Here is a 55,385-nt window from a genome sequence, read left to right on the forward strand (position 1 = left end):
TGGGACAACGCCTCCGGGACGGTCACCCTCGACGGTGAGGCCGCCCGGCTCCTCGGGCTGCCCGCCGAGCCCGTGGTGCTGCCGGAGGTCTCCGTACGGTCCCGTTTCCACCCGGTGGACTGGAACGAGATCAACGGGATCGTGAACCTGGCGGTCGCCGAGGGCACCCTCGCCGAGGCCCGGCTGCGGATCATGGACGTGGACGGGCGGGTCCTGCGGACCGTCCGCAGCCGCTCCAAACCGCTGGAGAGCCGCTCCGCCGAGGGGCGCGTGGACTACGAGCTGATCGGCACCATCCAGGAGATCGCCGAGCCGCAGCCCGGCACCACGGCCGCCCACACCCCCATCACGGGCGACTGGCGGCGTTCCCGCGAGGCCTTCCTGCTGGACGCGGGGCGCGCGCTGGCGGAGGCCCGGTCCACGGCCGAGGTGCTGCGGGTCGCGGCCTCGCTGTCCATGCCGGGGTTCAGCCCGGACGGGCTGGCCGTCTTCGGTGTGGCCGGGGACCGGCTGTCGATCATCGGGCACCACGGGCACGATCCGGGGGACGAGGAACCCTTCACGGACATGCTGCTGGAGACGGACTACCCGGCCGCGGAGGTCGTCCGTACCGGCCGGGCGATCTACCTGGCCACGCCGGAGGACTACAAACGGCGGTTCCCGGCCACCTGGCCGCTCGCCCAGCGCTTCGACCGGGTGTCCTGGGCCTTCCTGCCACTGACCGTGGCCGGGCGGACCATGGGCGCCTGGATGGCCGCCTTCAAGCACCCGGCGTCGTTCTCGCCCGACGAGCGGTCCGTCCTGACGACCGTGGCCCGGATGCTGGCCCAGGCGCTCCAGCGCGCCGGAGTGGCCGAATCCGAGCGGGAGCTTACGACCGGACTGCAGCGGTCGATGATGCCGCAGCTCGGCCCCGAGATCCCCGGCATGCAGATCGCCGCGCGGTACGTCCCGACCGGCGGTGGGCTCCAGGTGGGCGGCGACTGGTACGACATGATCCCCCTGCCCTCGGGCCGGTTCGCGCTGGTCATCGGCGACGTGCAGGGCCACGACGTGCGGGCGGCCGGGCTGATGGGCCAGCTGCGGATCGCCGTCCGGGCGTACGCGTCCGAGGGGCACCGGCCGGACGCGGTGCTCTCCCGTGCCTCCCGCTTCCTGGCCGGTCTGTGCGCCTCGCAGGAGTCCGATCCGTACGAGGCCGCGGGCACCGGCATGGGCTCGGGACCGGCCGCCGAGGTGGACGCGGACTTCCAGAGCCCGCGGTTCGCGACCTGCCTGTACGTGGAGTGCGACCCGAAGACCGGGATGCTGGAGGTGGCCCGCGCCGGCCACCCCGACCCCGCGATCCGGATGACGGACGGCACCGTGCTGATGCGCCCCACCGCGGGCGGGCTCCCCCTCGGGATCGTCCCCGACACCGACTACCCCACCACCCGGTTCACCCTGGAACCCGGCGAGACGATGATGCTGTGCACCGACGGGCTCATCGAGACCGGCGGGCACGACCTGGACACGGGCTGGGCGCGGCTGCGCGCGGTCCTGGAGGCCGACACCCACGGGGCCGTCGGCGCGCGGGAACCGGAGGGCCCGGGCGCCGGACGCTTCGAGCCCCCGCACCTCGAACGGCTGGCCGACCTGCTGGTCCAGGCCGTGCACGGGCCGTCCTCGCACCACACCACGGGCCCGCTGGCCGACCGCCGCGAGGACGACATAGCCGTGGTGCTGCTGTGCCGCGAGGGCGAGGGCGAGGGCGACGGCTGTGCCTGTGGCACCCCGCCGGCGCACCCGGCCCGCCCGGCGCGCCGCACGGTGCTGACGGTGGCCCAGGACGAACCGGAACGGATCGCGGGCGCCCGCCGCCAGGTCCGCGAGCTGCTGCACGACTGGGCCGACGCCGACCAGGTGGACTCGGCGGTGCTGATGGTCTCCGAGATCGTGACGAACGTACTGCTGCACACGGACGGCGACGCGCTGCTGGTGGCGGAGGCGGTGGGCGAACTGGGCGCCCGCCGGCTGCGCGTGGAGGTCGCGGACGGGAGCGACGAGCTCCCGCACAAGCGGCACCCGGGCGAGATGTCCTCCAGCGGCCGCGGGGTGCTGCTGATGGAGATGCTCGCCGACACGTGGGGCGTGGACCCGCAGGGCGAGGGCAAGTCGATCTGGTTCGAGCTGCACGAGCAGTCGAAGACGGGCCCCGACCAGGCGCCGTGAGCCCGGCGGACGCCGCGTGGGGCGGGACGGGCTCCCGGCCGGAGCCCGTCGGGGCCGGTCAGTCCTCCGCGTTGCCGGCGCCGCGGTGGCCGAGCCCGGTGCGCGCGGTGGTGGGGATGCGGCCCAGCCGGCCGGCCTGGAAGTCGTCGAAGGCCTGCTGGAGTTCGTGCTGGCTGTTCATGACGAACGGACCGTAGTGCGCCATCGGCTCCCGGATCGGACGGCCGCCGAGGAGCACGATCTCCAGGTCCGGGGCGTTGGAGTCCTGGGACTCGTCCGCCCGCACCGTGAGGGAGCCGCCCTCGCCGAAGACGGCCGTCTGCCCGGTGCGGACGGGCCGGCGGTCCTCGCCGACGGACCCGCGTCCGGCCATGACGTACGCCAGGGCGTTGAAGTCCTCGCGCCACGGCAGGGTGATCTGCGCGCCCGGCGAGACGGTCGCGTGGATCATCGTGATCGGGGTGTGGGTGATGCCCGGGCCCTGGTGGCCGTCGAGCTCACCGGCGATCACGCGCAGCAGGGAGCCGCCGTCCGGGGTGGTCAGCAGCTGGACCTGGCCGCCGCCGATGTCCTGGTAGCGCGGGGGCATCATCTTGTCGGATGCCGGGAGGTTCACCCACAGCTGGAGGCCGTGGAAGAGCCCGCCGGACACGACGAGGGACTCCGGCGGGGCCTCGATGTGCAGGAGGCCCGATCCGGCGGTCATCCACTGGGTGTCGCCGCCGTTGATGACTCCGCCGCCGCCGTTGCTGTCCTGGTGGACGAAGGTTCCGTCGATCAGGTACGTGACGGTCTCGAAGCCGCGGTGCGGGTGCCAGGGGGTGCCCTTGGGCTCTCCCGGCGCGTACTCCACCTCGCCCATCTGGTCCATCATGATGAACGGGTCGAGGTACTGGTAGTTGATCCCGGCGAAGGCGCGGCGCACCGGGAATCCCTCGCCCTCGAACCCACCGGGAGCGGAGACGACGGCCAGCACCTTGCGCGGGACGGCGGCCTGCGGCTCGGCCACTCGCGGAAGGGTCAACGGGTTCTCAACAGTCACTGCGGGCATGGTCAGGACCTCCTTATGCTTCGAGTTTAGTTGAAACTCGAACTTTCTGCCACACCTCGCAGAACAGAAGCGGCCCCGGGGGAATTCCCCCGGGGCCGCGAGTGGTCCGACCTGCGGTTACGGCGTGACGACGACCGAGTCGACCGGCGAGAGTGCCCTGAGCGCCCCGCCCAGCCCCTCCTCCAGCGTGCGCGTGCACGGCTCGACGAACCGGGGGTTGTCACCTTCCGGGCGCAGCAGGTCCCGCAGCGGGCGCACCCGGCCCGGTAGCTCCCGGCCGACCCCGCCCCGCCACCGGCCGAAAAACGTCCAGCCGTCCGCAGCAATGGCGTCTAGCCATACATGCGGCGCATGGCGAAGTCGACCATCTGCTCGACCGCCTTGGCGTCGAAGACCATCCGGTGGTCGCCCTCCATGTCGAGGACGAAGCCGTACCCGGTGGGCAGCAGGTCGATCACCTCGGCGCCGGTGATCACGAAGTACTTGGACTCCTTGCCGGCGTACCGGCGGAGCTCCTTGAGCGTGGTGAACATGGGGATGACCGGCTGCTGCGTGTTGTGCAGCGCCAGGAATCCTGGGGTCTCGCCGCGCGGGCAGTAGACCTTCGAGGTGGCGAAGATCTGCTGGAAGTCCTCCGCGGACAGGGACCCCGTGGTGAAGGCCCGCACCGCGTCGGCGAGCGACGGCGGCGATGGCTCGGGGTAGAGCGGCTGCTCGCCGTACCCGCCGGCCATCTGCTGCGGGGCGGCGTACTGCTGCCCTGCGCTCACGTTCTGGTCGTAGCCGTACATGAGGGGAAGACTACCGACCTGCCCGTCACGCCCGGACACGCATTTCCCGCCAGGCTTGACGCTGGTCACAGTCGCCAGGGGTTGCACCTTATTACCGGCGGGTAGCATCATTACGTTACCGATTGGTATGTACGAGGAACCTCTCTCCCCGAGCCTTAACGGAGCCGTCGCCATGGGGCACTACAAGTCGAATCTCCGCGACATCGAGTTCAACCTCTTCGAGGTGCTCGGCCGCGACAAGCAGTACGGCACCGGTCCGTTCGAGGAGATGGACACCGACACCGCCAAGAGCGTCCTGTCCGAGCTCGCCCGCCTCGCCGAGAACGAGCTGGCCGAGTCCTTCGCGGACGCCGACCGCAACCCGCCGGTCTTCGACCCGGCCACCAACACCGCGCCCGTCCCGGCGTCCTTCAAGAAGAGCTACGAAGCCTTCATGGACTCCGAGTACTGGCGCCTGGGCCTGCCCGAGGAGATCGGCGGCACCACCTCCCCCCGCTCCCTCATCTGGGCCTACGCGGAACTGCTGCTCGGCTCGAACCCGGCCGTGTGGATGTACTCCTCCGGCCCGGCGTTCGCCGGCGTCCTCTTCGAAGAGGGCAACGAGGCGCAGAAGAAGATCGCGCAGATAGCCGTCGAGAAGCGCTGGGGCTCCACCATGGTCCTCACCGAGCCGGACGCCGGCTCGGACGTGGGCGCCGGCCGCACCAAGGCCGTCCAGCAGGCCGACGGCTCCTGGCACATCGAGGGCGTCAAGCGCTTCATCACGTCCGGTGAGCACGACATGGAGGAGAACATCCTCCACTACGTCCTCGCGCGCCCCGAGGGCCACGGCCCGGGCACCAAGGGCCTGTCCCTCTTCCTCGTCCCGAAGTTCCACTTCGACTGGGAGACCGGCGAGCTGGGCGAGCGCAACGGCGTCTACGCGACGAACGTCGAGCACAAGATGGGCCTCAAGGCCTCCAACACGTGCGAGATGACCTTCGGCGACCAGCACCCCGCCAAGGGCTGGCTGATCGGTGACAAGCACGACGGCATCCGCCAGATGTTCATGATCATCGAGTTCGCCCGCATGATGGTCGGCACGAAGGCCATCGCGACGCTCTCCACCGGCTACCTGAACGCGCTGGAGTACGCCAAGGAGCGCGTGCAGGGACCGGACCTCGCGAACTTCATGGACAAGACCGCGCCCAAGGTCACCATCACGCACCACCCCGACGTGCGCCGCTCGCTCATGACGCAGAAGGCCTACGCCGAGGGCATGCGCGCCCTCGTCCTGCACACCGCGACCGTCCAGGACGAGATCCAGGTCAAGCAGGCCGCGGGCGAGGACGCCTCCGCCCTCATAGGCCTGAACGACCTGCTCCTGCCGATCGTCAAGGGCTACGGCTCGGAGAAGTCGTACGAGCAGCTCGCGCAGTCCCTGCAGACCTTCGGCGGCTCCGGGTACCTCCAGGAGTACCCGATCGAGCAGTACATCCGCGACGCCAAGATCGACACCCTCTACGAGGGCACCACGGCCATCCAGGGCCAGGACTTCTTCTTCCGGAAGATCGTCCGCGACCAGGGCGCCTCGCTGAACCTCCTCTCCGAGACGATCAAGAAGTTCCTGGCCGAGGCCGTCGGCGGCGAGGAGCTGGCCGGCGCCCGCGACGCGCTCGCCAAGGCCGCCGTGGACCTGGAGGCCATCGTCGGCCAGATGATCGTCGACCTCACCGCCACCGGCGAGGACGTCAAGAACATCTACAAGGTCGGCCAGAACACCACCCGCCTGCTGATGGCCTCCGGCGACGTGGTCGTCGGATACCTGCTGCTCCGGGGCGCCGCCGTGGCCGCCGAGAAGCTCGCGACGGCCTCCGCGAAGGACGTCCCCTTCTACACCGGCAAGATCGCCGCCGCGAAGTTCTTCGCGGCCGAGGTCCTCCCGGGCGTCTCCGTCCGCCGCGCGCTGGCCGAGGCCGTCGACAACTCCCTCATGGAGCTCGACGAAGCCGCCTTCTAGGCAGCTCGCGGGCCGCACCGGCCCGCCGCACCAGTACGCCGTGTACGCACAGCGGCCGGGTCCCCCGCACGGGGTCCCGGCCGTCGGCGCATGCGCCGCCTGGTCCGCCCCGGGGCCCCTGTCCTGCGGCTTTCCCCTATGTCAGCCGTTCATGGGACGCTCGTACGCATGAGTCCACAGGATCAGCACGGCAGCAGGGGGTACTCCGTCCCCACCGGGCGCCCGTACGCCCTCAAGGAGCTGCAGGCGAGCCTGGGCAGTCTCGGCGACCACCTGCGCGAGCTGTACGACGGCGCCCACCCCGCCGAGTACGACACCATCGCCGACGCGCTGTACGTGGCCTTCCAGACCGCCGCCGGGCTGGCCCCCGCCAAGAGCTACACCGGCTGCTCCGAGCACCCCAACGGCGCCCTCGACCCCGAGGCGCCCGACGGCTGGGGCCGCTGCCTCATCTGCAACGACCGGCGGCGCCTCGGCCGGCGCCGGCACGGCGGCCCCCCCGCCGCCCCCGCCGGCGAACAGCGCCGCCTCGGGTACCCCGTACCGGAGGGCCCGTACACCCTCCAGGCACTGCGCGCGTGCGTGCGCACCGTCGAGGACCAGCGGTTCCACCTGGGCCTGTCCTCCCCCGCCGAGGACTTCGTCCGCATCGCCGACGACCTCCACCGCGCCTTCATCGTCGCCCGCGAACTGTCCCGGCCGCGCAACGCCTCGGGCTGCTCCGAACACCCCGGCGCACCCATCGACCCCGACGCACCCCCCGGTGAGGCCTGTATCTTCTGCGCCGGACGCAAGAGACGCGCGCAGCGCTCCCCGCAGACCCCGGAGATGCTCCCGCGCATCCGACGGGGCGAGCGCAGACAACTGCAGCGCCGATTCGAGCGACCGCCGGGCTGAGAACCGACAAGGACCGCAGATCACCCACCCTGCGGACCCTGACCTCCGGCTATCCGTCGCAGTCCGGCCATGGCGAACACGACCGTCGTTAAGGTGAACCACATGAGCTCTCCCGCCCGCTTCGACCGCGGCCACACCGACGATCTGATGACCTTCCTGACGGCCAGTCCGTCGCCGTACCACGCCGTGGCCAACGCGGCCGAGCGGCTGGAGAAGGCAGGCTTCAGGCAGTTGTCGGAAACGGACGCCTGGGATGCGGGCACCGGGGGCAAGTTCGTGCTCCGCGGCGGTGCGCTCATCGCCTGGTACGTCCCCGAAGGCGCCGCCGCGCACACCCCGTTCAGGATCGTGGGCGCGCACACCGACTCCCCGAACCTGCGGGTCAAGCCGCAGCCGGACACCGGCTCCCAGGGCTGGCGGCAGATCGCCGTCGAGATCTACGGCGGCACCCTGCTCAACACCTGGCTCGACCGCGACCTCGGCCTCGCCGGCCGGCTGACCCTGCGCGACGGCAGCGAGCGCCTGGTGAACGTGGACCGCGCACTGCTGCGCGTGCCCCAACTCGCCGTGCATCTGGACCGGTCGGTGAACACCGACGGCCTCAAGCTCGACAAGCAGCGGCACATGCAGCCGATCTGGGGCCTGGGCGACGTGCACGAGGGCGACCTGATCGCCTTCCTCGAAGAGGAAGAGGACCTGGAACAGGGCTCGGTGGCCGGCTGGGACCTGATGGTCCACTCCATCGAACCGCCCGCGTACCTCGGCCGCGACCGCGAGCTCGTGGCCGGCCCGCGCATGGACAACCTGCTGTCCGTGCACGCGGGCGTCGCGGCGCTGGCCGCGGTGTCGGGCTCCGAGAAGCTCGACCACATCCCGGTGCTCGCCGCCTTCGACCACGAGGAGAACGGCTCGCAGTCGGACACCGGCGCGGACGGCCCGCTGCTGGGGAACGTGCTGGAACGTTCAGTCTTCGCACGCGGGGGCTCGTACGAGGACCGCGCGCGGGCCTTCGCCGGCACCATCTGCCTGTCCTCGGACACCGGCCACGCCGTGCACCCCAACTACGGGGAACGGCACGACCCGACGCACCACCCGCGCGCCAACGGCGGCCCGATCCTGAAGGTCAACGTCAACCAGCGGTACGCGACGGACGGCAGCGGGCGCGCGGTGTTCGCGAGCGCCTGCGAGCGGGCCGGCGTGCCGTGGCAGACCTTCGTCTCCAACAACTCCATGCCGTGCGGCACGACCATCGGCCCGATCACGGCCGCCCGCCACGGGATCCAGACCGTGGACATCGGCGTCGCGATCCTGTCGATGCACAGCGCGCGCGAACTGTGCGGCGCGGACGACCCGTACCTCCTCGCCAACGCCCTGGTCGCCTTCCTGGAGGGCTGACCCCCCAGGAAGGCCCGCAGGGGCCCAGGTCACCCCTCCTCGTCCATCCCGGCGAGGACGAGGGGCAGCCGGGAGGCGCCGTCGGCGGTGACCCGGACGGGCACGCCCCAGTCCTGCTGGTGGACGTGGCAGGCCGGGTACTCGTTGGCCGGGTCGTCGTCGCAGGACGCCGCCATCGCGGACACGTGCAGCACGCCCTCGGTGACCTCCGGGCTCAGCGCCAGCTCCCGGAACAGGTCGGTCCCGGCGCCCTCGCCCCCGGCGAGGAGCTCCGGCGGGGTCGAGGAGACGAGCAGCCGGGTGGACGGCCCGTAGCGGGTGTCGAGCTTCTGCCCGCCCGGCGCCTGGAACACCACGTCGAGCCGGAGCGTGCCGGGCGCCACCTCGGTGGCGGCCCGCTGCGTACGGTGCGCCACGGACTCGACCCGTACGGCCTCCTCCGGGAGCCGCAGCCGGGTCAGCCGGTGCCGGGCCGACTCGACGACCACGATGTCGTCGCCGACCAGCACGGCGTCGCTGGGCTCGCGCAGGTCGGTGGCGAGCGTGGTCACCTGCCCGGTGGCGGGGTCGTAGCGCCGCAGCGCGTGGTTGTACGTGTCGGACACCGCGACCGAGCCGTCGGGCAGCGCGGTCACCCCGAGCGGGTGCTGGAGCAGGGCCTGGCCCGCGTCCCCGTCCCGGTGCCCGAAGTCGAACAGGCCCGTGCCGACGGCCGAGGTGACGGCGTAGCCGGTGTCGGTGGGGTGGACGTACCGGAGGGCACTGGTCTCGGAGTCGGCGATCCACAGCCGGTCCCCGGCGGCCGCGAGGCCCGAGGGCTGGGCGAACCACGCCTCGGCGGCGGGCCCGTCGAGCAGCCCCTCGTTGGTGGTACCGGCGGCGACGGCGACGGTGCCGCTCTCCGGATCCCAGGTCCACAGCTGGTGCACACCGGCCATCGCGATCCACACCTTGCCCTGCCACCAGGCCACGTCCCACGGCGAGGAGAGGTCCACCTCCAGGGCGGGGCCGGAGGTGGGCGACCCCTGCCACCACTGGCGCCCGGTGCCGGCGACGGTCTCCACGTGCCCGGTGGCCGGGTCGTAGGTCCGCAGCGCGTGGTTGACGGTGTCGGCGACCACGACCCTGCCGTCGGGCAGCAGCGCGAGGCCCTGCGGCTCGCTGAAGCTGTCACCGCCGAAGCCGCGCTCGCCGGTGCCGACGCGGCGTACGACGCTCTCGCCGTCCGCGTCCAGCTCGACGAGCTGGTGCCGCGTGGTGTCCGACACCAGCAGGTTGCCGCTCGGCAGCAGCACCGCCTTCCCGGGGAACCGCAGGTCGCTCGCGACCGGCTCCGGCGCCACGTACGGCCCGTCCCCGCGCCGCAGCGTCCCCTTGGCCTCGTGCTCGGCCTCCAGCTCCTCCACCAGCTTCGCAATGGCGTGCGCGTGCCCCTCACCGGCGTGCTGGGCGACGATGTACCCCTCGGGGTCGATCACGACGAGCGTGGGCCAGGCCCGCACGGCGTACTGCTTCCAAGTCGCGAGCTCGGGATCGTCCAGCACGGGGTGGTGCACCTCGTACCGCTCGACGGCGTCGACGACCGCGGCGTGCTCGGCCTCGTGCACGAACTTCGGCGAATGCACCCCGATGATCACGACGGTGTCGCGGTGCTTCTCCTCCAGCTCGCGCAGCTCGTCGAGGACGTGCAGGCAGTTGATGCAGCAGAAGGTCCAGAAATCCAGGATCGCGATACGTCCCCGCAGGTCGGCGAGGGTCAGCTCCTTGCCTCCGGTGTTCAGCCAGCCGCCCTTGCCGATCAGCTCGGGGGCACGGACACGGGCACGCTTGCGGGGTGCGGGCGCGGGGGTGGGCGCCGGGGCAGCATCGTTCATCCTTCAAGCTTGCCATCCGGGTATGAACACCGGGTCACAGGTCCAGGTGCACCCGCGAGGGTGACGACGGCCGGACAGGACACGTGGGAGTCTGAAGGCAGGCAGCGAAGGAGGCGCCCGGCATGACCACCGCGCACGACTACAGCGAGGGCATCGACCCCGAGGGCGCACTGAAGTACGCCATCCAGCGCCACAGCGGGGACCGCACCGAGATCGTCGAAGGGGTCATCACCAACGCGACGCCGAGTTGGGACCACGAGCGGGTCGCGAAGATCGTGCGCCGCCAGATCGAAGCCAGGGTGGACGAGCTCGACTGCGTGGAAGGCTCCGGGAACCTGGACCCGATCAGACACTGCTGATCGTCGAGATCACCTCCGAGTCCAACGCGGATACCGACCGTGTCGTCAAGCGCAAGCGGTACGCCGAGTACGGCGCGCCGCTCTACCTGCTGGTCGACCGGTTGGAGAAGACCGTCACGCTGTTCGCGGAGCCCGGGCGGCTCGGGTACACGAAGGTCGACGGCCCCCACCCCTTCGGGACGCCGGTGCGGCTGCCCGAGCCGTTCGGGATCGACCTCGACACCGGTGGGCTCTAGCCGGTGGTCAGCCGGTAGCGTGCGCAGGCGTGACGATATTCGACGCCGTGAACGCCACCGCCGTCCGAAGCGCGGACCAGTTGCGCGAGTTGTACGAGGAGCCCGGTGAGATGGCCCGGCGCAAGGCCGTGGACCGGATCCACGAGGCCGCGCGGGCGGTCATCGGGCGGTCGTCGCTGGTGTTCGTGGCCAGTGCGGGGGCCGACGGGAGCTGCGATGTCACGCCACGGGGCGGGCCGCCCGGGTTCGTGGCCGTCCTCGACGAGTTCACCCTCGCCGTCCCCGACGCCACCGGCAACAAGCGGCTCGACACCGCCCACAACATCGTGGAGACGGGCCGGGCCGGGCTGATCTTCGTCATCCCCGGCCGGGCCACCACGCTGCGCGTGAACGGCCGCGCGTGCGTCTCCGCCGACCCCCGGCTGCTGGAGCAGCTGACGGCCGTCGGCAAGCCGCCGTGCAGCGCCATCGTGGTGGGGGTCGAGGAGGCGTACCAGCACTGCCCGAAGGCGTTCCTGCGCAGCGGCGCCTGGAAGCCCGGGCAGTGGCTCGCCGAGGACGCCGTACCGAGCTCCGCCGAGGTCACCCTCTCCCACCTGGACATGCCGGGTCTGACGGTCGAGGACATCCGCCGGCAGGAGCGCGAGTCGCTGCTCTACCGCTACGCGTAGTCGAAGAGGGTGCTCAGGCGGGGCAGGCGGGGCGCCAGTTCGGCCGTGTCGTCGAAGTCGAAGTCCCAGGCCGGGTCCAGGGGCGGGTAGCTGATCGTGAAGGAGTCCGCCGGGAGTTCGCGGCCGGTGGCGGACTCGTAGGCGGTCCAGGCGATCGAGAGGGCCTCCTCGTCCCACAGTTCGTGGCCCCCGGCCGCGGCCTCGCGGACCGCCGGGTGGGCCGCCAGGGAGTCCGGGTCGGCCAGGGCCGCTTCGAAGACCGCCCGGCCCTGGGTGAGGAGCCAGCCGCGGAAGTAGTCGAAGCCGTCGTCCGAGCAGCCGCCGTTGATCACGTAGGCCGCGGCCCAGAGCGGGCCGCGGTAGGACTCCGCCAGCAGGTCCCACAGCACCTGCTGGGCCGCGGCTATCTCCGCCGCCGGACGGGCCGCCAGCAGCTCCGCCGCCCGCCCCGCCACCTCGTCCGCCGCCGTGCCCGTGCGGGCCGTCTCGATCAACTGCCAGAACATCTGCTTGTCCATGGCAAAAGCCTGGCACCCGGCACTGACATCAGCCGAGGAAGGAGTGGAGAGATCTCGTGAGCGATGTGATGAAGGTGTTCTGGGCGTCCGCCGGGAGGAGGTCCAGGGAGAGGTAGGGGTTGAGGTCCTCCAGCTCGACGAGGAGGAGTTCGCCCGAGGGGGCCCTGCAGGCGTCGACGCGCTGGATGCCGTGGTCGAGGGTGTTCCAGTCGATGAAGGAGCGGGCGAAGGCCAGGTCCGCCTCGGTCGGGGCGTAGCGCTCCAGCTCCCAGCGGCGGGCCGGGTCCGGGGCGTGGAGCGCGTACTGGAAGGCGTCGTCCACGAAGTAGAAGGACACCTCGTACGCGAAGTCGATGCGCGGCTGGATCAGCACGGCCCCGGCCGGGCCGTCCGGTGTCGCGGTGAAGGTGAGGCCGATGGAGTCGGCGCCCTGCTTCGGCTTGACCGCGTAGGTGGGCACCTGCGGCAGCTCCGAGAGCCTCGCCGGGTCGTCGATCGTCGGGATGACCGGGTAGCCGGCGGCCGTCAAGTCGAGGAGGTACTGCTTACCCGCCATGTCCGCGCGGCCGGTGAGCGGGTTGTAGACCGGCGTGCCGGCGGCGAGGGCGGCGGCGCGGAAGGAGTCGTAGGCCTCCTGGTAGTGCAGGACCGGGCCGCTGTTGCGGACGATCACCGCGTCGAAGCCGAGCGGGAGGAGCGCCTCCGCGTCCGCGGGGTGGCACAGGGCCAGGTCGAAGTCGGCCCGCAGCCGCGAGGTGAGGAATATGTCCTCGTCGCAGTAGCGGCGGCCGCGCGCCGGGTAGGCCAGGTCGGTCACGTAGAGGAGTGGCATGGCGGAAACCTATCGCGGGCACTGATCAGCGCATGAAATACCTCGTACGGGACAAAGTGCTGGCCATCGGGGACGACTACTGGATCGAGGACGAGGACGGGCGCCAGGCCTTCCTCGTCGACGGGAAGGCGCTGCGGGTCCGGGACACGCTGGAACTGAAGGACCCGGACGGGCGGATCCTGATCACCCTGCGGGAGAAGATGCTCAGCTTCCGCGACGCGATGACCCTGGAGCGGGAGGAGCGGCGGCTCGCGGTGATCCGCCGGAAGAGGTTCTCGCTGCTGCGCAACCACTTCCGCGTGACCATGGCCGAGGGCACCGAGCTCGATGTCAGCGGGCGGATCCTGGACCGGGAGTTCAAGGTCGAGTACGACGGGGAGCTGCTCGCGCTGGTCTCACGGCAGTGGTACCGGCTCCGCGAGACGTACGCGGTGGACGTGGTCCGCGAGGACGCGGACGCGGCGCTGCTGGTCGCGGTCGCGGTGTGCGTGATCCGGATGGCGGAGAAGGAGCGGGAGGACGGGCTCATCTAGGCCGTCTCTTTCGGATCTTGTCGGCCCGGCAAGATCCGAAAGAGACGGCCTAGGCGCCGGGGTGAGTACGGGCGCACGGAGAAGTGAGCATGCGCGCTCATACCGGGGCCGTGGGGGAGGGCGAGGATCGTGTACGTCCCCCACGGAAGGAACCCACCGTGAACCCCAGCACGTACGCGGCCTTGTACGGCCCGTGGCAGCCGGCGAAGCCCGCGCCCAAGGAGCGGCCCGCCGTCGCCGTGCTCGCGGCCCTGCTGTGGACGGTCACCACCCTCTCGCTCGTCTGGCTGGCCGGCCTCTTCTCCATCGCGCTCGTCTGGGGCGCGGCGGCCGGGCAGCCGGTGGGAGGCCTGCTGCTGCGTCTCCTCCTGGTGCCGGTGGTCGCGGCAGCGGCACTCACCGCTCTGGCCTTCGCGCCGGGGATCCGCCGGCTGGCCGTGTCGAGCCGGATGCTCCTCCTGGGCGCCCTGGCCTGCCCGGCCCCCACCGTCCTCGCGATCATGGTCTGGCTCCGCACCGCCTGAGCCGGGCGGACGGGCCCGCGCGCTACGGCCCGGCCGGCGGGCCGCCGGGCAGGGGCAGCACCATCACGTCGTAGGCCGGGTGCCCGTCCCCGTACCGGGCCCGGCCGACCTTCCGGTAGCCCCAGGTGGCGTAGGCCGTCCGCGCGGGGGCCGCCTCGGGGTCGGGGCGCGCGGTCAGCGTGATCCGCTCGGCCTCCTGATCCGCGATCAGGAGCCGGTGCATGGACGCGGCGATGCCCCGCCGTCGCCAGGCCCCGCGCACGGCGAGTTCGGCCACGTTGAAGGTCCGCCGGCCGTTCTCCTCGACGAAGGCTTCGCCGAGCGGCTGCTCCAGGGCCTTCCACCACCCGGTGTCCGCGGGCAGCCGGTAGCCGTACGAGAAGCCGACGGGCTCGTCGCCGTCCCGCGCCAGGATCAGCCGGAAGCCGTCCCGCACCGCCTGCCGCCCGGCGCGCACGCGGAAATCGGCGGCGTCCCGGGGACCCTCGCGGTACGGGGGCTCCGCGTAGACCTCCTGGTAGACGCGTGCGAGCGCGTCCAGCCGTCGTACCGCCTCCTCGGACCGATCGATCCGCTCGTACGTCACGCCTGTGGTCACGCGTGGCCGCCGCGGTCCAGGCGGCGGTCCTTCAGGGCCGGGAACTGGGCGCGGGTTTCGGGGACCTTGGCCGGGTCGAGGTCCACCGTGAGGACGGCCTCGCCGGGGCCGGCCTCCGCCAGGACCTCGCCCCACGGGTCCACCACCAGGCTGTGCCCGGCCTGTTCGACGCCCGCGTGGGTGCCGGCCAGCCCGCACGCCAGGACGTACGACTGGTCCTCCACGGCGCGGGCCCGGTTGAGCAGGGTCCAGTGGGAGCGCCGGCGCGCGGGCCAGCCCGCCGCGACGACCATCGTGGTGGCGCCGGCGTCGACCAGGCCGCGGAACAGCTCCGGGAAGCGCAGGTCGTAGCAGGTGGCGATGCCGAGGGTCTGTTCGGGCAGCTCCACGGTGGTCAGGGAGTCGCCCGGCGACATGAGCACCGCCTCGCCCTGGTCGAAGCCGAAGCGGTGGATCTTCCGGTAGGTGGCGGCCAGCTCGCCCGCCGGGGAGAGGACGAGGGCGGTGTTGTAGAGGGAGCCGTCGCCGGCGCGCTCCACGACCGAGCCCGCGTGCAGCCAGACCCCGGCGTCGCGGGCGGCCTTGGACATGGCCTCGTAGGTCGGTCCGTCCAGGGGTTCGGCCTCGGTCTCGAACTGCTCGTAGGCGAAGGCGCCGACGGGCCACAGTTCGGGCAGCACGACGAGGTCGGAGCCTTCCTGCTCCCGTACGAGGTCGGCCACGCGGGCACGTCGGGAAGTCACCGACTCGCCCTCGTTCACTGCGATTTGGATCAGCGAGGCGCGCACACTACCACCGTCCTGGCGTTCAAGCCGTCAACTCGGGCCTACGATCGTCACACGAAAGCACTGCCGGGGTGCTCACCGGCAGCGTAGTTTTGGAAACTGAGTCCACTGCTTCCGAAAACGCGCCACTGAACAGCACCGCGAGGGGTCCCGTTGACCGTCCATCCCAGCCTTCAGCCCTATGCCGACGCGTGGACGCACTCCATCGAGGCGATATCCGAGCTGGTCCTCCCCCTGACGGAGGGCGAGTGGAACCGGGCGACGCCGTGCCCCGGCTGGTCGGTCCGTGACGTCGTCTCACACATCATCGGCATCGAATGCGAGCAGCTCGGGGACCCGCGGCCGATCCACACGGTGGCGCGGGACCTGCGGCACGTGGTGGACGAGTTCAGCCGGTACATGGAGGTGCAGGTCGACGTGCGGCGTCACCACACCGCGCCGGAGATGACCTCGGAGCTGGAGTACACCGTCATCCGGCGCTCGCGGCAGCTGCGCAACGAGAAGCGGGATCCGGACACGATGGTGCGGGGTCCGCTGGGTGACCAGGTGACACTGGAGCACGCGCTGCGGCTGCGCGCGTTCGACGTGTGGATCCACGAGCAGGACCTGCGGGCGGCACTGGGCGTGCCGGGGAACTGGGACGCGCCGGGTGCCTACGTGGCGCGGGACGTCCTGCTGGCCGGGCTGCCGAAGGTGGTGGCGAAGCGGGCGGGCGCGCCGGCGCACTCGGCGGTGGTCATCGACGTGCACGGCCCGCTGGAGTTCATGCGGACGGTACGGGTGGACGCCGACGGCCGCGGCACGGTCGACAAGGCGCCGTCGCTGGGTCCCGCCGTGACGCTGACGCTGGACTGGGAGACGTACGTACGGCTGGCGGCGGGGCGGGTGCGGGCGCGTTCCGTCGCGGACCGGGTGAAGGTGGAGGGCGACGCCGAGCTGGCGGAGGCCATCCTGACGCAGTTCTCCGTCACTCCGTAGGAACGCCGCCGGACGGGTCGGCGTACGGGCCGGTGTACGGGCCGGCTTGCGCCGCGGCGCGGCGGAACGCGGTGGGGCTGATCCCGTACGCCTCGCGGAAGGCACGGCTGAAGGCCGCGGCGTTGCCGAAGCACCAGCGGGCGGCGATGTCGTGGACGGGCCGGCCGGCCAGTTCCGGGCGGGCCAGGTCGGCGCGGCAGCGTTCCAGGCGGCGCCGCCGGACGGTGGCCGAGACGCTCTCCGGCGCGTCGCGGAAGAGCAGGTACAGGCGGCGTACGGAGATGCCGTGCGCGGCGGCGATCAGGCCCGGGGTGAGCTCGGGGTCCCCCAGGTGGTGCTCGATGAAGGCGTCGATCCGCTCGCGCAAGGCACGGGCGCGGGCCTTGGCGGGCAGTTCCCCGTAGGCGTCGACGCGCTGGGCGAGGACGGCGGCGGACAGTTCGACGGCGACCGTGCCGAGCCGCTGGAGCTCCTCCGGCGAGCATTCTGAGCCGTGCGCGCCGAGCGAGGAGAGGAACTGGGCCAGGATGGCCGCCATCCCGCTCTCCGCGCCGATGCGGCGGCCGAGCAGCGGGTCGATCCGGCCGGCGCGCAGGGGCAGCGCGTCCCTCGGGAGCTGGACGACCAGCGCGCCGAGCGTGCCCTGCCCGGGGCGGCAGTCGGCCTCGAAGGGGTGCGAGGTGTCCCAGAGGATCATGTCGCCGGGGGCGAGTTCCGCTTCGCCGTCGCACTGGGACATCCACATCCGGCCGCGGGTCAGCAGCGACAGCTGGTACTGCTCGGGGTCCCCGCGCCGGATGAGCGCGGGCGTGCGCCGCGACCGTACGTGCGAGTACTCGAAGGACGACACCTGTACGGCGCCCAGGTCCAGCGCGGCCGCCTCCGCCTGGAAGTCGGCAGACCGTTCACTGGCGAGGACGAGCGGCATCAGCGAGGTGGAGATGACGTCGTTGAACCAGTCGAACCGCTCCACCTCCGGGACGGTGGCGGCGGACAGCTTCGTCCACATTCCTGCGGTTCCTCCTCCTGCTGCCGCTCCCTCCCGGGACTGCGGCCCTACGGTCCCTCGCGCCCTGCGGCGTCCGGCAGGGGACACGCGCGGGACACCCGCTCCGGTTCCGCCTCCCGGGCCAGTGCGCGGCGGCGCAGCCGGAGGATCTGGGAGACGCCCAGCGCTTCGAGGACGAACACCGTCGAGAAGGCGATGCGGTAGTCGTCGCCGGTTGCGTCGAGCAGCACGCCCACGGTGAGCAGGGTGGTCATCGACGCGATGAAGCCGCCCATGTTCGTGATCCCGGAGGCGGTGCCCTGCCGCTGCGCCGGATTGGCCGGGCGGGCGAAGTCGAAGCCGATCATCGACGCCGGGCCGCAGCTGCCGAGGACCAGGCACAGGGTGATCAGCAGCCACATCGGCGCCCTGTCGCCCGGGTAGGCGAGGACGGCCGCCCAGAGGAGGGCCGTGAGGCCGACGGTGCCCAGCGCGAGCGGGATCCGCGCGGACTGGCGGCGGCCGACGGCCTGGCCGTAGACCAGTCCGAGCGCCATGTTGGAGGCGACCACCAGCGTCAGCAGTCCGCCCGCGGTGGTCCGCGACAGCCCTTGCGCCTCGACCAGGAAGGGCATGCCCCACAGCAGCAGGAACACCATCGCCGGGAACTGCGTCGTGAAGTGCACCCACAGGCCGAGGCGGGTGCCGGGTTCGGCCCAGGACTCGCGGATCTGGCGGCGTACGAAACCACCGGACCCGGCGGACCCGCGCTGTACCGGAGCCGGACCGTGCCCCTCCGGGTGGTCGCGCAGGAACAGCACCAGCGGCACCAGCACGACCACCCCGGCCACCGCGCTCCCCGCGAAGGCCGCGGTCCAGCCCACGCCGTGCAGGACGGGGGCGAGGACGAGCGTGGAGACGAGGTTGCCGGCCATGCCGACCAGCCCGGCGAGCTGCGCCATCAGCGGCGCGCGCCGGGCCGGGAACCACCGGGTGCCGAGCCGCAGTACCGAGATGAAGGTCATCGCGTCGCCGCAGCCGAGCAGGGCCCGCGCGGCGAGCGCCATGCCGTAGGAGGGGGAGAGGGCGAAGCCGAGCTGGCCGACGGTGAAGAGCACCGCGCCCAGCGTCAGCACCTTTTTGGTGCCGAGCCGGTCGACCATCAGGCCCACGGGTATCTGCATGCCCGCGTAGACCAGCAGTTGGAGGAGGGAGAAGGTGGCCAGCGCCGAGGCGTTGACGTGGAAGCGGTCGGCGGCGTCGAGGCCGGCCACACCCAGGCTGGTACGGAAGATCACCGCCACGAAGTAGACGGCGACGCCGATGGACCAGACGGCGACGGCCCGTCTGCCGCCGGGAGGGTCCTGGACCGGCTGCGGCGCGGTCGCCCGCGCGCTCCCCGGCCCGCTCCCCTGCCCGCTCCCCGGCCCGGTCCCCTGCACGGTCACCCGGGCGGTCACCGGCCCGGCCCCCGGACCAGTTCCCCGACCCGCCGGATGTGCCCGCGGACCACCGCGGCGGCCGTGTCCGCGTCCCCGGCCCGCAGCGCGTCCAGGATCTCGGCGTGCTCGGCCAGGGTGCGCTCCAGCCGGTCGGGGTGGGCGTGCAGCAGGGCCACGCCCATCCGCAGCTGCCGGTCGCGTAGCTGGTCGTAGAGCCGGCACAGGATCTGGTTCCCGGCGCTGCGCACGATCTCGGCGTGGAAGCCGCGGTCGGCGGCCGTCATCGCGGCGAGGTCGCCCCCGGCGGCGTGCCGGCGCTGTTCCTCCAGCAGGGCCGCGAGCCGGTCCAGCAGGCCGGGCGGCGCCGGTACGGCCCTGCGTACAGTGAACTCCTCGACCAGCAGCCGGGTTTCGAGCACGTCCGTGATTTCCTGCGCGGAGACCGGCAGCACCAGCGCGCCCTTCTTCGGGTACAGCTTCAGCAGTCCCTCGGTCTCCAGGCGCAGCAGCGCCTCGCGGACCGGGGTGCGGGACACCCCGACGGCCTCGGCCAGTTCGCCCTCGGTGAGGAGGGTGCCGCCTTCGTAGCGGCGGTCGAGAACTCCCTGCTTGACGTGCCGGTAGACGCGTTCGGCGGCGGTGGCCGTGGGTGTGGCGATGGCGGTGGCGGTCTGGGCGGGCGGCGCGGCGGACGGCATGCGCACAGGATAGATACATGAGGGGTGCACCGGCCGCCCCGTCCGGGATGTGGACCCGCGCCCCGCGCCGGTGCATCGAAGGATGTAGCCGGGCTTCGTCCACCCGCAGGACGTACCGGGCCCCGCGCGCCGGGACTCTGAAGTCATGGCCCACACGACCCTCGTCGCCCCCGCGGTGACCGCGACCCGGCTCCCCCTCCTCGACGTCCTGCGCGGCGCCGCCATCCTCGGCACCCTCATGACCAACGTCTGGATCTTCGCCTCCCCCGGCTCGGAGTGGAGCGTGCTCCAGGGCGGTCTGGGAGCGCCCGACCCGATCGCGGACCCCTCCGCGGCGAACCTCGCCGAGACCGTGTTCCGGTTCCTCGCCGACGGTAAGTTCCTGTCCCTGCTGACGATCCTGTTCGGGGTCGGCCTGGCCATCCAGTACGACTCCGCCGCGCGCCGCGGCGAGCCGTGGCCCGGGCGCTACCCGCGGCGGGCCGCGTTCCTCTTCCTGGAGGGCACGGTCCACTTCGTCCTCGTCTTCGCCTGGGACGTGCTGATGGGGTACGCCGTCACCGCCCTGCTGGTGGCCTGGCTGCTGGCGCGCTCCGAGAAGGTGCGGCGGGTGGCGATGTGGACCGCGGGCGGGCTGCACCTGGCCCTCGTCGGCCTCGTGACGCTCGGGGAGCTCGCCGGTCCGGCCTCGGGGCCCAAGGCCCCCGACCCCGGGGCCGTCCGGCTCTACGCCCACGGCAGCTGGTCCGACCAGATCGCCTTCCGGCTCGACCACGCCCTCGCGCTGCGCATCGAGCCCGTCTTCTCCTTCGGGCTGCTCGTCTTCCTCTTCCTCCTCGGCATCCGGCTGCACCGCGCCGGCGCCTTCGCACCGACCGCCGGCGGGCACCGGATCCGGGTCCGGATGGGCGCCTGGGGTCTCGGCGTCGGACTGCCGCTGGGCATCGCCTCCGCCCTCGGCGGATCCGACTTCTTCTTCCTGGGCCGCTACGGCACCGCCCCGCTGATCGCCGTCGGGTACATCGGCCTGATCGGCTGCGTCCTCGACCGCTTCCGGGTGCGCGGCGCCGACGCCCTCGGCTCCGTCGGCCGCACCGCCCTGTCCTGCTACGTCGGCCAGAACCTGCTGTGCGTGCTGCTCTGCTACGGCGTCGGACTGGGACTCGCCGAGCGACTGGGCGGCAGCGGACCCTGGTGGGTGATGGGCCTGTGGGCGGCGGTGAGCCTCACGCTGCTCGCCGCGTCCCGGCTCTGGCTGCGCCGCTTCGAGCGGGGCCCGCTGGAGGCCGTACAGCACCGGATCCTCAGGCGCCGCCCGTCCGCGGGGGGACGCCCGTCCGCGGGGGGACGCCCGTCCGCGGGGTGACCTCCACGTCCAGCACGAACTCGTCGTACGGGGCCTCCTGCGGGTAGGGCGGCCGGACCTGCGCGAAGCGGATCCGGGCCCGGCCGCCGCCCGGGGCCAGGCCCCGTACGACGTACGTCCGATCGACCACGGCCCCGGGGAGGCCGTCGCCGCAGGCCGACGGCCCCTCCGCCACCGCCACCACGTCCGCGTCCCCCGTGACCTGCCAGGTCCACACGTACCCGCGCGCGCCGCGTCCGGTGAGCCGCAGCTCGTACGGCTCACCGGGGCTCAGCACGACGCTCCGTACCTCCACGCCAGGTCCTCTCCGCTGCCGGATCTCAGCCGACGGGGCCGATGACCGCCCCCTCGTGCCAGCCCGCGCCTCCCCCGGACTCCGTCCGGGAGGTGCCCCCGCGCCAGTAGTGCTGGAGGCGGCGGTCGGTGCGCAGGACGACGACTTCCAGGTTGAACCCGAAGCTGCCCTGGAGCATCCCGGTGACCGAGGCGACGTCGTGCCCGAAGACCGCGCTGCGGGTCCAGGCCGAGCCTGCGGCGTTGCCGCGCCACCAGTGCTCCACGCGCCCGCCGGCGACGGCCACGCACAGCTCGTAGTTCCCGGCGGTGTCCTCGTCGGCGGCCCCGTACTGCCCCTCGATCAGGCACGGCGCGGAGACGGCGGGCGTGCCGCTGCCGAAGACCTCCCCGGCGCGCCAGGCGAAGCCGTTCGGGTCGTCGCGCCACCACAGCTGCATGCGGCCGTCCGTGCGGGCGGCGACGAGGTCGAGGTGGCGGCCGCGGGTCTGGACGAGGGCGGGCCCGAAGTGGGCGATGCCGGAGGCGAAGCGGCCGCCGTCGTTCCAGGTCCAGGGGGCGCCGTTGATGCGCCACCAGTGGTTCAGGCGGCCGTCGGCGGTCCGTACGACCACCTCGAAGTTGCCCGGCTTGCCGTAGTCGCTCTGGATGAAGGCCGGGGTCGAGCCGACGGCCGCGTCGCCCGGCCCGAAGGCGCCGCCGTCGCGCCAGACGCGCACGGACTGCTCGAAGTACCAGTGGCGCAGCCGGCCGCCGGTGGTCACGTGCAGGGACTCCATGTTGCGGTTGTAGGTGGTCCCGGTGAAGGCGGGCTGGCCGGAGGCGTCGCTCGCGAAGGTGTCCGCGCGGGCCCACGCGAAGGGGGCGTCGCCCTCGCGCCACCAGTGCTGGAGACGGCCGCCGGTGGTGGTGGCGAGGAGCTCGAAGTTGCGGTGGGCGCGGCCGTTGCCGCTCTCGTAGACGTTGCCGGTGTGCAAGCGGCGCTTGGTCCACGGGTCGATGTTGGTGCCGCGCAGGCCGCACTTGGCCCAGTGGTCGATGTCGACCTCGCCGTAGGCGATCCGGCCGTAGCCGCCCACGTGGTAGCCGGTCCCCCAGGAGTTCTTGAACAGCCAGCAGCCGGCCGCGTCGTCGTAGCCGACGATGAGCACGCAGTGGCCGCCCGCGAGCCGGTCGCTGGTCTGGTGGTAGACGCCGGAGCCGAGGCCGAAGAAGTCGTCGTACACGTCGAAGCAGGCGGTCAGCGGGCCGACCGTGTCCAGCCAGACCTTCTGCTGCTCGACGTCGCCCAGCCGCACGTAGTCGGGGATCCGGACGGTGCGCCCGGACCGGTCCCAGCTGGGCGTGTACTCGGCGCGCCAGGCGTCGCGGCGGGCGGCGGGCAGACCGGCGGGCGGGGTGCTGTACGGCCAGCAGTCCGGGTCGGCGAGCCCCCCGTTGTCCTTGATCCAGTCGAGCGCGGTCTCCGGATTGGAGCCCTGCCCGCAGGTGAAGCGCAGACCGTCGTGCACGTCCCCCTCCGAGCGCTCCGCCCACACGCAGTGCTCGATGCGGGCCATGGCCTCCACCAGGCCGGCGGCGCCGAAGGCCCAGCAGGAACCGCACGGGTTCTGGTCCTTCACCTTGGTGATCCACGGCCACCCCCAGCGGCCGCGCCAGTCCACGGCGGCGGGCCGGGCCGCGCCGGCCGTCGGCGGGCCCGCCAGGAACCCGTGGGCGGCCCGGCGCCGGGTCAGATGGGGATTCCCGCTCGCGTGCCCGAGGAGCGCCCGCAGATCGACGGCCCCCACGTCCTCGGCGGGCGTCAGGTTCGTCCCGGGCTCCAGGCCGAGCGAGGGCCTCGGCACCGGCTCCTCGTCGGCCAGGTGCTCCATGACGGACCAGCGCGCCCCCCGCGCCGCGAGCCGCGCCCGCAGCTCCCCCACCGTCTGGACAGACTCCTCCGGCATACCGGCCCCCCAGTGTGCAACCGCTCGGATGCGAGACCCGCGAGCGTCCCTCCCCCACCGGGGGGCGTCAAGGGGGTCCGCACGGTCGCGCGGTGGCACGGGGGGCGTGCCGCCCGGACGTTCCCCGGTGTCGTGTGCCGGGCGGGCCGGGGCGGGCGGGGGGTTCAGCCGTGCAGGGCCGCGCGGATCCGGCGGACGGAGGGGTTCACCATCGCCGGGTGGTCGCCGACGACCACCGTCGGGACGGTCTCGTTGCCGTCGGCGACGCTGCGGACGAAGGCCGCCGCCTCGGGGTCCCGCCAGATGTTGACCTTCCGGTACGGGATCCGGGCCAGGCGCAGCTGCGTGCGGAGCTTGATGCAGAACGTGCACCCCGGCCGCCAGTACATCGTGACGGTGTTCGCCGTGACGTCGCTCGCCTTGACGTCGTTCATCGCGCCGCCGGGTGGACGGACTTCGCGCACAGGATCCTGATCACGCCCTGAAGCCTATGCCGGAAACCGCCGATCAGGGTGAGGACCCTACGGGCCGGACCACCCGCGGAGGGGCCCGTATAAGGTCCCCGTATGGGCACCTGGATCGCGCCGAGCGTCATCGAGAGAGAGCTGTACGAGGCCAAGACCGCCGGCGACTGGGCCGCGTACTTCGACGTACTCGCCCGCGCCCAGCTCTACCTGGTCCAGCACCGCGTCCAGTCCGACGCGCACCCCGACTCCGTGTTCTTCCACGCCACCCCGGACCGCATGCTCGTCGTCCACACCGCCGGCATGCTGCCCGCCCCCACCCCCGAGACGGTCTTCGAGTCCCGGAGCCTGGGCTGGTTCTCCAAGGTCTGGGGCCCCGGGGACCCCGCCTTCCTCGCCGTGAACCCGGGGTCACCCACCGAGGCCTACCTCACCACCACCCCCGCCGACCTGGCCCGCTGGCGGGCGCACGCGGACGCCGCGCCCCAGTACGGCCTGCCCGACGGGAAGGTCCACGCCCTCTTCACCGGCGGCCCGCTGCACGGGCCCATCGCCCACGGCCTCGCCATCGGCGGCCATCTCGCCGTGACGAACGGCGAGTTCTGGAACGCGCTCGCCTACCACGGCAGCGGCTACCAGCACGAGCGCCGCCGCGTCGGGAAGAGCTGGAGCATCACCGACCGCGCCGACTGGCTCGCCACCCTGGAGCAGCTCCTGAGCGTGGACATGGTCAGCCCCGTCTGGGAGTTCGCGCTCCGCGTCCGCCGCGTCCTCGCCTCCGACTTCGCCGGGCCCGTCGACGTCGAGCACTGGCGGCACGCCGCCGAGGCCAGCCTGCGCCGCAGCGCCGAGCGCTCCGCAGAGCCGCAGCTCACCCCCGACGGGGTCACCGTCGCCCAGCCGCGCCCGACCGCCGAGGTGGAGGGCGAGATCGCCGGCGTCAGGCGCCTCATCGGCCGGATCGCCCGCTACGAGCAGCGCTTCCGCGCCGACGGGCTGCTCCCCGAGGACGGCTGGGTCCGTTCGGTGGAGGCCTGGGACCTCGGCCGGGCCTCCCAGATGGCCCGCTGGGGCATCGGCTGCCGCTACGGCACCCTCCACGAGGCCGAGAAGGCCGTACTGCGCGCCGGGGAGGCGGCCCGCCAGACGTACCGCTCGTGGGAGGAGTTCTCCGCCGGGTACGTCCTCGGCCGGTGCCTGCACTTCGACGAGGAGGAGTTCGGCACCTGGTACACGAGCGCCCTCGCCGCCCACGTAGAGCTGACCACCGACCCGGCCAGTCCGTGGCTCAACATCCCCTGGAACTGACCGCTTCCGGTAATCACCGCACGCGGCCCAAAATCGGCGGCAGACCCGCACCCGCCCCGACTAGCCTCGCGGCCATGACTGTTGAGCTGAATGAGACGGTGCGCGGGCTGCTCGACTCCCCGCACCCCGCCGTGCTGTCGACCATCAACCCCGACGGCAGCCCGCAGAGTTCGGTGATCTGGGTGACCCGCGACGGGGGCGACCTGCTGATCTCCACCGAGCAGGGTCGCCGCAAGGAGCGCAACATCGTCCGGGACGGGCGGGTCGGCCTCACCGTCTTCGACCTGGCCAACCCCTTCCTCTACGCCGAGATCCGCGGCACGGCCACCGTCACCGAGGACGTCGGCCGCGCGGTGGCCGTCCGCATCGCCGAGGAGTACCTCGGCCCGGGCGCCGGCAAGGAGTACCGCGACGCCCCGGCGGAGGCCGTCCGCGTGGTCGTCCGCATCACCCCGACCAAGGTCCTCGGCAACGCCGCACGCGCCGCGGGCTAGGACCCGTCCGGGCGGTCAGATGCGCCGCAGGTTCCGGTCGAAGAGGGCCCGCACCCGGTCCACGTCGGCCGGCTCCTGCGCGCCGCGCTTGGGCAGCACGAAGACCCCGCGGGTGTTCTTGGTCTTGACCGCGAAGAACTCGTCCGTCTCGAAGTACCAGGGGAACACCCGCCACTCGATGTCCCCGGACAGCTCCCCGCCTCCGCCCCGGCCCGTGGCCGTGCCCGTGCCCGCCCCCGTGGTCGTCAGCCGGTCCTCGCGGACGACCGTCCGACAGGCGCCGTACTCCTCCATGTCCGCGTACTGCTCCTGCGCGGTGCGCGCCAGGACCCGGGGGAGGACGACCAGCACGGCGACCACGGCACAGGCCATCACGAAGGCCGTCACGGCGGGCGAGAACCCCTTGAGCGTCGGCAGCAGCCACGAGATCCCCAGGCTGAACGCCACGAGGACGATCTGGCCCCGGATCCCCGGCCAGGTCCCGAAGGTGAACCGCCGCACGGCCTTCGTGTAGTCGCCCAGCGTCGGCTCGTAGACGAAGGTGACCTGCTCGGCCGACTGCTCGGTCGACTGCTCGGCCGGCTGCTGTCCGTGATCCCCACCCATGTTCATGGCGCGGAGCATAGCCGCAGGTCAACCGGTGGCGGCAGGCCTGTTCACGGCAGATCGGGCCGGACCTCCCACCAGGCGTCGACCGCCTCCGCCACCGGGTCGGCGTCCGGCAGGTGGGGGCGTACGGCGGTCAGCCAGGGGATCAGGCTCTTGATGCGGCGCAGGTGCCGGATGCGGTGGTGCGGGAGGTCGCGCCAGCCGCGGCCCTGCGCCGCGGCCTGCGCCGGGGTGAGGTCGATCAGGGCCAGCAGCTCCCGGCACAGCGCCACCGGGTCGCCGCCGCGGGCCGCGCCGAACTGCTGGATCAAGTAGGCGTGTACGCAGGCCAGTTCGGGAGCCCCGGCCAGTGCGGGCGTGCCCTCGGCGCGCGCGCAGCGGTGCGTGGCGGCCAGCGCGATCCGGCCCCAGCGCAGGCGGACCTCGTCCGGGAGGTGTTCGTCCCGCATGCGCACTCCGGCGAGGACGCGCAGGGTCCGCGGCTGGGGTTCGTCCCGCAGCGGCGGTCCGGTGGCCAGCCAGGCCTCCAGGTCCTCCAGCGAGTGCCCGTCGGGCGGCACCGAGGTCAGCACCTGCCCGCGGGTGAGCAGGGCGACCATGGCGCCCGTGAGGTGGACCCTCGCCGTGCGTCCGGCGTCGAAGGAGCCGACGGGCCGCCCGTACCGCTCGATGCGGCGCAGGCCCAGCCTCGACTCCCCGACGGCGTAGACCTGCCCGGCCCGGGCCACCCCGCCGACGCACCGGACCACGCACACGCCGCCCGTGACGTCGGCCTCCTCGACGGAGTACACCTGCAATTCGGCGATGGACACCCGGCCCCCTTCCCCGGGCGGGAGATTACCGCCGCCGCGGGGGCGGGCACACGGCCCGGGTCAGATCGAGGGGCTCTCCAGGACGAGGCGGATCTCGGTGACCTCGTAGCCGGCGCGGTCGAAGGCGGCGGCCATCGGGACGTTGACGGTGTCCGTGGTCGCGGTGATGCGCTGCGCGCCCTCGGCCGCGTGGAAGCGGGTGATCTCGCCCAGGATCTCGTCGATCAGGCCCTGACCGCGCTGCTCCGGTACGACGCCCAGGTAGCCCACGTTGCGGTGGTACGGGGTCGCCGACGGGATGGCCATGCCCGCGAGGGTGCCGTCCGGGAGGTGGGCGAGCCGCCACCAGGAGCGCTCGCCGGGGCAGTCGAGGTAGAACTCGATGTCCTCCCGGGCGAGTTGCTCCGCCTCCATCGACTGGAGCTCGGTCTGCGTGTGCAGGTCGAGGCTGCCGGTGGACAGCCGGACGAAGGCGTCGAGGAACTCCTCGTCGGTGCCGTCGCGGAAGGCGAGCCGCCCGGTGGGCTCCGGCGTCCCGGCGGCCGGGGTCCACTCGTAGCGCAGGCGCTCGATCTCGCGCGTCAGGCCGGTCTTGTACGCGGCCTCCCTGCGCCAGGCGATCGCCGCGGCCAGCTCCGGGTCGGCCTGCCAGCCGCGGGGCAGGGAGACGTTGTAGCCGGGCAGCAGGCCGAAGGCGGCGTGGCCGGCCTCCAGCAGCCCGGCGGCGACCGCGGCCGGGTCGGTCACGGAGGCGCTGACCTGGAGGCAGTCGAGCGCGATGGGCTGCTCGCTGTCGGAGCGGCCCCACCACAGGGCGCGGGCCAGGATCTCGCCGTCCTCGTCCTCGGCGAACCAGATCCACTCGGGGCGGATCTGGTCCTCGGCGAGCTCCTCGCGGATCTTCTCGGCGGTCAGGGCCGGGACCGGACCGTCCGCCGGGTAGCCGACGGCACGGTCGAGGTCTGCGGGGTCTGCGGTGGCAGCACGGAAGATCATCCGGCGATGATCACACACCCCGCCCACCCCGACCAGGGCTTTCCCCCGAGCCGGCCCGGGCCCGCTGCCGGTCAGAGCGACCCCTGGAGGTACACCCGGGTCCGCACGACCGCGGAGGCCGCGGCCGAGAAGGTAACGGCACGCTTCTCGCTGGTCACCGAGACCTGCTGGCGGCCGGTACCGGTGACTGCCCCCGATCCCGAGGGCTACCGGCGTCCCCCGATTCGCATACGTTACTGAGAGGCCCGCGGACGTCCGTACGGTTCCCGGGCATGCCGATGGCCGGCCTCCGTGAGGAGGCCGGCCATCGGGTGGGGCGTGGTGCGGGGTGTTACGACCAGGTGATCAGGCGGCGGGGGTGTTCCAGGACCGCCGCGATGTCGGCCAGGAAGCGGGAGCCGAGTTCGCCGTCGATGAGACGGTGGTCGAACGACAGCGCCAGGGTGGTGACCTGACGCGGCTTCACCTTGCCCTTGTGGACCCACGGCTGGAGCTTGATCGCGCCGACCGCGAGGATCGCGGACTCGCCCGGGTTCAGGATGGGCGTACCGGTGTCGACGCCGAAGACGCCGACGTTGGTGATGGTGAGGGTGCCGTTCTGCATGTCGGCCGGGGAGGTCTTGCCGTCGCGGGCCGTGGCGACCAGCTCGGACAGGGCCGTCGACAGCTCGCCGAGCGTCTTGGCGTGGGCGTCCTTGATGTTCGGGACGATCAGCCCGCGGGGGGTGGCCGCCGCGATGCCCAGGTTCACGTAGTGCTTGAGCACGATCTCCTGGGCCGCCTCGTCCCAGGACGCGTTGACGTCCGGGTTGCGGCGGACGGCCACCAGGACGGCCTTCGCGATGAGGAGCAGCGGGTTGATGCGCAGCCCCGCGAGGTCCGGGTCGTCCTTGAGCTCCTGCACCAGCTTCATCGTGCGCGTCACGTCGAGCGTGATGAACTCGGTGACGTGCGGCGCCGTGAAGGCCGAGCCGACCATGGCCTGGGCGGTGACCTTGCGGACGCCCTTGACCGGGATGCGGGTCTCGCGCGCCGACGCCGGCACCTCGGCCGCCTGGACGGCCGGAGCCGCCACGGGGGCCGCGGCCGGGGACGCGGCGGGCACGGCCTGCGGGGCGATCGCCGCGGCGGCCGCCGCGTGGACGTCCTCCCGGGTCACGACCCCGCCGTCGCCGGTGGGGACCACCGAGGCCAGGTCGATGCCGAGGTCCTTGGCGAGCTTGCGCACCGGCGGCTTGGCCAGCGGCCGCTCGCCGCTCGGCTGCGCCGGGACCGCGGGGAGCACCGGAGCCGCCGCGGGCGCCGCCGGAGCGGCCGCCGGGGCGGTGCCGTTCTGCGCGGGTGCCCCCGCGGCCGCCTTGCGCGGGCGGCGCTTGGTGGAGGCGGTGGAGACCCCGTAGCCGACCAGGACGGGCTGGCGGGCCGCGGCGGCCGGCTCCTCCGCCTCGACGGCGACGGCCGGGGCGGCGGGCGCGGCAGCGGCTGCGGCCGGGGCCGCCTCCTGCGCCGGCGCCCCGGCACCGGCGCCGGCCTCCGTCTGCACCGAGATGATGACCTGGCCGACGTCGACCGTGGTGCCCTCCTCGAAGAGGAGCGCGTGCACGACGCCGTCGAACGGGATCGGCAGTTCCACGGCGGCCTTGGCCGTCTCGACCTCGCAGACGACCTGACCGTCGGTGACGGTGTCACCCGGCTGGACGTACCACTTGAGGATCTCGGCCTCGGTGAGGCCCTCGCCCACGTCGGGCATCTTGAATTCGCGGATCGTCATGAACGTGGCTCCTCAGTACGCCAGCGAGCGGTCGACGGCGTCGAGCACCCGGTCCAGGCCCGGCAGGTACTCGTCCTCCAGGCGGGCCGGCGGGTACGGGGCGTGGAACCCGCCCACGCGCAGCACCGGCGCCTCCAGGTGGTAGAAGCACCGCTCCGTGATGCGAGCGGCGATCTCGGAGCCCATGCCCAGGAACACCGGCGCCTCGTGCACGACGACCAGCCGGCGGGTCTTCTCGACCGAGGTCTGCAGACCGTCGAAGTCGACCGGGGACATCGAGCGCAGGTCGACGACCTCCACCGACTTGCCCTCCTCGGCGGCCGCGGCCGCCGCCTCCAGGCAGACCTTCACCATCGGGCCGTAGGCGGCCAGGGTGATGTCCGAGCCCTCGCGGGCCACGCGCGCCTTGTGCAGCTCACCGGGGATGGCGTCGACGTCGACCTCGCCCTTGTCCCAGTAGCGGCGCTTCGGCTCGAAGAAGATCACCGGGTCGTCGCTGAGGATCGCCTGCTGGAGCATCCAGTAGGCGTCGCCCGCGTTCGACGGGGAGACCACCTTGAGGCCCGGGACGTGCGCGAAGAGCGCCTCCGGGGACTCGCTGTGGTGCTCGACCGCGCCGATGCCGCCCGCGTACGGGATGCGGATGACGACCGGCATCTTGATCTTGCCCAGGGCCCGCGCGTGCATCTTCGCGAGCTGCGTGACGATCTGGTCGTACGCGGGGAAGACGAAACCGTCGAACTGGATCTCCACGACCGGCCGGTACCCGCGCAGGGCCAGGCCGATCGCGGTGCCGACGATGCCCGACTCGGCGAGCGGGGTGTCGATGACCCGCTCCTCGCCGAAGTCCTTCTGCAGGCCGTCGGTGATCCGGAAGACACCGCCCAGCTTGCCGACGTCCTCACCCATGATCAGGACCTTCGGGTCCTGCTCCAGGGCCTTGCGCAGCGACTCGTTGAGCGCCTTCGCGATCGACATCTTCTCGACAGCCATCAGTGACCCTCCTCGGCCGACTCGAAGGACGCGAGGTAGGCGGCGAACTGCGCGCGCTCCTCGTCGACGAGCGCGTGCCCGTCCGCGTAGACGTTCTCGAAGATCGCCATGGTGTCCGGGTCGGGCATGGAGCGCACGGCCTCGCGCACGCGCTTGCCCATGGCCTCGCTCTCGGCCTCCAGCTCGGCGAAGAACGCCTCGTCGGCGCCGCCCGTGGCCAGCAGGTGCGCCTTCAGGCGCAGGATCGGGTCCTTGGACTCCCAGGCCGCCGTCTCCTCGTCCCGCCGGTACTTCGTCGGGTCGTCGGAGGTGGTGTGCGCGCCCATCCGGTACGTGAACGCCTCGACCAGGGTCGGGCCCTCGCCGCGGCGCGCCCGGTCCAGGGCCCAGCGGGTCACGGCCAGGCAGGCCAGCACGTCGTTGCCGTCGACGCGGATGCCCGGGAAGCCGAAGCCCTGCGCGCGCTGGTAGAGCGGCACGCGCATCTGGCGCTCGGTCGGCTCGGAGATCGCCCACTGGTTGTTCTGGCAGAAGAACACCACGGGGGAGTTGTAGACGGCGGAGAAGTTGAAGGCCTCCATCACGTCGCCCTGGCTGGACGCGCCGTCGCCGAAGTAGGCGATGACGGCCGCGTCCGCGCCGTCCTTGGCCACGCCCATCGCGTAACCGGTCGCGTGGAGCGTCTGCGAGCCGATGACGATCGTGTAGAGGTGGAAGTTGTTGGTGTTCGGGTCCCAGCCGCCGTGGTTCACGCCGCGGAACATGCCGAGCAGGTTGGTCGGGTCGACCCCGCGGCACCAGGCCACGCCGTGCTCGCGGTACGTCGGGAAGACGTAGTCCTCGTCGTTCAGCGCCCGGCCGGAGCCGATCTGCGCGGCCTCCTGGCCGAGGAGCGAGGCCCACAGGCCCAGCTCGCCCTGACGCTGCAGGGCGGTCGCCTCACCGTCGAACCGACGGGTCATGACCATGTCGCGGTACAGCCCGCGCAGGTCCTCGGTGGTGATGTCGGCGACGAAGGGGGCGAACTCGGCGTTCTCCGCGTTGTCGACGCGGTCCCCTTCGGGCGTCAGCAGCTGTACGAGCTGAGGTACGACATCCTGCGTCTGCGCGGTGGCAGCGGCGGGCTTGGCGGCGCTTGCCGCGCCTGCCGCCCGCTTGGTGCCGCTGCTGCGTCGCGGCTTGCGCGCGGCAGTGCTCTCCACGGTCACGTGTGCTCCTCCGTCGGTCCGGCACCCGGGTTCTCCGGGGTCCAGTGCGGCTCACCTGCATCCGTGACGAGCGCACGGGGTGTGTGCGCGTCGCGTTCGGGATTCAGGCGTGACAGGTGCCCCGGCGAGTGCCCTGCGCAATGCACGTTACCCAGTGCGCCGCATAACTGCGAAACCCCGTTTGACCTGCGTTTTTGCTTGGATTTCCAAGTAAATCCGCGGCAGCGGGAACAACCACTGGTCACAGCCTTGCAGGGGCCGGGAACAACGGCACGTTATCCCGGGTAACTCCGGCAGGGAAGGGGTGAGCGTGTGAAACTGACTTCGTGCCCGAAGACGGAAAAATCAAGGTATTCCTCCTGGACGACCACGAAGTGGTACGTCGGGGCGTCCACGAGCTCTTGTCGGTCGAACAGGACATCGAGATCGTCGGTGAGGCGGGTACGGCCGCGGACGCTCTGGTCCGCATTCCCGCCACCCGCCCCGACGTGGCCGTCCTCGACGTCCGGCTGCCCGACGGCAGCGGTGTGGAGGTGTGCCGCGAGGTGCGCTCCCAGAACGAGGACGTCAAGTGCCTGATGCTGACCTCCTTCGCGGACGACGAGGCGCTGTTCGACGCGATCATGGCCGGCGCCTCGGGCTACGTACTCAAGGCGATCCGCGGAAATGAGCTGCTCAGCGCGGTGCGCGACGTGGCCGCCGGCAAGTCCCTGCTGGACCCGGTCGCCACCGCCCGGGTGCTGGAGCGGCTGCGCGACGGCAAGAACGGCAAGCGCGACGACCGGCTCTCCCACCTCACCGAGCAGGAGCGCAAGATCCTCGACCTGATCGGCGAGGGCCTGACCAACCGCGTCATCGGCGAGCGGCTGCACCTGGCCGAGAAGACGATCAAGAACTACGTCTCCAGCCTGCTCTCGAAGCTGGGCATGGAGCGCCGCTCCCAGGCCGCCGCCTACGTGGCCCGCCTGCAGGCCGAGAAGCGCTAGGCGGAGAAGCGCTGGGCGGCCCGTCGCCGGGTGGCTCCCCGGCGCGCGCGGTGGCATTCGGGACCAACGTCCCCGGTCATCGGGGCGGGCTCCTTCTTCAATTGCTCGGACCCCCGACTCTGGTCGGTGCAGTTCACCGGAACGGCGCAGCTCGTCGAGCCGACCACCGCAGAACTGGAACTATTCGGTCCGGGTCCACATTTCGTGGACGGCGCGGTCTTCGACCCCGTCCACCTGCGGATCGAACCCCAGTTCATCACCGTGCACTCACTCGCCGGGAATCCCGAACGGCAGTACTAACACGCCCTCTGATCGCCTCTGACCTGCGCGTACGCGGAAAGGGGAACGGGCCCGGCGGAATTGCTTCCGCCCGGCCCGTTCCCGTACTCCCGTACCGTCCGTCAGCCTTAGTCCGTCACTCCTCGAACAGGCCGCTGCCGGGGCCGCCCGTCTCGGTGGGCTTCGTCGGCGGCGTCGTCGCGGGCTTGGTCGGCGCGGTCGTCGAGGGCTTCGTCGTCGCCGTGTTGGACGGCGAGGTCGAACCGGTCGGCGAGTGCGAGGCGGTCGGCGAGTTCGACGGGCTGAAGCTCTGCGTCCGGCTGCGGCTCGGCAGGGGCTGGTTGTCGTTGTTCGACGGAGCGGTGTCCGTGACCTGGTGCGAAGGCTGGGCGTCCGGAGACTTGGACGCGCTCGGCGCGGCGCTGGAGCTCGGCTTGTTGCCGGGCGTCTGCTTCTCTTCGCCCTTGCTGCCCACGCTGTTGACCGCGAAGGCCACGCCGCCCGCGATCGCGACGATCGCGAGCACCGCGAACAGCCACATCTTCCAGCGGCTGCCGTTGCCGCCGCGGTCGTCATAGCCTTCGTAGCCGCCGCCGTTGCCGCCGGGACCGCGGCCGCCGGGGAACGCCGAGCCGTCGTCCGGGTTGAGCGGCGCCACCATCGGCTGCTGGAACTGCGAGGTCGAGGAGTGCGCGGGGTGCTGCCGCTGCCCGCCGGTCCCGGCCGCGGGCATGACCGTGGTGGCGTTCCCGCCGCCCCGGCCGTGCGGCAGGGCCATGGTGACCGGACCGGTGTTCCAGGTGCCGGTGTTCGCCCCCTGGTCGTGCAGCATCTGCAGCGCGTACTGGACCAGTCCGCGCATCTCCTCGGCGCTCTGGAACCGGTCGTCCGGGTCCTTGGCGAGGGAGCGCATGACGAGCCCGTCGAGCTCCTGCGGGATGTGGTGGCCCTCCGGCAGCTGCGAGGGCGGCACGGGCGCGTCCTGGACGTGCTGGTAGACCACCGACAGCGGGGTCTCGCCGGTGAACGGGGGCCGCAGCGCGAGGAGTTCGTAGAGCAGACAGCCTGTCGCGTACAGGTCGGAGCGGTGGTCCACGGCCTTGCCGAGGGCCTGCTCGGGCGACAGGTACTGCGGGGTGCCCATGACCATGCCGGTCTGGGTCATCGTCGACTGGACGCCGTGCAGGGCGCGGGCGATGCCGAAGTCCATCACCTTCACCGCGCCGGTCTCGGTGATGATGACGTTCGCCGGCTTGATGTCGCGGTGCACGATGCCGTGCTGGTGCGAGTACGCGAGGGCTTCGAGCACGCCCGAGGTGATGATGAGCGCCTGCTCGGGGCCCGGCGCCTCGGCGCTGACCAGCAGGTCGCGGATGGTGCGGCCCTCGACCAGCTCCATCACGATGTAGGGGACTGTGTTCGGGCCGACCCGGTCCTCGCCCGAGTCGTACACGGCGACGACGGCGTGATGGTTCAGCCCGGCGACGGACTGCGCCTCGCGGGTGAAGCGGGCCTTGGACACCGGGTCCTCGGCCAGGTCGGCGCGCAGCAGCTTCACGGCGACGGTGCGGCCCAGCCGTACGTCCTCGGCCGCGAAGACCTCGGCCATGCCGCCCCGGCCCAGCCGGTGCGTCAGCCGGTAACGGCCGTCTCCCACCAGGCCGCCGGCGCCCCAGTGCTCAGGACCATCGGTCATCCCGGCGCCGTTTCCCTCGGGTTCGGGTGCCATCAGTCCTCGCCGTCGTCTCTCTCGGCCGCCGCTCAGCGGTAGTCCTCTTCTTTGGTGTTCCGACGAACGCTACAGCCTCGGAACCGGTCACCGTTCGGACAAGACCACCCTGTGCCCATGTGGTCACGGAACGGGCACCTGGCTTGACGTGTGCTTGCCCTCGGGCAGACTGGGCGCCATATGCGCCCGGCCAGAGGCGTGGGGACACATCCCGAGGGGAAGCAACAGTCATGAGCCAGGACGGCACTCAGGGCCAGTACGCGGGCGGCTCTCTGGCCGGTGGCCGTTACCAGCTAAGGGACTTGCTGGGCGCGGGCGGCATGGCCTCCGTGTACCTGGCGTACGACTCGGCGCTCGACCGGCAGGTCGCCATCAAGACCCTGCACAGCGACCTCGGCCGCGAGCAGTCGTTCCGGGAGCGGTTCCGCCGCGAGGCCCAGGCTGTAGCGAAACTGTCGCACACGAACATCGTCTCGGTATTCGACACCGGTGAAGGCGAAGTGACGTTCGGCGGCTCCGGCGCGGGCGACGGCGCCGTGATGCCCTACATCGTCATGGAATACGTGGAAGGCCAGCCCCTCGGCTCGGTGCTGGAGGCGGACATCCGCCAGTACGGCGCCATGCCGGCGGACAAGGCCCTGAAGGTGACGGCCGACGTGCTGGCCGCCCTGGAGACCAGCCACGAGATGGGGCTCGTCCACCGCGACATCAAGCCCGGCAACGTCATGGTGAACAAGCGCGGCGTGGTCAAGGTGATGGACTTCGGCATCGCCCGCGCCATGCAGTCGGGGGTCACCTCGATGACGCAGACCGGCATGGTCGTCGGCACCCCGCAGTACCTCTCGCCCGAGCAGGCGCTCGGACGCGGCGTCGACGCCCGCTCCGACCTGTACTCGGTCGGCATCATGCTGTTCCAGCTGCTGACCGGGCGGATCCCCTTCGACGCGGACTCGCCGCTGGCCATCGCGTACGCCCACGTGCAGGAGGAGCCGGTCGCCCCGTCCTCCGTCAACCGTTCGCTCACCCCGGCGATGGACGCGCTGGTGGCGCGGGCCCTCAAGAAGAACCCGAACGAGCGCTTCCCCACCGCCGCGGCCATGGGCGACGAGGTGGCGCGGGTTCTGGCCTCCGGGCAGACCGGGGCGCCGGTCATCGTCCAGGGCCACGGGCCGCTGAGCAGTGGCGCGGGCGTGGCCTCGGCCGTGTTCCCGCCGGTGGACTCCGGCTTCCAGGCGTCGCCGCAGTCGGTGCAGCAGCCGTACCAGGCCCACACCCCGACACCCGCGCCGTACGCGCCGACGCCGGCCCCGCAGGCGCACGCGCAGGGCGGCTACGCCTACCCGCACACGCCCCCGCCGCAGCAGTACGCGCCGCAGGCCGCGCAGCCGTACACGATCTCCCCGGCGAGCACGCAGAACCAGTCCGCGGCGGGCGGCGACGGCAAGCGGAACATGCCGGTGGTCGTGGGCGCGATCGCGGTGGCGCTGCTGGCCGTCGGCGGTCTGATCGCGGCGATCGTGATGAACGGCGACGACGACAAGAAGGGCGGCACGACGGCGGACCCGGGGGCCTCCACGGCTGCGTCCGCCTCGGCCAAGGCCGGGTTCAAGGGGCCCGACATCACGCGCACGATCGACCCGAAGAAGTGCACGGAGCCGGTGAAGCACTACAGCGAGGCCGGCAAGTACTCGGCGCCGGACCTCAAGTACAAGAACCTGCTCTCCGTGAAGGAGTGCATCCAGGCCTCGGGCGGCAAGTACAAGATCGAATACAAGGACGAGGCCGTCTACGGCAAGGACACGGTGCTGATGCAGTCGCCGGCCGCCGGCGACAAGATCGACAAGGAAGGCACGGAGTACACGCTGACCGTGTCGACCGGCAATCCGGAGTAGTCCGTCGCGGTCCGGAGCAGTCCGTCGCCGCCCAGAGCATTCGGAGCAGCCCGCAGCAGAGGCACCCCACGACACACCGGCATCCCGGGCACCCCAATGGGGCGCCCGGGATGCTGGTTTTGCCCCACTATGTAAATCTGGGCGCACATCTCTGAGCTGAGCGAACGTCTCGGCCGCTCGGGACGGGAGGGGCTCCCCGTGATCCAAGGCTTCCGTCCGCCGCGCTGGCTGGCCTGTGCCGCACTGGTCGCCGCCGTCTTCGCGCCCGCCGCCTCCGCGTACGCCGGCCCGTTCGCCCTGTCCCCCGGCGCCGCCTCGCGCACCTCACCCGCCTTGCGCACCTCACCCGCCTCCTCGGCCTCGCCCACCCCCTCGGACGAGGCCCACCGCGAGCTCGCCGGCAGCTTCGCCGGGGTCGGGCGGGAGCGGCCCGGCCGGCCGGTGGGCGAGCCCGCCAACCCGGAGCTGGTCGTGGCAGCCCGGCCGCTGCCGGTCCGCCCGCACACCCGGCCCACACCCCCGGCACCGCCGCCGCCCCCACCGCCCCCACCGGCCGTGGCGCCGAGCCCGCGCGGCCCGCACGGGGAGGTCACCGCCCTCGGCACCGAACCGAACGACCGGGCCGCCGACCTGGCCGCCCACATACTGCCGCTCGGCACCGGATTCGCCCTGATGGGACTGGGTCTGGGCTACCTCGGCGTGCGCCTGCGCCGAAGCATCTAGGGGCGCGCGCGGCGAGCGGCGCGAAGGGGGTCCGCCCTCCGGCGTACACCTGAGGATGGTTGCCGAGAGTGAACATACTCGGTATACATACTCAGTATGTCGATCCGTCACGGGCTTCTCGCCCTACTGGAACGGGGTCCTCGGTACGGCTCCCAGCTGCGCACCGAGTTCGAATCCCGCACCGGCTCCACCTGGCCGCTCAACGTCGGGCAGGTGTACACGACCCTCGCCCGCCTCGAACGCGACGGTCTCGTCGCCCCCGACGGCGAGGACGCCGCCGGGCACACCCTGTACGCCATCACCGACTCCGGACGCACCGAGCTGCGCCAGTGGTACGAACGTCCCGTCGACCGGGCCAACCCGCCCCGCGACGAGCTCTCCATCAAGCTCGCGATGGCCGTGGGCGCACCCGGAGTGGACATCCGCGCCGTCATCCAGTCCCAGCGCCACGCCACGATCAAGGCGATGCAGGACTACACCCGGCTCAAGGCCACGGCGCTCGCCGCGGTCGAGAGCGGGCAGTCGCGCGAACGCGACGACGTGGCCTGGCTGCTCGTCCTGGAACAGCTGATCTTCCAGACCGAGGCCGAAGCCCGCTGGCTCGACCACTGCGAGGCCCGGCTCGTACGGCTCTCCCTGCCGGCCGACCGGAGAGCCGGCGAAGCCGAACCACCCCAGGCCACCGCCGCCGAGACCCCGGCCCCGACCACCACCGCCCGGCCCCGTACCGCCCGCATGCGGCGAGGCTGAACCACCGTCCCAGGGGGGATCCCTCATGCCTGACCAGCACCAGCACCAGCAACCTGTACTGCAGTTGGACCAACTCGTACGCACCCACGGCAGCGGCGCCACCGAAGTGCACGCCCTGCGCGGGATCAACCTCTCGGTCTTCCCCGGCGAACTCGTCGCCGTCATGGGCCCGTCCGGCTCCGGCAAGTCCACGCTGCTGACCCTCGCGGGCGGCCTCGACACCCCGAGCAGCGGCCGGGTCGTGGTCGAGGGCACCGACATCACCGCGGCGAGCCGCAAGCAGCTGGCCACCCTGCGCCGCCGCAGCATCGGGTACGTCTTCCAGGACTACAACCTGATACCGGCCCTCACCGCCGCCGAGAACGTGGCCCTGCCCCGGGAACTCGACGGGACCTCCGCCCGCAAGGCGCGGGCGTCCGCGCTCGCCGCGCTGGAGGAGATGGGCCTCGGCGCGCTCGCCGACCGCTTCCCCGACGAGATGTCCGGCGGCCAGCAGCAGCGCGTGGCCATCGCCCGCGCCCTCGTGGGCGACCGCCGCCTGGTCCTCGCCGACGAGCCCACCGGCGCCCTCGACTCCGAGACCGGCGAGTCCGTCCTCTCCCTGCTGCGCTCCCGCTGCGACGCGGGCGCCGCCGGGGTCCTCGTGACGCACGAGCCGCGGTTCGCCGCCTGGGCCGACCGCGTGGTCTTCCTGCGCGACGGCAGCGTCGTCGACGAGACCCTGCGCAGCCGGCCCGACTCGCTCCTCTCCGGGCAGGCGGCCGGCCAGTGACCTCCTCGCTCCAAGGCTGGTACCACTCCTGGGTCGCGGCCCTGCGCATAGCCCGCCGCGACGCCTGGCGGGCCAAGGGCCGCAGCGCCCTGGTCCTCGCGATGATCGCCCTGCCGATCATCGGCGTGAGCGCCGCCGACCTCACCCTGCGCAGCGCCGAGCTCTCCCCCGAACAGGCCCTCTCGCGCAAGATCGGGGCCGCCGACGCCCGCGTGAGCCACTCCCACCTGGGCGTGGCCCTCTACCAGCTGCCGGACGGCTCCAGCTCCGCGCCCGTCGGCGGCTACGACAAGTTCGACGGCGCTTCGTTGCCGCCGGAGAGCCCGAAGGAGCTGGACACGTCCGCGCTCCCGGCCGGGGCCCAGGTGATCAAGGACGCCGTGGGCTACGGCAAGATCCACACCAAGCACGGTCTGCTCGACACGGATCTGCACGAACTCGACGCGCAGAGCCCGCTGGTGGACGGCATGTTCACGCTCGATCGCGGCCGGCTGCCCGAGCGCGCCGGCGAGGTCGCCGCCACCACCGCCTTCCTGAAGGAATCCGGCCTCTTCGTCGGCTCCACCGTCACCCCGCGCGGCGCGACCGCGTCGTACAAGATCGTCGGTGCGTACGAGCTTCCCAGCAAGCTCGGCAAGCCCGAGATCCTCGCCCCGCCGGGAACCCTGATCGACCCGCTCGACCGGGCGCTGGAGGCCTCCGGAGGCTTCGGGCTCCGCCCCAACGTCACCTACCTGGTCAAGGTCGGCGGCGAAGGTTTCACGTGGAACATGGTCAAGGCGGCCAACACCAAGTCCCTGGTGGTCGTCTCCCGCGCCGTCCGACTGAACCCGCCCGCCGATGCCGACGTACCGCTCTTCCAGCAGGAGCCCAAGGAGCACTACGTGCAGGGCGCTGGCCGCGCCTCCGACATGGCCGTCGTGGCCACCGTCGTGGGCCTCGCCATGCTGGAGATCTGCCTGCTCGCCGGACCGGCCTTCGCGGTCGGCGCCCGGCGCTCGCGCCGCCAGCTCGGCCTGGTCGGCGCCAACGGCGGCGACCGGCGTCACATCCGCTCCATCGTGCTCTCCGGCGGCCTCGTCATCGGAGCCGTGTCCGCCGTCATCGGCACCGTCGTCGGCGTGGCGCTCACCATCGCGCTCCGTCCCGTCCTGGAAGGTCAGCTCGGCGTCCGCTTCGGCGGCCTAGACTTCCGCCCGCTGGAACTGGCCGGGATCGCCCTGCTCGCCGTGGTGACCGGCCTGCTGTCCGCGATCGTTCCCGCCGTCACCGCGTCCCGGCAGACCGTGCTGGCCGCGCTGACCGGCCGTCGCGGGGTGCGCCGCGCCAACCGGGTGCTGCCGGTCCTCGGCCTGATCGCCGTCGCCGTCGGCGCCGTGATCGCGCTGTACGGCACCGCGTCGAAGATGGGCGCCACCGTCGTCGCGGGCGGCAGCGCCATCGCCGAGCTGGGCATCGTCGCCCTCACGCCCGTCCTGGTCGGCCTGTTCGGCCGGTTCGGGCGCTGGCTGCCGCTGTCGCCGCGGCTCGCGCTGCGCGACGCCGTGCGCAACCGCGGGCGTACGGCGCCCGCCGTGGCCGCGGTGCTGGCCGCCGTCGCCGGCACCGTCGCGGTGGCCACGTACGAACACAGCCGGGACGTGCAGATGCGGCACGAGTACGTCGCCGACCTGCCCCGCGGCGCCGGGGTGCTGGAAGCCAGGGAGCACAGCGCCTACAAGGAGATTCCGGCCCTGCGCGCGGCCCTCTCCAAGGAACTCCCGGTGGCGGTCCGGGCCGACTTCGACCGGCTCGTCGTCGGCATGCCGAGCTGCGAGTCGTTCTCCCGGGAACCCGGCTGCGGCCGCGTCGAGATCATCAAGCCCAAGGAGCAGCGCTGCCCGCTCTCCGACGCCCCCGGAGGGCCTGACTCCTTCACCGAGGAACAGGCCCGGACACTGCGCCAGGACTGGCGCTGCGCACAGAGCCAGCGCATCAACCCCAACGAGGTGGTCGTCGCCGACGAGAAGCTGCTGAGCGTGCTGGCGGTCACCGACCCGGGCTCCGTGGCCGCCCTCAAGGAGGGCCGCGCCGTCTCCTTCGACAAGCGCCAGGTCAAGGACGGCAGGATCACCCTGCGGGTGATCACCGCCAAGGAAGGCGCCACCCCCCGCACCGCTGTCGGCGAGGATCCGGCCGGTGAGGACAAGGTCCTCCCCGTCCACCTGGCACCCGAGACCGCCGAAGGCTGGGGCATCCGACTGGTCCTGCCGCCCTCCGCGGCCAAGGCCGCCGGACTGGCCACGGCGGCGTCCGGTTCGTACTTCACCCTCGACGGGACGGCGAGCAGCGAGCAGCGGCAGAAGATCGCCGGGGAGATCGACCGCATGGGCGTCGAGGCCGAAGTGCGCATCGAGGCGGGCTACCAGGGCAACGACAGCCTGGGGCTGCTCGCCCTGACCGTCTTCGCGGGCCTGGTCACCATCGGCGCGGCCGGCATCGCCACCGGGCTCGCCCAGGCCGACGCCGAGGCCGATCTGAAGACCCTGGCGGCCGTGGGCGCGGCGCCGCGCGTGCGGCGGACGCTGAGCGGCTTCCAGTGCGGGGTGGTCGCCCTGATGGGTGTCGTCCTGGGCTCGGCGGCCGGGATCCTGCCCGCGGTGGGGCTGCGCATGGTGCAGCGACGGGAACTGGACGCGCTCTACCAGCACTCCCTCACCAAGGGCTACGTGTCGCTGCAGGAGGCCGTGCCCTACGTGCCGATCTCCGTGCCGTGGGAGACCCTCGCCCAGCTGATCGTCGTGGTCCCGCTCGGCGCGGCCCTGCTGGCGGCGCTGGTCACCCGCTCCAGCGGCGCCCTGGCCCGCCGGTCCGCGGAGTAATCCCGGGCCCCCGTACAGGGTGGATCACGACTGTACGGGGGCACACCGTGTGAGAACGAAGGTGTGCGAGAGAATGGCGGCATGGAGATGCCGAGGAGTGAACGGTCGCAGGACAGTCCCCCGCACGTCCTGATCGTGGGACAGGACGGGACGGCCGTCGGCGACGCCGATGACGAGTCGCGCGAGGTCCCGGTGACGGAGATGGTCGAACAGCCCGCCAAGGTCATGCGCATCGGCAGCATGATCAAGCAACTCCTGGAAGAGGTACGCGCCGCGCCTCTCGACGAGGCGAGCCGGGTCCGGCTCAAGGACATCCATGCCGCCTCGGTGAAGGAGCTGGAGGACGGTCTGGCCCCGGAGCTCGTGGAGGAACTGGAGCGCCTGTCCCTCCCGTTCACCGAGGAGGCCATTCCCTCCGAGGCCGAACTGCGCATCGCGCAGGCCCAGTTGGTGGGCTGGCTGGAAGGCCTCTTCCACGGCATCCAGACGGCCCTGTTCGCGCAGCAGATGGCGGCGCGGGCCCAGCTGGAACAGATGCGGCGCGCCCTCCCGCCGGGTGGCCCCCACGACGACGATGACGGCGGCCACGGCGCGATCCGCTCGGGCCCGTACCTGTAGGTCCGCCGTCTCCGCAGGGTCCGGATGCACCACGCATCCGGACCCGCTTCTCTTTCGGGCCGCCGGATAAGCCCGAGGTAAGTCCGGCTCCGCGCCGGGAACATGGTCCGCGCATACTCATGGGCATGAGCTACGACGCGATCGTGCTGGCCGGCGGCGCCGCGCGGCGCCTCGGCGGGGCGGACAAGGCCGCGCTGAGCGTCGGCGGCCGCGCCCTCCTCGACCGCGTCCTCGACGCCTGCCCCGACGCCCGGACCACCGTCGTGGTCGGCGGCCGCCGCCCCACCGCGCGCCCGGTCCGCTGGACCCGGGAGGACCCGCCCGGCGGCGGGCCCGTGGCCGCGCTGGACGCCGGGCTGCGCGGGACCACCGCCGAGCTGGTCCTCGTACTCTCCGCGGACCTGCCGTTCCTGGACCGGGGGACCGTACGGGCCCTGCTCGACGCGCCCGGCCCGGACGGGGCGATGCTGCGCGATCCCGACGGCCGGGACCAGCCGCTGGTCGCCGCCTACCGCGCCGAGCCCCTGCGCCGCGAGATCGCCCTGCTGGCCACGGAACACGGCACCCTCACCGGACTCCCGCTCCGCGCGCTCACCTCCGAACTGGACCTCGCCCGCGTCACGGCGCAGCCGCTCGCCTCGTTCGACTGCGACACCTGGGACGATCTCGCCGCCGCCCGGGCCCGCATCAGGGAGCATGGAACCGTGCTGGACCAATGGATGACCGCCGCCAAGAACGAGCTGGGCATCGACCTCGACGTCGACGTCAAGACCCTGCTCGACCTCGCCAGGGACGCCGCCCACGGCGTCGCCCGCCCCGCCGCCCCGCTGACCACCTTCCTGGTCGGTTACGCGGCCGCCCAAGCCGCCGCCACCGGCGCCGACCCCGCCCAGGCCGTCGCCGAGGCCTCCCGCAAGGCCGCCGACCTGGCGCTGCGCTGGGCCGCCGAGGCCCAGGCCGACGCGGGAACCGACGCGGGGGGCGACGCCACCGCCGAACAGAACGGCTCCGGATGACCCCCGCGAACTCTGCCGACCGGGCCCTCGACGAGGCCCTGGCCCTGGTCAGCCGCGCCCCCGAGGGCGGCGGGGCGGGCGACCACCGGGCCGCCTCCTGGCCGCGCGCCCGGGAGGCCGCCGTCCACGCCGGGGCCGGCGTACGGGCCCGTACGCACCGGGTGCCCCTCGCCGACGCCCTCGGCGAGGTCCTGGCCGCCCCCCTGGACGCGCTGACCGACCTGCCGTCCTTCGACACCTCCGCCATGGACGGCTGGGCCGTCGCCGGTCCCGGTCCCTGGAGCGTCCGGACCGGCGCCGGGGTCCTGGCCGGCTCCGACCGGCCCGCGCCCCTCGAGGACGGCGAGGCCGTACGGATCGCCACGGGTGCCCGGATCCCCGCCGACACCACCGCCGTCATCCGCACCGAGCACTGCCGTGAGGCGGGCACCCAGCTCTTCGCCGACCGGCCCGTCCTCACCGGCCAGGACATCCGCCCGCGCGGCCAGGAGTGCCGCTCCGGGGACCTGCTGCTGCCCCCCGGTTCCCTGGTCACCCCGGCCGTGCTCGGGCTCGCCGCGGCCGCCGGGTACGACGAGCTGGCCACCCGGCCCCGGCCCCGCGTGGAGATCCTGGTCCTCGGCGACGAGCTGCTCACCGAGGGCCGCCCGCACGACGGACTGATCCGCGACGCCCTCAGCCCCATGCTCGGCCCCTGGCTCGCCCGGCTGGGCGCCGAGGTCATCGGCACGCGAAGGCTGGGCGACGATCCGGAAGGGGCCGCGGCCCTGCTGGAGGCCGTCACCGGCTCCACCGCCGATGTGCTGGTGACCACCGGCGGCACCGCCTCCGGGCCCGTCGACCACGTCCACCCCGTCCTGCGCAAGGCGGGCGCCGAGCTGCTGGTCGACGGGGTGGCGGTACGCCCGGGCCACCCGATGCTGCTGGCCCGCATCGGCGACCGGGCGGACGGGCGGCACCTGGTCGGGCTGCCCGGGAACCCCCTGGCCGCCGTCTCCGGGCTGCTGACCCTCGCCGAGCCCCTGCTGCGCGCCCTCGCGGGCCGCCGCAAGCGCCCCCGCTACACGGCGCCGGTCCAGGGCGACGTACCCGGCCACCCGTACGACACGCGGCTGGTCCCGGTGCTGCTGAGCGATGAGCACGCGGTGCCGCTGCGCTACCACGGTCCGGCCATGCTGCGCGGTGTGGCGGCCGCCGACGCGCTGGCCGTCGTACCGCCGAAGGGCGCGCGCTCCGGGCAGGACTTGGAGATCCTCGATCTGCCGTGGACTTCCGGAGGATGTTTCACGTGAAACTTCACGGTCAGGACGCCATGGCCCGCGAAGCCGACGAGAGGCTCGTCTCCCGGCGCATCAAACTGCCCAAGCGGATCGTCGAACAGCCGCTCCGGCAGGTCACCAAGCGCCTGCTGATGGCCCTCTTCGTGCTCTTCCTGACGGTCCTCATCGTGTGGCTGGACCGCGACGGCTACCACGACAACGCCAACGAGCAGGTCGACTTCCTCGACTGCTTCTACTACGCGACCGTGACGCTGTCGACGACCGGCTACGGCGACATCGTCCCGTACAGCGACAGCGCGCGGCTGGTGAACATCCTGCTGATCACACCGCTGCGGGTGCTGTTCCTGATCATCCTGGTCGGTACCACCCTGGAAGTCCTGACGGAACGGACACGGGAAGAGTGGCGGCTGAAGCGCTGGAGGAAGAACTTGCGTGAGCACACGGTCGTCGTCGGCTTCGGCACCAAGGGCCGCTCGGCCCTCCAGACGCTGCTGGCCACCGGCCTCAGCAAGGAGCAGGTCGTCATCGTCGACCCGAGCGCCAAGGTCATCGACATGGCCACGGCGGAGGGACTCACCGGTGTGGTCGGCGACGCCACCCGCTCCGAGGTGCTGCTGCGCGCCGAGCTGCCGAAGGCCCGTCAGATCGTCATCGCCACCCAGCGGGACGACACGGCAGTGCTGGTCACGCTGACGGCCCGGCAGCTCAACCGCGGGGCGAAGATCGTCGCGGCGGTGCGCGAGGAGGAGAACGCCCCGCTGCTGCGCCAGTCCGGCGCCGACGCCGTCATCACGAGCGCGAGCGCGGCCGGCCGGCTGCTGGGCCTCTCGGTGCTCAGCCCGAGCGCGGGCACCGTGATGGAGGACCTGATCCACCAGGGCAGCGGCCTCGACCTGATCGAACGCCCCGTCCGCAAGTCCGAGGTGGGCAAGTCGGTGCGGGACACCGACGACCTGGTGGTGAACGTGCTGCGCGGACACCGGCTGCTCGCCTACGACGATCCGCACGCGAGCCCGATCCAGCTGACGGACCGTCTCATCACCATCGTCCGGGCGGCTCCGTCCGGCACGCCCCCTTTGACACTGGGCTCTGCCGAGTAGGGGCGAGTTCGCGTAGCCTCCGGGCCATGCATGCGATCACCATCGAGCAGCCCGGCGGCCCCGAGGCCCTCGTCTGGACCGACGTACCCGATCCGGTGGCGGGCGACGGCGAGGTCCTCGTCGAGGTCGCGGCGAGCGCCGTGAACCGCGCCGACGTCCTCCAGCGCCAGGGGTACTACGACCCGCCGCCCGGCACCTCGCCCTATCCGGGGCTGGAGTGCTCCGGGCGGATCGCCTCGATCGGGCCGGGGGTGCCCGGCTGGTCGGTGGGCGACGAGGTGTGCGCCCTGCTGGCGGGCGGCGGATACGCACAGCGGGTGGCCGTTCCGGCGGGCCAGCTGCTGCCGGTCCCGGCGGGCGTGGACCTGGTGACGGCGGCCGCGCTGCCCGAGGCCGTCACCACCGTGTGGTCCAACGTGTTCATGGTGGCCGGACTGCGGCCGGGCGAGACCCTGCTCGTGCACGGCGGGTCCAGCGGGATCGGGACGATGGCGATCCAGCTGGCCAAGGCGGTGGGTGCCACGGTCGCCGTGACGGCGGGAGGCCCGGAGAAGCTGGCGCGCTGCAAGGAGCTGGGCGCCGACCTCCTGATCGACTACCGCGAACAGGACTTCGTGGCGGAGCTGAAGGCGGCGACGGGCGGGGCTGGCGCGGACGTGATCCTGGACATCATGGGCGCGAAGTACCTCTCCCGGAACGTGGACGCCCTGGCCGTGAACGGCCGGCTCGCGGTGATCGGGCTCCAGGGCGGCGTGAAGGCCGAGCTGAACCTCGGCGCGCTGCTCGCCAAGCGCGCGGCGATCACCGCCACCACCCTGCGGGCCCGCCCGCTGGAGGAGAAGGCGGCCATCGTCGCGGCCGTACGGGAGCACGTGTGGCCCCTGGTGGCCGCGGGCCGGATCCGCCCGGTGGTCCACGCGTCGTTCCCGATCGCGGCCGCCGCCGAGGCCCACCGGGTCATGGAGTCGAGCAGCCACGTGGGCAAACTGCTGCTCACGGTCTGAGCGCGGCGGCCACCAGCCCCTCCAGCGCGTCCCGGGAGACCGTCTCGGAGCCGGTGAGCAGGTGGTCCACCGGCTACCGCTGGGAGGTGCCCACGGGCTTCGCCCCAGACCCTCCCCCCAGACTCCGTCCGGGGGGCCGGGACGCAGCCCCGATTCGGGAAGGGGAGGGGCGGGGCGGGGGAGGCTTCGCGCAGCGGTGACCGCCCCCGCCCCGCGGTGCTACAGGCTGCGCAGCAGGACCGCCGGGGATTCCACGCAGTCGGCGACGTAGCGGAGGAAGCCGCCCGCCGTGCCGCCGTCGCAGACCCGGTGGTCGAACGTCAGCGACAGCTGGACGACCTGGCGGACCGCCAGCTCGCCCTTGTGCACCCACGGCTTCGGGATGATCCGGCCCACCCCGAGCATCGCCGCTTCCGGGTGGTTGATGATCGGCGTGGAGCCGTCGACCCCGAACACCCCGTAGTTGTTCAGGGTGAAGGTCCCGCCCGTCAGGTCGGCCGGCGCCAGCTTCCCGGTCCGCGCCAGCTCCGTCAGGCGGGCGAACTCCGCCGACAGGGACTCCGGGTTCCGGTCCTGCGCGTCCCGGACCACCGGGACCATCAGGCCCCGCTCGGTCTGCGCGGCGAAGCTCAGGTGCACGGCCGGGAGCCGGACGATCTCCTTCGCCTGGAGGTCCACCGTGGAGTTGAGCTCCGGGTACCGGGCCAGCGCCGCCGTGCAGATCCGGGCCAGCAGCGCCAGCACCGAGATCTTGGGGCCGCCCACCGCGTTCATCGCGGCGCGGGCCGCCATCAGCTCGGTGGCGTCCGCGTCGACCCAGCAGGTGGCGTCCGGGATCTCCCGACGGCTGCGCGACAGCTTCTCGGCGACCGCGCCCCGCACGCCCTTGAGCGGGATCCGCTCGCCCTGCGCGGCCGGTGCGGCCGGCGCCGACGCCGGCAGCGACACCGGCTCCGGTGCCCGCAGCGCCGTCAGCGCCGCCTCGACGTCCGCCCGCAGGATCAGCCCCTCCGGGCCCGACCCGTGCAGGGCGCGCAGGTCGACGCCGTTGTCCTTGGCCAGTTTCCGCACCAGCGGCGAGACGACCGGCACCGGCCCGGCGGGAGCCACCGGGGCAGCCGGAGCAGCCGGAGCAGCCGGAACCACCGGGGCCGCGACCGCCGGAGCCGGGGCGACCACGGGAGCCGACACCGCGGCGGTGACGGGTCGCACCCGTCGCCGACGGGCCGGCCGCGAGTGGTCCGAGCCGTAACCGATCAGGGGCCGGGGCGCGTTGCCGGAGCCCTCGGTCTCGGCCGCCGGGGCAGCCGGGGCCTCGGGGAGCGAGGCCGCTCCCACCGCCACGGTGATCAGCGGAGCCCCGACCGGCAGCTCCTGCCCCTCCTCGCCGAAGCGGGCGGTGACCACTCCGCCGTACGGGCAGGGCACCTCCACCATCGCCTTGGCCGTCTCGACCTCGACGACCGGCTGGTCGATGGCGACGACATCGCCGACCGCCACCAGCCAGCGCACGATCTCCGCCTCGGTGAGGCCCTCACCGAGGTCCGGCAGCTTGAATTCCATGACCTGCGGCATCAGTTCTCCCACTGCAGGCGTGCCACGGTGTCCAGGATCCGGTCCACGCCCGGCAGGTGGTGCTTCTCCAGCATCGGCGGCGGGTACGGGATGTCGAAGCCCGTCACCCGGAGCACCGGCGCCTCCAGGTGGTGGAAGCACCGCTCCGTGAGGCGAGCGGCGATCTCCGCGCCCGGTCCGCCGAAGCCGTTCGCCTCGTGGACGACCACCGCGCGCCCGGTGCGGCGTACCGACTGCACGACCGTCTCCTCGTCGAAGGGGACGAGCGAGCGCAGGTCCACGACCTCCAGGTCCCAGCCCTCCTCGCGCGCCGCCTCGGCCGCCTCCAGGCAGACCGGCAGCGAAGGCCCGTAGGTGATCAGCGTCGCGCTCGTGCCCGCCCGCCGGACCAGGGCCTTGCCGATGCCCGGCACGGCCGCCGGCGCCTCGGGCGACCAGTCGGCCTTCGACCAGTAGAGCCGCTTCGGCTCCAGGAAGACCACCGGGTCGTCGCTGGCGATCGACGCGCGCAGCAGCCCGTACGCGTCCTCGACGGTCGCCGGGGTCACCACGTGCAGGCCGGGCGTCGCCACGTAGTACGCCTCGGAGGAGTCGCAGTGGTGCTCCACGCCGCCGATCCCGCCGCCGTACGGCACACGGATGGTGATGGGCAGCGGCATCGCGCCGCGCGTGCGGTTGCGCATCTTCGCCACGTGCGAGATCAGCTGCTCGAACGCCGGGTAGGCGAAGGCGTCGAACTGCATCTCGACCACCGGCCGCAGCCCGTACATGGCCATGCCGACCGCCGCGCCCAGGATCCCGGCCTCCGCGAGCGGGGTGTCCGTGCACCGGTCCTCGCCGAACTCCTTCGCGAGCCCGTCCGTGATCCGGAAGACCCCGCCGAGCGTGCCGACGTCCTCGCCCATGACGTGGACCGTCGGGTCCTCGGCCATGGCGTCGCGCATGGCCCGGGTCAGGGCCTGCGCCATCGTCGAGGGCTTGGCCCCCGGCTTCGCGGACTTCGCCGCCGCCACCGTCGTCACGCCTGGTCCTCGGCTTCCAGCTCTGCGCGCAGCATGGCCGCCTGCTCGCGCAGCCGGTCGGTCTGCTCCGCGTACACGTGCGCGAACAGGTCCATCGGGTCCACCACCGGGTCCGCGTTCATCCCCTCGCGGAGCGCCGCGGCCATCACCTCGGCCTCGTCGCGCGCCGCCTGGATGCCCGCCTCGTCGATGATCCCGCGCGCGGTCAGCTCGCGCTCCAGGAGATCGATCGGGTCGTGCGCCTTCCAGGCCTCGACCTCGGCGTCACCGCGGTAGCGGGTCGCGTCGTCGGCGTTCGTGTGGGCCTCCATCCGGTACGTGACCGCCTCGATCAGCGTCGGACCGCCGCCGGCCCGGGCCCGCCGGACCGCCTCGGACAGCACCTCGTGCACCGCCGCGATGTCGTTGCCGTCGACCAGCCGGCCGGGCATCCCGTACCCCACGGCCTTGTGGGCCAGCGTCGGGGCGGCGGTCTGCTTGGCGAGCGGGACGGAGATCGCGAAGCCGTTGTTCTGCACGAGGAAGACCACCGGGGCCTGCCAGACGGCAGCGAAGTTCAGCGCCTCGTGGAAGTCGCCCTCGCTGGTGCCGCCGTCGCCGACCATGGCGAGGGCGACGACGTCGTCGCCCCGCAGCCGGGCCGCGTGCGCCAGGCCCACCGCGTGCGGCAGCTGGGTGGCGAGCGGGGTGGAGAGCGGGGCTATGCGGTGCTCGCGCGGGTCGTAGCCGGTGTGCCAGTCGCCGCGCAGCAGGGTCAGCGCCTGTACGGGGTCCAGTCCGCGCGCCACGGCCGCCAGGGTGTCGCGGTAGCTCGGGAAGAGCCAGTCCTGATCCTCCAGGACCATCGCGGCCGCGATCTCGCAGGCCTCCTGGCCGACGGTGGAGGGGTAGACGGCGAGCCGGCCCTGCTTGGTCAGTGCCGTGGCCTGGGCGTTGTAGCGGCGGCCGCGCACCAGCTCGGCGTAGCAGCGTCGCATCAGCGCCGGGTCCAGCCGGTCGGCCGCCTCGGTGCCCAGGACCCGGTGGGGCTCGGGGTCCGGGAGCAGCGGAGCGGCGTCCGTACGGGGCCTCCAGGCGGGCGGCGGGGTGGGACGGTGGGACGCACCGGCACCGGGCAGCTCTTGGACCGTCATGGCGGCGTACACCTCCTCGTGGGAAGCGGGCAGGGAGAGCCCCGGGTGTGAGGCGCCTCACCTACCGATTGTTCGGTTGTCCGCGCAATTTGGCTACAGGCGACTCCAGGCTGTGGACAAACTGGCGCCGGGGCCCTGGGATGGATGCAGGACGTCCAGCAGAGGGAGGCATCGGGCAATGCCGGATGAACAAATGGCCGGAGTCGGTTCCGCACCGGTTCCACCGGGGGGCGCCCCGGGCACATCTGGTGCCCCGGCAGTCCCGCCGGTCACACCCCGCCCCCTGGACCCGATCGACCGCTCGATCATGCGGCTGCTCCAAGCGGACGGCCGTGCGTCGATACGGTCGGTGGCGGAGCAGGTGCACGTCTCGCGCGCGAACGCTTACGCCCGCATCAACCGGCTCATCGACGACGGGGTGATCCGCGGTTTCACGGCCCGCGTCAACCACGAACGCGCGGGCCAGGGCGCATCCGCCTACATCACCCTGAAGATCGTCCAGAACTCCTGGCGGACGGTCCGCGAGCAGCTGCGTGAGCTTCCGGGGGCCGCCCACATCGCGCTGGTCAGCGGGGACTTCGACGTCCTGCTGCTGGTGCACACGCCGGACAACCGGACGCTGCGCGAGCTGGTCCTGACCCGCCTCCAGGCCATCCCGGAGGTCCTCTCCACGCGGACCCTGCTGGTCTTCGAGGAAACGGACCTCCTGGACACGGGCCGGGGCGGACCGGGCGCGGGCGGTTCCCCGGCGCTCACCGAGGAGTAGGCCGTACGTGCGACAGCGCCCCGTGGAAGGGCCTGGAGGGCCGTTCCCGGGGCGCTGTGCGCCGCACCCGCGGGTGCTGCGGGTGCTACGGGTGCTACGGGTGCTACGGGTTGATCACCGGGTTCTCGTAGTAGCCGGAGATGTCGACCACGAGGTCGGTCTTCTCCCAGCCCTGGTTCCAGAAGTCGACGATGCCGTTCCGGCCCCCGCCCGCCCGGACCGGGTTCGGGACGGTCTTGCCCTTCGTCCAGTTCAGGGTCGCGGCGCCGGTTCGCGCCGGCGTGACCGCGGTGCCCTTCTCGTACTGCTCCACCGAGTTCGGTTCCGGGGCGACCGAGGGGAAGCCCCCGCCGGGTGGGGAAGCCCCCGCCGGGTGGCACCCGCTGGTCAGCGGGCGGTGCGCAGGCCGTCCAGAGCCATGCTGACCACCGCGTCCGCGAGTTGGTCCTGGCTGGTCCCCGGGTGCGGGCGGTACCACTCGACGAGGGAGTTCACCATGCCGAAGAGCAGTCGGGTGGCCAGCCGGATGTCGACGTCCGCCCGCAGGTCGCCGTCGGCCGCGGCGGCCTTGAGCAGGTCGGCCACCTGGTGGTCGAACTCGCGGCGGCGTTCCAGCGCCCAGCGCTCGGTCCGGGTGTTGCCGCGCACGCGCAGCAGCAGCGTCACGTACGGCAACTCGGAGACGAGCACCTCGACCGTGCGTCGGGTGACGTACTCGACGCGTTCGACCGCCCGGCCGCGGACCGCCCCCGGCTCCTCCAGGACCGCGAAGAGGCCGTCGAGGGCGCGGCTGACGGCCCGCCGCAGCAGCTCCTCCTTGCCCGTGACGTGGTGGTAGATCGAGGACTTCGAGATGCCCGCGGCCTTGGAGAGGTGCTCCATCGAGGTGCCGTCGTAGCCGCGCTCGTTGAAGACCTGGACGGCGACGGACAGCAGCGTCTCGGGGGTGTACGTGTCCCGCTTGACCGTGGTCATTCGGCGTCCTCCTCGTCACCCGCGGCGTAGCCCAGCTTGAACAGCGCCAGCGAGGGCGCGTACCGGCCGCCGGGACAGCGCTCGTCCAGGTGGTGGAGCAGGTCGTAGGCCCAGTCGCGACCGAGCCGGTCGTGCCACTCGGCGGGGCCCACCGGGTAGTTGACCCCGAGCCGCATCGCCGTGTCGATGTCTTCGGCCGAGGCCACCCCGCGGGCCACGGCGTCCGCCGTGAGGTCGATCAGCATCGCCACGGTCCGGGCGACGATCATGCCGGGGACGTCGCCGATGACGGAGACCTGCTTGCCCAGCTTCTGGAAGAGGCCGACCGCCTCGGCGAGGGTCCGCTCGCTGGTGTCCTCGCTGGCGGAGAGCGCGATGCGGGTGGCGCCGCGGTAGTCGAGCGCGAGGTCGAAGTACACGACGTCCGCGAACTCGACCGAGGTCTTCCCGTCCGCGAGGACCAGCTGGCCCTCACCGGGCAGCTGGATGTACGGGCCCCCGTGCTCGGTGGCCGTGACCGCGATCCCGGCCTCCTCCAGCAGGTCGGCCAGCTCCGCCGCGGGCCCGAGGTCGCCGACCACGGTGACCTTGGCCGGGGCCTCCTCGGGTCCGGCGGTGTGCGGCTGCGCGGCGACGGCCTCCGGGCCGTACGGGAACCAGCCGTGGCCCGACTTGCGGCCGAGGCGGCCCGACTGGACCAGCCGGCGCTGCGCGAGGGAGGGGGTGAACTTGGGGCTGCGGAAGAAGGACTCCCACACGGAGCGGGTCACGGCCTCGTTGACGTCCTGGCCGATCAGGTCGGTCAGCTGGAACGGGCCCATCTTGAAGCCGCCGCTCTCGCGGAGCACGGCGTCGATGGTGGCCGGGTCGGCGCCCTGCTCCTCGTACACCGCGAAGGCCTCGGCGTAGAAGGGGCGGGCGATCCGGTTGACGATGAAGCCGGGGGTGTCGGCGCAGCGGACCGGCGTCTTCCCCCAGCCGAGGACGGTGCCGTACGCGCGCTCGGCGGCGGCCGGGTCGGTCGCGGAACCGCTGACCACCTCGACGAGCGGGAGCAGCGGAGCCGGGTTGAAGAAGTGCAGGCCGAGGAAGCGGCCGGGGTGCGCGAGCCCGGCGGCGAGCTCGGTGACGGAGAGCGAGGAGGTGTTCGTGGCCAGCAGCGCGTCCGGCGCGACCACCTCTTCGAGTGCGGCGAAGAGCGCCTGCTTGACGGTGACGTTCTCGACCACCGCCTCGATGACGAGGGCGGCCCCGGCGAGGTCCGGGAGGGCGGGCGCCGAAGCGATCCGGCCGATCGCGTCCTCGGCCTCGGCCCGGTCGAGGCGGCCCTTGGCGGCCATCCGCTCGACGCGGTCCTGCACGAAGCCCACGCCGTCGGCGGCGAGTGCGGCGTCGATGTCGTAGATCAGCACGCGGTGACCTGCGAGAAGGGCGACCTGGGCGATGCCCTGGCCCATGGTGCCCGCGCCGACGACCGCCACAGTGCGGGACCGCTCGATTGCTGTCATGTCCTGATCCTCCCGCACCGACTTATCCACAGGTCTGCCGGGCCCTCTTGTCCCGACCGATCGTTCGGTTACTCTAACTCCAGTCTGCTCTTCTTCGCCCGGCTCAACGAGGAGTTGGTCCCTGATGGCCGCCGAGCTCACCGTCCCCCAGTTGTCCGCCAAGCACCGGCCCACCCTGGACCAGGCCCTGTCGGCGATCCGCAGCCGCGCCTACTGGTCCCCGCATCCCGAGCACCCCAAGGCGTACGGCGAGACCGCGCCGGCCGACGGGCTCGCCGCCTTCGAGGCCCTGCGCGGCACGCGGCTGGACCTGGGCCAGCCCGGCACCGACGGCTGGACGGGCTCCGAGGTGTCCCCGTACGGCCCGGAGCTCGGCGTCGAGTACCCGCACGCCGACCCGGACGTACTGCTGCCCGCGATGAAGGCCGGCATGGGTGCCTGGCGCGACGCGGGACCCGAGGCGCGCGCCCTGGTCTGCATCGAGATCCTGGCCCGCATCTCCGCCCGCACCCACGAGTTCGCGCACGCGGTCATGCACACCAGCGGCCAGGCGTTCATGATGGCGTTCCAGGCCGGCGGCCCGCACGCGCAGGACCGCGGCCTGGAGGCCGTGGCCTACGCCTACGAGGAGCAGACCCGGGTCCCGGGGCAGGCCGACTGGTCGAAGCCCCAGGGCAAGAAGGACCCGCTGAACCTCGGCAAGAGCTTCACCGCGGTCCCGCGCGGCATCGCCCTCATGATCGGCTGCAACACCTTCCCGACGTGGAACGGCTACCCCGGCCTGTTCGCCTCCCTCGCCACCGGCAACGCCGTGCTGGTCAAGCCGCACCCGCGGGCCGTGCTGCCGCTCGCGCTGACCGTCCAGGCGGCACGCGAGGTGCTCGCGGAGGCGGGCTTCGACCCGAACCTGGTGGCGCTCGCGGTCGAGCGCCCGGGCGAGGGCATCGCCAAGGCCCTGGCCGTCCGTCCCGAGATCAAGCTGATCGACTACACCGGGTCCACGGAGTTCGGCGACTGGCTGGAGGCCAACGCCCGCCAGGCGCAGGTCTACACGGAGAAGGCCGGCGTCAACACCGTCGTCCTGGACTCCACCGACAACTACAAGGGCATGCTGGCGAACCTCGCGTTCTCCCTGTCCCTGTACAGCGGCCAGATGTGCACCACCCCGCAGAACCTGCTGATCCCGCGCGACGGCATCGCCACGGACGCGGGCCACAAGACCTACGACGAGGTCGTCGCCGACCTCGCCGCCTCGGTCGGCGGCCTGCTGGGCGACGACGCCCGGGCCAACGCGCTGCTCGGCGCGCTGGTCAACCCGGACGTCAAGGCCCGCCTGGAGGCGGCGGCCGGACTGGGCGAGGTCGCGCTGGCCTCCCGGGAGGTCGTGAACCCCGAGTTCCCGGACGCCGTGGTCCGCACCCCCGTCCTGGTCAAGCTGGACGCGGCCAAGCCGGACCCGGACGCGCCCTACCTCTCGGAGTGCTTCGGCCCGGTCTCCTTCGCCGTGGCCGTGGACACCACCGCCGACGCCCTCGACCTGCTGCGCCGCACGGTGCGGGAGAAGGGCGCCATGACGGTGGGCGCGTACACGACCTCGGCCGACACCGAGCGGGCGATCGAGGAGGTCTGCCTGGAGGAGTCCGCGCAGCTCTCGCTGAACCTGACCGGCGGGGTGTACGTCAACCAGACCGCCGCCTTCTCGGACTTCCACGGCTCCGGCGGCAACCCGGCGGCCAACGCCGCGCTGTGCGA

Annotated in this window: 54 protein-coding genes (2 of these 54 running past the window's edge); 27 read left to right on the top strand and 27 right to left on the bottom strand. The window is 72.6% G+C overall.

Features of this window, described 5'->3' with window-relative positions; all coding sequences use genetic code 11:
- Positions 1-2,211, top strand: partial view of a SpoIIE family protein phosphatase gene (locus tag IF88_RS0128580; RefSeq protein ID WP_030718661.1) — the 3' portion only. The gene continues 48 nt to the left of window position 1, outside the view; only the last 2,211 of its 2,259 coding nucleotides appear in the window; the start codon falls outside the window, past its left edge; its stop codon occupies positions 2,209-2,211.
- Between the two features lie 58 nt (positions 2,212-2,269).
- Here the strand turns inward: IF88_RS0128580 and IF88_RS0128585 are convergent, their stop codons facing one another.
- The 3 genes from IF88_RS0128585 to IF88_RS0128595 form a co-directional block, all read right to left on the bottom strand.
- On the bottom strand, positions 2,270-3,262 hold the full coding sequence (locus tag IF88_RS0128585; protein WP_030718663.1) for a pirin family protein: 993 nt from the start codon (positions 3,260-3,262) through the stop codon (positions 2,270-2,272).
- Between the two features lie 117 nt (positions 3,263-3,379).
- Positions 3,380-3,520: a hypothetical protein gene (locus IF88_RS46775; RefSeq protein ID WP_158754615.1), complete on the bottom strand. Its 141-nt coding sequence runs from the start codon at positions 3,518-3,520 to the stop codon at positions 3,380-3,382.
- 74 nt (positions 3,521-3,594) lie between these two features.
- Positions 3,595-4,053: an SseB family protein gene (locus IF88_RS0128595; protein ID WP_030302361.1), complete on the bottom strand. Its 459-nt coding sequence runs from the start codon at positions 4,051-4,053 to the stop codon at positions 3,595-3,597.
- A 172-nt stretch (positions 4,054-4,225) separates the two neighbouring features.
- Here IF88_RS0128595 and IF88_RS0128600 point away from each other — a divergent pair, with 172 nt between their 5' ends.
- From IF88_RS0128600 to IF88_RS0128610, 3 genes are all read left to right on the top strand, one after another.
- Positions 4,226-6,052, top strand: coding sequence for an acyl-CoA dehydrogenase (locus IF88_RS0128600; protein WP_030718665.1), 1,827 nt, complete (start codon positions 4,226-4,228; stop codon positions 6,050-6,052).
- A 168-nt stretch (positions 6,053-6,220) separates the two neighbouring features.
- On the top strand, positions 6,221-6,949 hold the full coding sequence (locus IF88_RS0128605; protein ID WP_030718667.1) for a hypothetical protein: 729 nt from the start codon (positions 6,221-6,223) through the stop codon (positions 6,947-6,949).
- Positions 6,950-7,051: 102 nt separating this feature from the next.
- Positions 7,052-8,344: a M18 family aminopeptidase gene (locus tag IF88_RS0128610; RefSeq protein WP_030718669.1), complete on the top strand. Its 1,293-nt coding sequence runs from the start codon at positions 7,052-7,054 to the stop codon at positions 8,342-8,344.
- A gap of 29 nt (positions 8,345-8,373) precedes the next feature.
- Here IF88_RS0128610 and IF88_RS0128615 read toward each other — a convergent pair whose 3' ends face one another.
- Positions 8,374-10,218 (bottom strand): NHL domain-containing thioredoxin family protein, encoded by a 1,845-nt coding sequence (locus tag IF88_RS0128615; RefSeq protein WP_030718672.1) that lies wholly within the window; start codon positions 10,216-10,218, stop codon positions 8,374-8,376.
- Between the two features lie 122 nt (positions 10,219-10,340).
- Between IF88_RS0128615 and IF88_RS46780 the strand changes: the two genes are divergently transcribed.
- From IF88_RS46780 to IF88_RS0128625, 3 genes are read left to right on the top strand one after another with little or no spacing between them, the layout of a single operon-like run.
- Complete coding sequence (locus IF88_RS46780) at positions 10,341-10,577, top strand: hypothetical protein (protein ID WP_158754617.1); 237 nt, start codon at positions 10,341-10,343, stop codon at positions 10,575-10,577.
- Positions 10,466-10,813, top strand: coding sequence for a Uma2 family endonuclease (locus IF88_RS41020; RefSeq protein WP_158754619.1), 348 nt, complete (start codon positions 10,466-10,468; stop codon positions 10,811-10,813). The genes IF88_RS46780 and IF88_RS41020 overlap by 112 nt, the downstream gene beginning before the upstream one ends.
- A gap of 29 nt (positions 10,814-10,842) precedes the next feature.
- The gene (locus tag IF88_RS0128625) at positions 10,843-11,484 is read left to right on the top strand and encodes an MSMEG_1061 family FMN-dependent PPOX-type flavoprotein (protein ID WP_030718675.1); all 642 of its coding nucleotides are present in this window, start codon (positions 10,843-10,845) and stop codon (positions 11,482-11,484) included.
- On the opposite strand, the gene IF88_RS0128630 is transcribed toward IF88_RS0128625, so the two are convergent.
- A complete protein-coding gene (locus tag IF88_RS0128630; protein WP_030718685.1) occupies positions 11,475-12,002 on the bottom strand; it encodes a DUF4240 domain-containing protein in 528 nt (175 codons plus the stop codon). The two genes, IF88_RS0128625 and IF88_RS0128630, sit on opposite strands and share 10 nt — an antisense overlap.
- A 28-nt stretch (positions 12,003-12,030) precedes the next feature.
- Positions 12,031-12,834, bottom strand: a complete 804-nt coding sequence (locus tag IF88_RS0128635) for a hypothetical protein (RefSeq protein ID WP_030718688.1) — start codon at positions 12,832-12,834, stop codon at positions 12,031-12,033.
- Positions 12,835-12,866: 32 nt separating this feature from the next.
- On the opposite strand from IF88_RS0128635, the gene IF88_RS0128640 reads away from it, so the two are divergent.
- The gene (locus IF88_RS0128640; RefSeq protein ID WP_030718691.1) at positions 12,867-13,367 is read left to right on the top strand and encodes an LURP-one-related/scramblase family protein; all 501 of its coding nucleotides are present in this window, start codon (positions 12,867-12,869) and stop codon (positions 13,365-13,367) included.
- A 158-nt stretch (positions 13,368-13,525) separates the two neighbouring features.
- Positions 13,526-13,891 (top strand): hypothetical protein, encoded by a 366-nt coding sequence (locus IF88_RS0128645; protein ID WP_030718694.1) that lies wholly within the window; start codon positions 13,526-13,528, stop codon positions 13,889-13,891.
- A 22-nt stretch (positions 13,892-13,913) separates the two neighbouring features.
- Here IF88_RS0128645 and IF88_RS0128650 read toward each other — a convergent pair whose 3' ends face one another.
- Entirely contained in the window at positions 13,914-14,489 is a 576-nt protein-coding gene (locus tag IF88_RS0128650) for a GNAT family N-acetyltransferase (protein WP_030718698.1), read from the bottom strand.
- The gene (locus IF88_RS0128655; RefSeq protein ID WP_030718701.1) at positions 14,486-15,277 is read right to left on the bottom strand and encodes a carbon-nitrogen family hydrolase; all 792 of its coding nucleotides are present in this window, start codon (positions 15,275-15,277) and stop codon (positions 14,486-14,488) included. Before IF88_RS0128655 ends, IF88_RS0128650 begins: the two co-directional genes overlap by 4 nt.
- A gap of 150 nt (positions 15,278-15,427) precedes the next feature.
- Here IF88_RS0128655 and IF88_RS0128660 point away from each other — a divergent pair, with 150 nt between their 5' ends.
- Positions 15,428-16,252, top strand: a complete 825-nt coding sequence (locus tag IF88_RS0128660) for a maleylpyruvate isomerase family mycothiol-dependent enzyme (protein ID WP_030718704.1) — start codon at positions 15,428-15,430, stop codon at positions 16,250-16,252.
- On the opposite strand, the gene IF88_RS0128665 is transcribed toward IF88_RS0128660, so the two are convergent.
- The 3 genes from IF88_RS0128665 to IF88_RS0128675 form a co-directional block, all read right to left on the bottom strand.
- On the bottom strand, positions 16,242-17,261 hold the full coding sequence (locus tag IF88_RS0128665; protein ID WP_199808150.1) for a helix-turn-helix domain-containing protein: 1,020 nt from the start codon (positions 17,259-17,261) through the stop codon (positions 16,242-16,244). The genes IF88_RS0128660 and IF88_RS0128665 overlap by 11 nt on opposite strands.
- 47 nt (positions 17,262-17,308) lie before the next feature.
- Positions 17,309-18,565, bottom strand: a complete 1,257-nt coding sequence (locus IF88_RS0128670) for an MFS transporter (protein ID WP_234323734.1) — start codon at positions 18,563-18,565, stop codon at positions 17,309-17,311.
- 131 nt (positions 18,566-18,696) lie between these two features.
- The gene (locus IF88_RS0128675) at positions 18,697-19,380 is read right to left on the bottom strand and encodes a GntR family transcriptional regulator (protein WP_030718711.1); all 684 of its coding nucleotides are present in this window, start codon (positions 19,378-19,380) and stop codon (positions 18,697-18,699) included.
- A gap of 145 nt (positions 19,381-19,525) precedes the next feature.
- Here IF88_RS0128675 and IF88_RS0128680 point away from each other — a divergent pair, with 145 nt between their 5' ends.
- Positions 19,526-20,746, top strand: coding sequence for a DUF418 domain-containing protein (locus IF88_RS0128680; protein WP_051837700.1), 1,221 nt, complete (start codon positions 19,526-19,528; stop codon positions 20,744-20,746).
- Here IF88_RS0128680 and IF88_RS0128685 read toward each other — a convergent pair.
- The 3 genes from IF88_RS0128685 to IF88_RS0128695 form a co-directional block, all read right to left on the bottom strand.
- Positions 20,685-21,041, bottom strand: coding sequence for a protease inhibitor I42 family protein (locus IF88_RS0128685; RefSeq protein WP_030718717.1), 357 nt, complete (start codon positions 21,039-21,041; stop codon positions 20,685-20,687). The two genes, IF88_RS0128680 and IF88_RS0128685, sit on opposite strands and share 62 nt — an antisense overlap.
- Positions 21,042-21,066: 25 nt before the next feature.
- Complete coding sequence (locus tag IF88_RS0128690; RefSeq protein WP_030718720.1) at positions 21,067-22,989, bottom strand: C1 family peptidase; 1,923 nt, start codon at positions 22,987-22,989, stop codon at positions 21,067-21,069.
- A 164-nt stretch (positions 22,990-23,153) separates the two neighbouring features.
- Positions 23,154-23,453 carry a glutaredoxin domain-containing protein gene (locus tag IF88_RS0128695; RefSeq protein WP_234323733.1) on the bottom strand — a complete coding sequence of 100 codons (300 nt, stop codon included), beginning with the start codon at positions 23,451-23,453 and terminating at the stop codon, positions 23,154-23,156.
- Between the two features lie 102 nt (positions 23,454-23,555).
- On the opposite strand from IF88_RS0128695, the gene IF88_RS0128700 reads away from it, so the two are divergent.
- Positions 23,556-24,761, top strand: a complete 1,206-nt coding sequence (locus tag IF88_RS0128700) for a DUF1266 domain-containing protein (RefSeq protein WP_030718726.1) — start codon at positions 23,556-23,558, stop codon at positions 24,759-24,761.
- Positions 24,762-24,835: 74 nt separating this feature from the next.
- Positions 24,836-25,255, top strand: a complete 420-nt coding sequence (locus tag IF88_RS0128705; RefSeq protein ID WP_030718728.1) for a PPOX class F420-dependent oxidoreductase — start codon at positions 24,836-24,838, stop codon at positions 25,253-25,255.
- A gap of 15 nt (positions 25,256-25,270) precedes the next feature.
- Here the strand turns inward: IF88_RS0128705 and IF88_RS0128710 are convergent, their stop codons facing one another.
- The 6 genes from IF88_RS0128710 to pdhA (IF88_RS0128735) all read right to left on the bottom strand — a co-directional run bounded on the left by IF88_RS0128710 (position 25,271) and on the right by pdhA (IF88_RS0128735) (position 31,644).
- On the bottom strand, positions 25,271-25,867 hold the full coding sequence (locus tag IF88_RS0128710; RefSeq protein WP_158754621.1) for a YcxB family protein: 597 nt from the start codon (positions 25,865-25,867) through the stop codon (positions 25,271-25,273).
- A gap of 44 nt (positions 25,868-25,911) precedes the next feature.
- Positions 25,912-26,676 (bottom strand): hypothetical protein, encoded by a 765-nt coding sequence (locus IF88_RS42405; protein WP_051837703.1) that lies wholly within the window; start codon positions 26,674-26,676, stop codon positions 25,912-25,914.
- Positions 26,677-26,736: 60 nt separating this feature from the next.
- Entirely contained in the window at positions 26,737-27,672 is a 936-nt protein-coding gene (locus IF88_RS0128720) for a GNAT family N-acetyltransferase (RefSeq protein WP_030718737.1), read from the bottom strand.
- A gap of 331 nt (positions 27,673-28,003) precedes the next feature.
- Positions 28,004-29,443, bottom strand: coding sequence for a dihydrolipoamide acetyltransferase family protein (locus IF88_RS0128725; RefSeq protein ID WP_030718739.1), 1,440 nt, complete (start codon positions 29,441-29,443; stop codon positions 28,004-28,006).
- Between the two features lie 12 nt (positions 29,444-29,455).
- Entirely contained in the window at positions 29,456-30,436 is a 981-nt protein-coding gene (locus IF88_RS0128730; RefSeq protein ID WP_030718741.1) for an alpha-ketoacid dehydrogenase subunit beta, read from the bottom strand.
- Entirely contained in the window at positions 30,436-31,644 is a 1,209-nt protein-coding gene (pdhA, locus tag IF88_RS0128735) for a pyruvate dehydrogenase (acetyl-transferring) E1 component subunit alpha (RefSeq protein WP_030718744.1), read from the bottom strand. Before pdhA (IF88_RS0128735) ends, IF88_RS0128730 begins: the two co-directional genes overlap by 1 nt.
- Positions 31,645-31,970: 326 nt before the next feature.
- Between pdhA (IF88_RS0128735) and IF88_RS0128740 the strand changes: the two genes are divergently transcribed.
- Complete coding sequence (locus IF88_RS0128740; protein ID WP_030718746.1) at positions 31,971-32,630, top strand: response regulator; 660 nt, start codon at positions 31,971-31,973, stop codon at positions 32,628-32,630.
- Between the two features lie 126 nt (positions 32,631-32,756).
- Positions 32,757-32,930 carry a hypothetical protein gene (locus IF88_RS0128745; RefSeq protein WP_420711008.1) on the top strand — a complete coding sequence of 58 codons (174 nt, stop codon included), beginning with the start codon at positions 32,757-32,759 and terminating at the stop codon, positions 32,928-32,930.
- A gap of 115 nt (positions 32,931-33,045) precedes the next feature.
- Here IF88_RS0128745 and IF88_RS0128750 read toward each other — a convergent pair whose 3' ends face one another.
- On the bottom strand, positions 33,046-34,638 hold the full coding sequence (locus IF88_RS0128750) for a protein kinase domain-containing protein (protein ID WP_030718748.1): 1,593 nt from the start codon (positions 34,636-34,638) through the stop codon (positions 33,046-33,048).
- Between the two features lie 230 nt (positions 34,639-34,868).
- On the opposite strand from IF88_RS0128750, the gene IF88_RS0128755 reads away from it, so the two are divergent.
- The 10 genes from IF88_RS0128755 (at position 34,869) to IF88_RS0128800 (ending at position 46,654) form a co-directional block, all read left to right on the top strand.
- Positions 34,869-36,530, top strand: coding sequence for a protein kinase domain-containing protein (locus IF88_RS0128755; RefSeq protein ID WP_030718749.1), 1,662 nt, complete (start codon positions 34,869-34,871; stop codon positions 36,528-36,530).
- A 198-nt stretch (positions 36,531-36,728) separates the two neighbouring features.
- A complete protein-coding gene (locus IF88_RS0128760; RefSeq protein ID WP_030718751.1) occupies positions 36,729-37,253 on the top strand; it encodes a hypothetical protein in 525 nt (174 codons plus the stop codon).
- Positions 37,254-37,349: 96 nt separating this feature from the next.
- Positions 37,350-38,003 carry a PadR family transcriptional regulator gene (locus IF88_RS0128765; protein ID WP_037807341.1) on the top strand — a complete coding sequence of 218 codons (654 nt, stop codon included), beginning with the start codon at positions 37,350-37,352 and terminating at the stop codon, positions 38,001-38,003.
- A gap of 25 nt (positions 38,004-38,028) precedes the next feature.
- A complete protein-coding gene (locus tag IF88_RS0128770) occupies positions 38,029-38,775 on the top strand; it encodes an ABC transporter ATP-binding protein (protein ID WP_030718757.1) in 747 nt (248 codons plus the stop codon).
- A 101-nt stretch (positions 38,776-38,876) separates the two neighbouring features.
- Positions 38,877-41,636 carry an ABC transporter permease gene (locus tag IF88_RS0128775; RefSeq protein ID WP_078893206.1) on the top strand — a complete coding sequence of 920 codons (2,760 nt, stop codon included), beginning with the start codon at positions 38,877-38,879 and terminating at the stop codon, positions 41,634-41,636.
- A gap of 81 nt (positions 41,637-41,717) precedes the next feature.
- Positions 41,718-42,254: a bacterial proteasome activator family protein gene (locus tag IF88_RS0128780; RefSeq protein WP_030718763.1), complete on the top strand. Its 537-nt coding sequence runs from the start codon at positions 41,718-41,720 to the stop codon at positions 42,252-42,254.
- Positions 42,255-42,379: 125 nt separating this feature from the next.
- Complete coding sequence (locus IF88_RS0128785; protein ID WP_037807376.1) at positions 42,380-43,270, top strand: NTP transferase domain-containing protein; 891 nt, start codon at positions 42,380-42,382, stop codon at positions 43,268-43,270.
- Positions 43,267-44,562, top strand: a complete 1,296-nt coding sequence (locus IF88_RS0128790) for a molybdopterin molybdotransferase MoeA (RefSeq protein ID WP_078893203.1) — start codon at positions 43,267-43,269, stop codon at positions 44,560-44,562. The genes IF88_RS0128785 and IF88_RS0128790 overlap by 4 nt, the downstream gene beginning before the upstream one ends.
- Positions 44,550-45,650, top strand: a complete 1,101-nt coding sequence (locus IF88_RS0128795; protein ID WP_051837704.1) for a potassium channel family protein — start codon at positions 44,550-44,552, stop codon at positions 45,648-45,650. The genes IF88_RS0128790 and IF88_RS0128795 overlap by 13 nt, the downstream gene beginning before the upstream one ends.
- Positions 45,651-45,676: 26 nt before the next feature.
- Positions 45,677-46,654 carry an NAD(P)H-quinone oxidoreductase gene (locus tag IF88_RS0128800; protein ID WP_030718768.1) on the top strand — a complete coding sequence of 326 codons (978 nt, stop codon included), beginning with the start codon at positions 45,677-45,679 and terminating at the stop codon, positions 46,652-46,654.
- 219 nt (positions 46,655-46,873) lie between these two features.
- Here the strand turns inward: IF88_RS0128800 and IF88_RS0128810 are convergent, their stop codons facing one another.
- Genes IF88_RS0128810 through pdhA (IF88_RS0128820) form a run of 3 tightly spaced genes read right to left on the bottom strand, consistent with a single transcriptional unit; the run spans position 46,874 to position 50,384 of the window.
- Entirely contained in the window at positions 46,874-48,229 is a 1,356-nt protein-coding gene (locus tag IF88_RS0128810; RefSeq protein ID WP_030718769.1) for a dihydrolipoamide acetyltransferase family protein, read from the bottom strand.
- Positions 48,229-49,197, bottom strand: coding sequence for an alpha-ketoacid dehydrogenase subunit beta (locus IF88_RS0128815; RefSeq protein WP_199808152.1), 969 nt, complete (start codon positions 49,195-49,197; stop codon positions 48,229-48,231). Before IF88_RS0128815 ends, IF88_RS0128810 begins: the two co-directional genes overlap by 1 nt.
- Positions 49,198-49,247: 50 nt before the next feature.
- The gene (pdhA, locus tag IF88_RS0128820) at positions 49,248-50,384 is read right to left on the bottom strand and encodes a pyruvate dehydrogenase (acetyl-transferring) E1 component subunit alpha (RefSeq protein WP_030718772.1); all 1,137 of its coding nucleotides are present in this window, start codon (positions 50,382-50,384) and stop codon (positions 49,248-49,250) included.
- A 178-nt stretch (positions 50,385-50,562) separates the two neighbouring features.
- On the opposite strand from pdhA (IF88_RS0128820), the gene IF88_RS0128825 reads away from it, so the two are divergent.
- Positions 50,563-51,150, top strand: coding sequence for an Lrp/AsnC family transcriptional regulator (locus IF88_RS0128825; RefSeq protein ID WP_078893204.1), 588 nt, complete (start codon positions 50,563-50,565; stop codon positions 51,148-51,150).
- Between the two features lie 103 nt (positions 51,151-51,253).
- Here the strand turns inward: IF88_RS0128825 and IF88_RS0128830 are convergent, their stop codons facing one another.
- From IF88_RS0128830 to IF88_RS0128840, 3 genes are all read right to left on the bottom strand, one after another.
- Positions 51,254-51,463: a hypothetical protein gene (locus IF88_RS0128830; RefSeq protein ID WP_030718775.1), complete on the bottom strand. Its 210-nt coding sequence runs from the start codon at positions 51,461-51,463 to the stop codon at positions 51,254-51,256.
- A gap of 74 nt (positions 51,464-51,537) precedes the next feature.
- On the bottom strand, positions 51,538-52,125 hold the full coding sequence (locus IF88_RS0128835; RefSeq protein ID WP_030718777.1) for a TetR/AcrR family transcriptional regulator: 588 nt from the start codon (positions 52,123-52,125) through the stop codon (positions 51,538-51,540).
- Positions 52,122-53,633 (bottom strand): 3-hydroxyacyl-CoA dehydrogenase, encoded by a 1,512-nt coding sequence (locus IF88_RS0128840; protein ID WP_030718780.1) that lies wholly within the window; start codon positions 53,631-53,633, stop codon positions 52,122-52,124. The genes IF88_RS0128835 and IF88_RS0128840 overlap by 4 nt, the downstream gene beginning before the upstream one ends.
- Positions 53,634-53,757: 124 nt before the next feature.
- Between IF88_RS0128840 and paaN the strand changes: the two genes are divergently transcribed.
- On the top strand, positions 53,758-55,385 hold the 5' portion of the coding sequence (paaN, locus tag IF88_RS0128845) for a phenylacetic acid degradation protein PaaN (protein WP_030718781.1). It continues 55 nt past the right edge of the window; the window shows 1,628 of its 1,683 coding nt (coding positions 1-1,628); it begins with the start codon at positions 53,758-53,760; the stop codon falls past the right edge of the window.

Origin of the sequence: Streptomyces sp. NRRL F-2580 (genome assembly GCF_000720115.1) — a bacterium.
Classification (GTDB): Bacteria; Actinomycetota; Actinomycetes; order Streptomycetales; family Streptomycetaceae; genus Streptomyces.

Excerpts from the sequence above, each read along its gene's own strand:
- IF88_RS0128750 (WP_030718748.1), bottom strand. The coding sequence starts at position 34,638 with ATGGCACCCGAACCCGAGGGAAACGGCGCCGGGATGACCGATGGTCCT.
- IF88_RS0128775 (WP_078893206.1), top strand. The coding sequence starts at position 38,877 with ATGATCGCCCTGCCGATCATCGGCGTGAGCGCCGCCGACCTCACCCTG.
- IF88_RS0128615 (WP_030718672.1), bottom strand. The coding sequence starts at position 10,218 with ATGAACGATGCTGCCCCGGCGCCCACCCCCGCGCCCGCACCCCGCAAG.
- IF88_RS0128675 (WP_030718711.1), bottom strand. The coding sequence starts at position 19,380 with ATGCCGTCCGCCGCGCCGCCCGCCCAGACCGCCACCGCCATCGCCACA.
- IF88_RS0128710 (WP_158754621.1), bottom strand. The coding sequence starts at position 25,867 with ATGAACATGGGTGGGGATCACGGACAGCAGCCGGCCGAGCAGTCGACC.
- IF88_RS0128665 (WP_199808150.1), bottom strand. The coding sequence starts at position 17,261 with ATGTGGACGAAGCTGTCCGCCGCCACCGTCCCGGAGGTGGAGCGGTTC.
- IF88_RS0128610 (WP_030718669.1), top strand. The coding sequence starts at position 7,052 with ATGAGCTCTCCCGCCCGCTTCGACCGCGGCCACACCGACGATCTGATG.
- IF88_RS0128640 (WP_030718691.1), top strand. The coding sequence starts at position 12,867 with ATGAAATACCTCGTACGGGACAAAGTGCTGGCCATCGGGGACGACTAC.
- IF88_RS0128780 (WP_030718763.1), top strand. The coding sequence starts at position 41,718 with ATGGAGATGCCGAGGAGTGAACGGTCGCAGGACAGTCCCCCGCACGTC.
- IF88_RS0128605 (WP_030718667.1), top strand. The coding sequence starts at position 6,221 with ATGAGTCCACAGGATCAGCACGGCAGCAGGGGGTACTCCGTCCCCACC.
- IF88_RS0128840 (WP_030718780.1), bottom strand. The coding sequence starts at position 53,633 with ATGACAGCAATCGAGCGGTCCCGCACTGTGGCGGTCGTCGGCGCGGGC.
- IF88_RS0128720 (WP_030718737.1), bottom strand. The coding sequence starts at position 27,672 with ATGATCTTCCGTGCTGCCACCGCAGACCCCGCAGACCTCGACCGTGCC.
- IF88_RS0128595 (WP_030302361.1), bottom strand. The coding sequence starts at position 4,053 with ATGTACGGCTACGACCAGAACGTGAGCGCAGGGCAGCAGTACGCCGCC.
- IF88_RS0128825 (WP_078893204.1), top strand. The coding sequence starts at position 50,563 with ATGCCGGATGAACAAATGGCCGGAGTCGGTTCCGCACCGGTTCCACCG.
- IF88_RS0128705 (WP_030718728.1), top strand. The coding sequence starts at position 24,836 with ATGACTGTTGAGCTGAATGAGACGGTGCGCGGGCTGCTCGACTCCCCG.
- IF88_RS0128690 (WP_030718720.1), bottom strand. The coding sequence starts at position 22,989 with ATGCCGGAGGAGTCTGTCCAGACGGTGGGGGAGCTGCGGGCGCGGCTC.
- IF88_RS0128795 (WP_051837704.1), top strand. The coding sequence starts at position 44,550 with ATGTTTCACGTGAAACTTCACGGTCAGGACGCCATGGCCCGCGAAGCC.
- IF88_RS0128680 (WP_051837700.1), top strand. The coding sequence starts at position 19,526 with ATGGCCCACACGACCCTCGTCGCCCCCGCGGTGACCGCGACCCGGCTC.
- IF88_RS0128815 (WP_199808152.1), bottom strand. The coding sequence starts at position 49,197 with ATGGCGCAGGCCCTGACCCGGGCCATGCGCGACGCCATGGCCGAGGAC.
- IF88_RS0128835 (WP_030718777.1), bottom strand. The coding sequence starts at position 52,125 with ATGACCACGGTCAAGCGGGACACGTACACCCCCGAGACGCTGCTGTCC.
- IF88_RS0128790 (WP_078893203.1), top strand. The coding sequence starts at position 43,267 with ATGACCCCCGCGAACTCTGCCGACCGGGCCCTCGACGAGGCCCTGGCC.
- IF88_RS0128600 (WP_030718665.1), top strand. The coding sequence starts at position 4,226 with ATGGGGCACTACAAGTCGAATCTCCGCGACATCGAGTTCAACCTCTTC.
- IF88_RS0128765 (WP_037807341.1), top strand. The coding sequence starts at position 37,350 with ATGTCGATCCGTCACGGGCTTCTCGCCCTACTGGAACGGGGTCCTCGG.
- IF88_RS0128700 (WP_030718726.1), top strand. The coding sequence starts at position 23,556 with ATGGGCACCTGGATCGCGCCGAGCGTCATCGAGAGAGAGCTGTACGAG.
- IF88_RS0128635 (WP_030718688.1), bottom strand. The coding sequence starts at position 12,834 with ATGCCACTCCTCTACGTGACCGACCTGGCCTACCCGGCGCGCGGCCGC.
- IF88_RS46780 (WP_158754617.1), top strand. The coding sequence starts at position 10,341 with ATGACCACCGCGCACGACTACAGCGAGGGCATCGACCCCGAGGGCGCA.
- IF88_RS0128730 (WP_030718741.1), bottom strand. The coding sequence starts at position 30,436 with ATGGCTGTCGAGAAGATGTCGATCGCGAAGGCGCTCAACGAGTCGCTG.
- IF88_RS0128770 (WP_030718757.1), top strand. The coding sequence starts at position 38,029 with ATGCCTGACCAGCACCAGCACCAGCAACCTGTACTGCAGTTGGACCAA.
- IF88_RS0128725 (WP_030718739.1), bottom strand. The coding sequence starts at position 29,443 with ATGACGATCCGCGAATTCAAGATGCCCGACGTGGGCGAGGGCCTCACC.
- IF88_RS0128755 (WP_030718749.1), top strand. The coding sequence starts at position 34,869 with ATGAGCCAGGACGGCACTCAGGGCCAGTACGCGGGCGGCTCTCTGGCC.
- IF88_RS0128810 (WP_030718769.1), bottom strand. The coding sequence starts at position 48,229 with ATGCCGCAGGTCATGGAATTCAAGCTGCCGGACCTCGGTGAGGGCCTC.
- IF88_RS0128630 (WP_030718685.1), bottom strand. The coding sequence starts at position 12,002 with ATGGACAAGCAGATGTTCTGGCAGTTGATCGAGACGGCCCGCACGGGC.
- IF88_RS0128800 (WP_030718768.1), top strand. The coding sequence starts at position 45,677 with ATGCATGCGATCACCATCGAGCAGCCCGGCGGCCCCGAGGCCCTCGTC.
- IF88_RS0128785 (WP_037807376.1), top strand. The coding sequence starts at position 42,380 with ATGAGCTACGACGCGATCGTGCTGGCCGGCGGCGCCGCGCGGCGCCTC.
- pdhA (WP_030718772.1), bottom strand. The coding sequence starts at position 50,384 with ATGACGGTCCAAGAGCTGCCCGGTGCCGGTGCGTCCCACCGTCCCACC.
- IF88_RS0128585 (WP_030718663.1), bottom strand. The coding sequence starts at position 3,262 with ATGCCCGCAGTGACTGTTGAGAACCCGTTGACCCTTCCGCGAGTGGCC.